We start from the raw sequence: 48,526 nt of genomic DNA on the forward strand, positions 1-48,526 counted from the left end.
TCGTTATTTGATTCTAAAACTTCTGCATATGGAACGCGCCGAGTTCGATGACGCAGATATCTTTCTAATTCTTCTTGGAGGACAATATATGTATTTAAACTAGGATTTTCCTGTAAGCGTTGGCTAAAGCGATTTTTTACGTCGTCAGGATATCTATTAATCGCTAAAACTGTCTTAATTTCTGGTGGTTCTAATTCAGAACAATCTCGTCCAGCCTCGATACAAAATTCTAATGCTGCTTGTTTCATCAAGGCAATGCGTTGGTTAAAAGCATCATCAGAATAGGCAATTTCTTCTCCGCCTGTTTCTTCTGTAGATTTATTGTTACTACCAATTTGAGCGGTGCTATTGCTTGGATTGTTACTATATAGATCGACAGTCACGACATTGCGATCGCTCGTATCGGTAACGCTACCATTACCAACATTACCCCCAACAGTAATTTTGCCGTTTTCTGGCTGATAGAAACAGGAATCTTGACTATCGACTTGATAAAATCTAACTGTGGCGTTGTTGCGTCCACCGACTAGCAAGTTACCATTGGTATGAATTCTGCCATTGATCCGAAAATCGTTACTGGGTGACAGTTCTAAATCGTCGTTGAACCATACTGCATATTGATTGAGCGGAATCAAACTGCGGTCTTGTTGATACTCTAGAGCATAAAAGCTGGTATTACCACCCAAAGTTTCAAAGCGATCGCCTAAATCGGTACTATCTGTAATGGGTACGCTGGCAGTATAGACAAAAAAGCTTTTGTTTAATTTATTCCCAGATTGATACCAACCATTGTCTAATATTTCTGTATCTGCATTTAGAATATCGGCACAACGGTTATTTGCAACTGGAATATTTACAGGCGGCGGGGTTCTGGCTTCGAGAGGATTGCGTTCGCGGTTAAAATTACCTTCTTCAACGCCAGGACTGCGGAAGTAAATCCCATAAAGCGTATACGTATCAAATTTACCGTTATTATTGGTATCGGTAGGGAAGCGCCAAGCAGTTGTTAACGTTTCGTCGTTTTTGATGTCGGCGTTGTCTGCGGTTATGGCATTATCTTGATTGATATCAAAGCCTAGTTTCAGGCGCGTCTCATCGCCAAAAGTAAATTTAGAGTTGTATTTAATTGCGTTGTAGAGCGATTGAGTAGCAGGCGTGCGGCTGGGTAGGGCAGGATCTCTGAGTAAAGCCTCAATTTTAACTTTAGCACGGGCGATCGCGGGTGCGGCTGCTTCTGCGGCTGCCTGACTTACTCTTACATTACTGGCATTACGGGCGCGATCGAAAGATCGAATCGTCATTGCTGCGGTCAGTAGTACCACTACCATCGATACCACGGCTACAGTTGGTAGAATAAAGCCAGCCTCGACCGAACGGCGGCGTTTTTTGAGATATAAAGGTCTTAATCGTCGTCGCCTTTGCCTACGAGTCAGCGATCGCGCGAGAGATTTTAGTATACGTTTTAACATTGCTACTTTTCCACTCTAGGGGTATCTACTTAGGTTGAAATAGATAGAACGCCTAACAGCGTTCTCCCCTGCTAGCCTGCAAAGTTATTCTATCGTGCCGCAAGTTCTTTGGGGCTAGTGTTACACATGGGTTAACTTTGTTTTAAGTTGTAGGGAAAGCGAGGAGTATAAATAAATGCTGACAGGAAATGGTAGTCCGGTTAACGATTTTAAATGCTAAATCTTCTGCTTTTGTTTAGCACTGTTAGCAGAATAAAACATCACCGTGGAAACACTGAAATTTTTCATATCACTTTGCAATAGAGTTTGAAGAAACTTAAAGATTTCATCATATTAAATTTCAAATCTAATGTTTTGTTTCAAGAAATAGTAAAGCAGAGCTTCAATTACTGATTTTGGAATCAAAGCATTAGCTGGCTCGATTGCTCCCTAATTGTATTAGAAAAACCTAGTTTTCAGCGAGAGTAATACATAGAAAAATTGAGCTTTGACTTAACTGAACTGAGTTCAAAAATAGAGCATCAAACTAAATAGTGTTTTCACTGAAGACAGTTTCAAAAATAGAGATTAAATTAAGTGTGTAAATTTTATACCAATCGCTTGATTTGAGCGATCGCAACCAATACATGGTTGTGGTTTTTGCTGTCGTTTGATTAGTTACTCAAGTAGTCCCTTAACGTAAGTATCGCGATCGTCCACGCTTTAGTAATACAGAAATTTATATGAGTCCGAAGTTAAAGTTTGCTCTAATTTGTCGCTACAGCGATCGAGGTTTTGCTCTGCCTATTGCTATCAGTTTGGGATTTATTATTCTGCTTGTCGTCGCTACGCTACTGATGAGATCTCAAGGCGATCAAATGACTGCTTTGGCTCAAAAATCAACCAGTCAAGGTTTGAGTGCAGCAGAGACAGGTGTTACTCGCTATCAGGCATTAATTAGTAACAATCCAGTTATTGCAACATACAAAGATTGTGAAGGGACTCGCAATGCCACAACTGGAGCTTGTCCCGATACTGGTACTACAAAAAGTTGGGCGAATGCAAGCAAGATTCCAGGAATTAGTTCTTGTAGTGGGTATGGTAGTGGCGCTACTACTGTAGTGGACAAATCATCTATTGCATGGACAGACGTAGACACTAGCAATCCGAATAAAGGACAGTACAGACTGATTAGTTATGTTTACCCCGTACCAGGAACTACAGGTACTGTAGGTACTACTCCTGGAACTGGTCAATTAACAGTTGAAGGTCGAGTTAATCAAGTTGGTACTGGAAGTACAGCCACTCAAAGCGCGGGTACAGCTATAACTCGACTGCAAGTTAATATTCCTGTCAGTCAAGGAAATTTATCTAGCACTCCAGTTCCAGGATTATGGCTGACAACAGGTAATATGCCAGGGAACCAAAAAACCAAAGGTAATATTCTTCTAAACGATTGCTCTCTCTCTCCCAAACCTCCACTTGATTCTCATCAAGCCATTGACACCTCTGTAACACCAAATAGACCTTACCTCGATCCAAACACTAATCAACCCTATCAAACAAAACAATTTGGCTTTATTTTCCCTGACTTACCCAGTCCACCTAATTTTACTAGTATTCCCAGCCAAGTTTTAGGAACAATGAGTAGTGATACATTTCCTAGAAATGGTGATAGATCTACTACTGGTGCAATTTACCCTGCTACTGGTGGGATATTTGAGTATTCTGTCACCTCAATTGGAAATGTAACTATAAACATTAGAACTAATACAAAAGTTAGGTTTTATCTTGAGGGCAGCATTGCTAAGCAAGCAAATATTCATCATGATTGTACTGGTGTAACCGGCTGCGATCCCACTGATTTTCAAATTTTTGGCTATGGCGATAATACTAAATCAATATGTTTAAATGGCAATGGTATTCTTGATGGATTTGTTTTCGCTCCTGCATATAGTGGAGGAGTTGATGGTAATGGAAAGTTTCGTGGTTCTTTGTGGGTCGATAACTTTAATGCTCCAAGTTGCTCCTCTAGCAGCAACCATACAGTAGTTGAACAATTAGCTAGTTGGACTAGTTTAGGTCTATCACCCAAAGGCTTGCCACCAATTATTGCGCCTATTAATACATGGCAAAAACAGGAGATTCCTTAAATGCATAAGCCAAAATTATTAAAATCAGAGCAAGGTTTGACAATGATTGAGGTTTTATTTGCAATCTTAATCACAACAATTTTTCTCACAGTTGCCATGCAAATGATGGCAGTTGCCGCTATTTTTAAAGCACGTGCCCAACAAAATGCTGAGGCAACAACTTGGATTCAAAAAGATTTAGAAAGTCTAAGATTTGAGGCTAGTCAAATAGGACTAAAAAATGTTGACAGCATGAAATCTTCAGCAGACGCTACAAATTCTTCTCAGATTCTCATCTCTAATCATGGTTTATCAGATGGAGATAAAGTAATGTTTATGGGCAGTGGAATTGCTGAAGGACTATCAACAAATAAAGTTTATTATGTTGTAAGCGCCAATACAAATACATTTAAAGTATCTGAGTCATCTGGTGGTTCTGCTATTACTTTAACTAGTAATAGCACGGGAGATTTAATTAGTGTCGCTACTACAAAATGTACTTCATCGGCTACCACCGGATATGCTGATGGTTTGCGAGACTTAATTAATGACTCTACTAACGCAAGCCTCAATATATACTCTACTGCTTTCAATGCTAGCGATAACACAACAACTACTACCTTTAGAAAAGAAAGCAGTCTAACAAAGCAGCAATTTGATTTAGTCAGAACAAATGAACCCGACTCTAATGATTCTAAAGTGTTGAAAGTTACTTATAAAGTTACTCCAATTTCTGGTGGAAAATCTGTAGCTGATTTCTATACTGAGGTAATACCAAATGCTGCCTTATACTGCCCAAACTGACGATCGCGGTTTCACAATGCTAGAACTAGGATTTGTATTGATGATAGTTGGTATTTTGGCTGCGATCGCTCTTCCTAGCTTTATTACTTCGATCAATAAAAGTCAAGCTAGTGATGCCTTGGATCGAGTTAGAGGTGCATTGCAAGAATCCCAAAGAGAAGCAATTCGGAAAAGTAAAAATTGTACAGTTACCGTACCGAAAGGCGATAACAAAACCATTTCTGGTACTTGTTTGGTTACAGGCGATCGAACTTTGACAGGTATCAATATAGATTACACTAATACCGCTCCTTGGACAATAACCTTTGATTTTAAAGGTAGAACAAATGATGTAAGTAGTAGTGGAACAATAAAACTTGCTTCGACTAACGGAAGCATTAAAGAAAAAAAATGTCTTGTTATTTCTCAAGGATTAGGAATTATTAGGACTGGTAATTATACAGGAACTAACTGTGAGAGTTCGCGTTAACATCAATAAATTTTATGTTTAAGTCTACTATGAAAAATGATTATTTGAGATTATTTCTGCTTCCAAAAAACTCTACTGGCTTTACGTTGGTAGAATTATTAGTAGCAATGGCTCTCACCTCAATTTTTATTGCTGCTGCTGGTTTTGGTTTAGTTAGTATTAGCAGTGCTAACCAAAAAGCTAAGGCTGAAAGTGAAAGGCGAGTAGACCTGAACCGAGCGCAAGACTTTATCGCTGATGAAGTCAGAACGGCGATTAAAGTAGACGATAGTAGTCCTGCGCCAGCATGGGCTTGGACAGATCTAGGATCTACTATGGGTGGTGTTGCTCCTGAAGCAAAATTATACTTGCAGATACCATTTCAAGCAGTAGGTAGTACAAATGCTGGTGGTAGTAGTGAAATCACTATCAACAATCACGGGCTTCCTAATGGAACTGCGGTGATGTTTGTAGGTTCTGGTACGGCTCCAGGTCTCACTAAAAAGCAACGATACTACGTTATCAATACAGCTACAAACACTTTTAATGTGTCAAACACACCAGGAGGAACTGCACAACCCATAACAGGTAATATTTCTGGTGGTTCTTTAAATTTACACAGACTTGTTACATATTACGTTCGCAAAAACACTAGTACCTGGTTAGGTGACAGAACAATTAATCGTTCTACTGGAGATTGTTCAACTGCTTCAGAGACTCTCTGTCCTGTCTTAGTTGACTCGATTGCAGCAACAAATGGATTTACAGCAACAGCAACCTCTGCACGCAAAGCAGATGTGTCCCTAATTGCTCAGCTTACCGATGATAGCTCTTCAAAGAGATTAACAGTTGGCAGCGATTCCTTTGCCAGAGCCTCTGAGCTTGCTTTAAACACACCCACACCCACGCCGACTCCAACTCCGACACCCACTCCAACTCCGACACCCACTCCAACTCCGACACCCACTCCAACTCCGACACCCACTCCAACTCCGACACCCACTCCAACTCCGACACCCACGCCGACTCCGACACCGACACCCACTCCAACTCCGACACCCACTCCGACTCCGACTCTTGGCAGCAGCCCGCCAACCGAGGTTGCTCAGTGTAGTGTAAGTGACGGCATTCTCACCTGTAGTCAACCCGCAGTTTTGACCTTTAAATCAATAGGTAGCAGTTATGCTTGTACGGGATCGACCAACTGGATTGTTAATACTAAAATTACTGTTGACACTCAAGATTACATTGTGAAACAGAATGAGACTTTAAACTTAACAATAAATCCAGGGCAACAAGTCAAAGTTACATCCGTTCCAGTAGAACCCGTAGGAAAAAATTGTGGTAACTCTGATACCCCAGTAGAGTCTACTAATACTACAAAAGTTAAGTCTTTGCGTAACGGAGATAATGTTCCTGGCATTCAGGCTTTCAGCAGTCAAACGTCAGTTGAACAGTATTTAAGGAACTATGTCTCTAATGGGAAAATTAATATTGGTGCTAAAGATATCATCTACCTGTTTGAAATTGGTCAGTCAAACCCGAGTAATTCCGGCTTTGACCTGCAAGACAACGTTTTCCTAGTCAGTGTTAGCGATCCGACTCCAACACCATTACCAACATATACATATAGTATCTGGGCTAGTTCGACAACACCTGCGCAAATCGCCAATGACTCCCGTGCAATTGAGGTAGGAGTCAAGTTTAAGTCAGATGTTGATGGGTATATCACTGGCATCCGCTTCTACAAGGGGAGCGGCAATACAGGTACGCACATTGGCAACCTCTGGACCAGTAGCGGACAAAAGCTAGCAACTGCAACCTTTACGAACGAAACTGCCACAGGCTGGCAGCAGGTCAATTTTGCTCAGCCAGTGCCAATTACCGCCAACACCGTATACATCGCCTCTTATCACACTAGCAGAGGATATTACGCCGCTAACCAAAGATACTTTGAAACTGCTGGCGTGGATAGCCCACCACTGCACTTTTTACGCAACGGCGAGAGTGGAGGTAACGGCGTTTACAAGTACGGCGCTACTAGTAGTTTCCCCACCGACACCTATCGGTCGAGTAACTACTGGGTTGATGTCGTCTTCATTAATTCCTCTCTTTGACCCTCAAAAGTCATAAGTTTCGTAGTTTTATGGGGACGGCAATGCCTTCCCCGTATAAAACTGAAACCAAACAATCATTTGGAATGTAGGTTTTCAGGTGGAGAACTAAGAATTTATGATAGCAAGATTGAAAATTTATACTTATCCAATTAATACAATAGCTATAGCTGTGCTTGCCAACGAAATTATGAGAAGCAAGGCATTTACAGTAGCTATTTTTACATTTCTTATTTTAACCTCAATTTGATAGGTATAGCATCAATTTTACAGTTTTTTGATTATGAATTATTGGGTATTTGTTGGAAGTAGTGTATATAGAAGTGCCTATATAGCATTTCCCATGCGGGTGTAATACATTCTAAGGGGCGCACGGCTGTGCGCTCCTACAGATCCGTGTACCTCATTTAACTGAGAATCGCTATATTTCAATCGCGAAAATATTAATTTATTTAATATACTATTTGGTAGAACGCTTGCATGTCAAAAACAACTGTATATCTACTCACGAAACTTAAATGAGAGAGAAAGTATAGTCCAGGTAAATATATATATGAGTACTAGCAATGTCTGAACCTCAACCTTGGCAGATTAAGCAAATGAATCAACCAACCTCAGCTAAAGTAACACTTGATGATGATTGGAAACGTTGGATTGCAGTTAATAGGCTTCTCAATGTCGATGAGTGGGCAATGATTCAAGTTTTAATCGATAATGGTTTTGATGGTCAAGTTGCCTTTAATGAAGTTAGAGATGTTGTAAATCATCCCTATTTTCAAGCTGGGAACAACTTTGTGCATCTGCTAAAAAAATTAGAATCTTTATTGTGCATTTATAGTCAACTAAACGAGCTATCTAAAAATTCTGACAAAATAGAGAGAAGATATTTCATTTCGAGAGAAGATTTTTTAGAAAAATACTATGCAAAAAATACTCCCGTGATTTTGACAGGCATTATGCAAAATTGGCAAGCGTTAAAATTATGGAATCCTGGATATTTGAAGCAAAAATACGGTGAAGTAGAGGTAGAAGTACAAGCAAACCGTAATACAAATCCTGATTATGAAATTGATTTAGAGCGACATAGAACGAAGTTATTGCTGAAAGATTATATTAGTAAAATTATTCAAAATGGAATGACTAATGAATACTACATGGTTGCAAATAACCAAACTTTAGAGCGGGAGGAAATGAGAAGTCTACTCAACGACATTGAAATCTTTCCAGAGTACCTTAACTTAACTGACACTAAAGGTAAAATATTTTTCTGGTTTGGACCAAGTGGAACAGTCACGCCCTTGCATCACGATACCTCTAATATCTTTTTAGCACAAGTACTGGGGCGAAAAAAAGTTAAGTTAATTTCACCACATCAAACTCCACTGCTTTACAACTATGTTGGTGTTTTCAGTAAAGTTGATTGTGAAAATCCAGATTATGCAAAGTATCCATTATTTAAAAAAGTTAATGTTATAGAAGTTTTACTGGAACCAGGAGAAGCACTTTTTATACCAGTCGGCTGGTGGCATCACGTTAGAGCTTTGGATGTGAGTATCTCTGTTTCGTTTACCAATTTTGTTTTTCCAAACCATTATGAATGGGCAAGTCCTCATGTTTTTTTATAAAAACGCTGGATTGCCTAATTAATTCTTCTAATTGAATATCAGATAGCCATTGAAAATGCGATCGCCTCTGTAGTTTAACCGCTTGCTATGCGATCGCTCTGAAAACACGAAGACAGTCAGATGCGGAAAGCGATCGCCCTTGGCTTTGCAAAACTCTCGTTATAAAATCTATAATTTCTATAGAAACTACAGACGTAGAAAGTAAAGAGCAAATGGCAGGAAAGACGATATCTGCTTATACCGATACACAGACAGCTAACCGCGTTGCTTATATTGCTCGAATAGAGCAGCGTAAACCCAGCCAGATTGCAGGCATGGCGCTCAAGCTTTTCGTCGAGCTACCACCAGAAGCGCGTGCAGCTTTATGGCAGATTGAAGCACTTGGCTCTCCTGCTGATATGGAAGCAGTAATGCAAGAAATTACCCGTACTTTGCTACACGCTCAGTACAAAGTGGCACATCGGCAAGTTACCGAGCAAATGAAAGTCGAAAATTTAGCACAACTCGAAACCGAAGACGACATCCTATCTGCGGCTAGACAAGCAGTAGAACGATACAGCTTAGCAGCTCAGCCTACAAGCCGCAATTTGAAGGCATGGGAAGAAGAAAAAGCCTTTATCCAGCAACGGATCGAGCAAAGCTCAACCCCTAATCCTACCTGTGAAGATCGTACTTGGAACCGCGAAGATTTATATGACCGCAAAGTTCTTCGTGGATACTAATATCCTGATTTACGCCTACGATACCAGCAACCCCGACAAACAAACAGCAGCTCTACAAACCCTCGATCGCCTAGTTACCTCCGGTACGGGTGTCATCAGCACTCAAGTTTTAGCTGAATTTTTCGTCACGGTGACGAGCGATCGCAAGTTTCCCAATGCCTTAAGCATAGTCGAAGCCGGAAACCGAATTCAAAACTACATACTCGCTTGGGAAGTTGTAGAAGTGACAGGTGCGATCGTGTTAGAAGCAATCCGAGGTGTAAAAGAATATCAGCTTAGTTTTTGGGATGCTCAAATTTGGGCGACGGCTAAATTAAATCAGATTCCGGTAGTCTACAGCGAAGATTTCAATGTGGGCGCGATAATTGAAGGCGTGCGCTTTATAAATCCGCTCGATCCTCCTAAATTCAATACTTAGGTATAGTAGGGATATAGCTCTTCTTAAATATATGGAACAAATCCGATGAGAGTTAAAGGCATAAAGCATGGTAAAAACATTGAATTATTAGAGGAAATAAATATTCCTGATGGTACAGAAATTCATATAGAAGTTGAGATCGAGCAGCCTGTGAGCGAACAGGAGAGACTGAATAGACTCAACCAAATATTTAGAGCATGGAAAAATCAACCCGATCTCGATACAACATTTGCTGAGATTAATACAGAACCTTGACAAAAATCACTCAGTGCTAAATCCGCCATTGCTGTTTCTCCCGTGCTGTCACTAGAAATTCTAGTTTGGCGCGATCGCGTTTCATTTCGCCTACACTCGAACCTTGGTAGAAAAGCGCCCCTGTGGGACAAGCATTCACACACTTACCGCAAGAAGTACAGGATTGTGACGTTCCCCAAGGTTGACTCAAATCGGTAATAACGTGCGAGTTTGTGCCTCTACCAGCCATATCCCAAGTATGCGCCCCTTCAATTTCATCGCAGACTCGAATACAACGAGTGCAGAGAACGCAACGGTTATGGTCAATGCCATAGCGATCGTGAGATACGTCAACTTTGCGATCGGGAAAATGATATTCTAACCGGACGTGTTCCATACCCATTTCAATCGCCAAGTCTTGCAATTCGCAATTGCCATTCGCCACGCAAACCGAGCAAATGTGGTTACCTTCTGCAAACAACATTTCGACAATCGTGCGGCGATAATTCTGAAGCCTCGGGGTATGGGTTTTCACTTCCATCCCCTCTGCAACTTTCGCGACGCAGGCGGGTTGTAGTTTATGACTGCCAGCAATTTCTACCAAGCACAGCCGACAAGCACCAACCTCTGAAACTCCTTCTAAATAGCAAAGTGTCGGAATATGAATTCCCGCATCCCGTGCTGCTTCTAGTATGGTTTGCTCCTCAAGGGCGCTGATAAGTTGGTCGTTAATTGTTAAAGTTTTGACTGCCATTGCTATTGTTCTACCTTGCTTTTAAATCGCAATATCTACTGGCGCTGTCATCAACCAAAGTCAAATACTCATCTCGGAAATAACGCAAGGTGCTAAGTACTGGATTAGGTGCAGATTGACCCAGACCGCACAAACTCGTATTTTTCACCATGTCACAAAGTTCTTCCAACAGTTCCAAATCGGTTAACGATGCCTCACCTTGCCGAATCTTGGTTAATAGCCGATGTAACTGTACAGTCCCAACGCGACAGGGAATACATTTACCGCAAGACTCATCCATGCAAAATTCCATAAAGAAGCGGGCAACATCTACCATGTTGGTCGTTTCATCCATGACAATCATGCCACCGGAACCCATCATCGAACCAAGTTGAGTCAGCGATTCGTAGTCTACAGGCGTATCAAAAGCTGAAGCTGGGATGCATCCCCCGGAAGGTCCACCAGTTTGCACGGCTTTAGCCACCCCGTCATCGGGTACGCCGCCGCCCATTTGCTCGACTATTTGTTGTAAAGTCGTTCCCATCGGGACTTCAATCAAGCCCGTATTGCGGATTTTACCTGCTAAAGCGAAGACTTTTGTACCTTTACTTTTTTCTGTACCAATACTGGCAAACCAGTCAGCACCTTTACGAACGATCGGCGCAATATTAGCAAAAGTTTCGACGTTGTTAATTAGAGTCGGATTTTTCCACAAACCAGATTCAGCTGGATAAGGCGGACGAGGACTGGGTAAACCCCGCTTGCCTTCAATTGATGCCATTAATGCGGTTTCTTCGCCACAGACATAAGCACCCGCACCAATGCGAATATCAATTTTGAAATCAAAAGGTGAATCAAAGATTTGACTGCCTAACAAACCGAGGCGTTGGGCTTGGCGAATGGCAATTTGAAGGCGGCTAATGGCAGTAGGATATTCAGCTCGAACGTAGATGTAGCCTTGATTTGCCCCGATCGCATAAGCGGCGATCGCCATTCCTTCCAGCACCCGATGCGGGTCGCTTTCCAAGACGCTGCGATCCATAAATGCGCCAGGATCGCCCTCATCAGCGTTGCAGATAACATACTTGCGTTCTCCCTTTGCCTTAGCTACCGTTGCCCATTTCAAACCTGTGGGATAACCAGCACCACCACGTCCCCGCAAACCACTTTGGGCGATCGCCTCTACCACCTCGTTCGGCTGCATCTCATGTAAAACGTGGTAAAGTCCCCGATACCCTTCTGCGGCAATATAAGATTCAATTCGTTCTGGATCGACTCTACCGCTATTTTCTAAAACGATTGGCATTTGTTGAGTAAAAAATGGCTGTGTCAGATCGCCACGTCGCACAGTTGTTTCGCCGCCATCGAGTGCAGTAATAATAGAAGGCGTATCTTCAGGAGTGACTTTTTCGTAAAGCGTGCTTTCTGCGACCTGTACTAATGGTCCTTGACTGCACAAACGCATACAACCAACACCACAGACTTGCACTTCATCCCCTAAACCCGTCTCTACCACTGCTCGTTCCAGCCTTTGTTTCACAGCTAAGGAATCAGCAGATAGACACCCCGCAGCTACGCAACAACGAATTTGGATCGGTTTTTGAGCGGTGCGTTCGTGCTGGGCAATTTCCTGTAATTGGTTTAAATCCATCTTTTAGCTGCCTCCTCACCACCACCGATTTCGACTCTACTCTGAAGTTAGAGAAGAAGTATGAGAAACTTGTGAGGATGCGATCGGCTGGCGCGAAATCTACCTGCCTTCTAGCCATTCCTTCAGGCGATCGCAAGTGGACTCTGCCGTTTGATGTCCGCACACAGTCCCGTCAAATACGACCGCAGGAGCGATACCACACGCACCTAGACAACGGGCTGTCAGTAAAGAAAGTTGTTTGTCTGCTGTCGTCTCACCAGCACGAATCTTAACGTTCTGCTCGACTGCTGCCAAGATTTGTGCTGCACCTTTAACATAACAAGCAGTTCCAGTACAAACCGTACAAGTGTGAACTCCTTGAGGTGCAAGGGAAAACAAGTGATAGAAAGTTGCCACACCATAAACGCGACTGGGAGGCAATTTCAAGCTGCGACTAACGTACAGCAGAACGTCATCTTCCAGATAACCGAAAAGTTCCTGTGCTTTGTGCAAGATCTCGATCAGTGCGTCTTGTCGAGCCTGATGTCGTTTAATCGTGACATCTAGAAGCTTAAAACGCTTATCACCACTGGGATGAGTCGTGACGGTAGCTCGATCTTGCACTTTTGCTGGGGGATGAGAATGCATATTTTTGTTGCTCGCAGCTCAATTTAGCTTGCCATCCAGTCAAAAATCTGCTCTAACTGCTCCAGAGAAATTAGACCGTACTGCCACAGCAGCATAGGCAAGGGACCGGGATTCTGCTCGTTCAGCCGCAATACCATCGCGATCGCCTTGGGTGAAATTGCCAATTGTTCTTGTAAGAAGTCGAGCAGTTGCTCTTTGTGGCTCGCGTTCATCTCTTGTTTCATCACTCGTCGCAGTTAAATCAAATTTTCTGTCAAGACGCGATTTGCATCTTGACAAAAACGTCAATGTGTAAATACACCCTCAACAGCAGCAACTTCCAATAAAGTTTTCAAAACTGAATCTGGGTTGAGACTGATGGAGTCAATTCCTTGTTCGACCAAGAAACGGGCAAATTCTGGGTAATCGCTGGGTGCTTGACCGCAAATCCCAATCTTGCGCTGGTTTTCTTTAGCTTTAGCGATCGCCATTTGTACCATCTCTTTCACGCCTTCATTGCGTTCGTCGAAGAGGTGCGCGACTAAACCAGAATCGCGATCGAGTCCCAAAGTGAGTTGCGTCAAGTCATTGGAACCAATTGAGAATCCATCAAACACTTCGCTGAATTGTTTCGCCAAGATAACGTTGTTAGGAATCTCGCACATGACGTAGACTTGCAACCCATTTTCGCCCCGTTGTAAACCATATTTTTCCATTTCTGCCATCACCTTGCGTCCTTCAGCAGGCGTGCGACAGAAGGGAACCATCGGAATGACGTTGGTTAAACCCATGTCATCCCGTACCCGTTTCAAGGCTTGACACTCTAGGGCGAAACCTTCACGATATTTCTCGTCGTAATACCGCGAAGCCCCACGCCAGCCAATCATCGGGTTTTCTTCGTCTGGCTCAAATTGCTTCCCACCTAGTAGGTTGGCATACTCGTTACTCTTGAAGTCAGACAAACGCACGACTACAGGTTTGGGATAAAAAGCAGCGGCGATCGTGGCAATACCCTGAGCTAATTTATCGACGAAGTATGATGGCTTATCATCGTATAAATGCGTTAACAAGGCAATTTGGTCTTTCGCATCCGCATCTTGCAACTGGTCAAAATGAATCAAAGCTAAGGGATGCACCTTGATGTGGTTGGCAATGATAAATTCTAATCGTGCCAAACCCACGCCATCATTTGGTATAGCTGCTAAACTAAATGCTTCCGAGGGATTGCCCACATTCATCATGATTTGGGTGCGTGTCCGAGGTAAGTTTTCTAACGCCACCTCTTTCACCTCATAAGGCAAAATCCCCTCATACACCCGTCCTTCTTCGCCTTCCGCACAGGAGATTGTCACTTCCTGACCTGTTTTCAACTGGGCGATCGCGTTACCAGTCCCCACAATAGCGGGAATTCCCATTTCTCGGGCGATAATTGCCGCGTGACAAGTTCTACCTCCCTGATTGGTAACAATTGCACTTGCTTTTTTCATAATCGGTTCCCAGTCGGGATCGGTCTTATATGTCACCAACACTTCCCCTGGTTGAAAAGAGTCGAGTTTGTGGACATCCAAAATCACCCGCGCTTTACCAGTACCGATCGCCTCTCCGACTGCACGACCTCTCGCCAGTACGGGCGCATTGCTATGCGCACCTACGAGTTGATAGCTTTTGATAGTATTGGTGGATTTTTGCGATTGTACGGTTTCGGGACGGGCTTGGACGATAAATAATTCTCCCGTTAAGCCATCTTTTGCCCACTCAATATCCATCGGGGTATAAATGCCGCGTACTGCCGAATAGTGGTCTTCAATGATACAAGTCCATCGAGCTAACGTCAGAACTTCGTCATCGGTAAGAGCATACTTGACTCGCTCCGATTCTGGTACGGTGACGTTTTTTGTCAGCTTGCTACCACCGACATCGTAGACCATTTTGATTTCTTTACTGCCCAAGCGTTGTTCTAAAATGGGGCGAAAACCTTGTTGCAGTGTCGGCTTAAACACAAAATATTCGTCGGGGTTAACTGCACCTTGGACGACATTTTCCCCTAAGCCATAGGCAGCTGTAATCAGGGCAGCATTTTTAAAACCCGTTTCCGTATCGATGGAAAACATCACCCCAGAAGCCGCTAAGTCAGAACGTACCATCTTTTGCACGCCCACCGACAGCGCGATGTTAAAGTGGTCGAAGCCTTTAATCGTGCGATAAGAAATCGCACGGTCGGTAAACAGAGAAGCAAAACATTTATGACAAGCTTCTAGGACTGCTTGTACGCCGTGGACGTTGAGGTATGTTTCCTGCTGTCCGGCAAAACTTGCATCGGGTAAATCTTCAGCTGTAGCGCTAGAACGAACTGCGACATCAGTCTCACCGCTAGAACGCTGGCAAGATTCGCGATATTCTGGTGCGAGGCGATCGCACAAACTTGCTGAGGTGTCACCGTATCTTTGACACAATTGCAAATAAGCATCCGCGATCGCGCTGGATAATTCTGACGGAAACGGCGTATTGAGAATTAAAGCACGGGCTTGCTTGCCTCGTTGCCGCAGATTATTTACATCTTCCACATTCAAGTCAGAAAATAGCGATCGCAACTGCGCTTGTAAGCCTGCGCGATCGATAAAGTAGCGATAAGCATGAGCTGTTGTGGCGAAACCTGTAGGTACGTTTACGCCTTTGGGTGTCAGTTGTTGAATCATTTCACCTAAAGAGGCGTTTTTACCACCTACTAAAGGGATATCTGCAATGCCAACTTCCTCAAACCAAAGTACAAAGGCTTGTTCTTTAGAGATCTGTAACTGGTTTTGTCGATTTGCTGTTGATTGCAACATGGACTCAATTCCCCTCATATTTAGGTTGAGTCAATAGAAGCTCGATAAGCCTTGGGAAAGCCATTGACTCTATCTACTTGCTCTACAGTTATGGGTTATATAGAAACAGTTTGAGGAAGTTGTGAGGGAAATCTTTTGAAGGAAACAGAAGTTAAGTGTTTTTTCTACTCATCTCGTAACAGCCAGAAACCAGTATAAGTCATGCCCGAATCATCGGGTTGGACTAACAAGAAATGCAAACCTTGACTCTGTTGCTGGCGCTGTGCGTAAGTTTGAGCAGATGCGATCGCCTCACTATCAGAAAAAGTCGCTACAACCCACCGATCTGCTAACCCTGCTTCTAAAACTAATCCCGCTAATTCGCCTGGAACGTATTTGAGGGCAATCGGCTGTGCTGCTTGCAGCCAACGGGCTAACTGCATGGATTTCCTGTCACCATAGATGATTACCCCTGGAACGGCAATCGTCGATGCTAAGCCTAAATTTAGGGGGAGTAGAGATTCTGGCATGTCTAAGATTGGCAGCGGACGGTCTTTAAATGCAGCTTCGAGATCTCCTGCTGGTAGACTAGCAAAACGCCAGCGATCGCCCCACAAATTTTCTGGTAGGGGGACGGGGGGTGGTTTGTCTAAAGCGAGAGGGTTATAGGGTTCTCCATTGGTAGAATACTGAGGTATGCGCGATCGCAACCACTGTTTCAATGCCTCAGTGCGCCGCGTTGGTTCTACAGTAATACCTAGTTTTTGCCCTGCGGTGGCGATCAAACTGAGGGATTGCGGTCGAAAGACTTGGATTATATCTGGTAGCTGAGATGCAGCTAATTGCAACTGTTCTACTAACCACGATGCATTGGCTGCTGCTTGAGGGCATATGGCTTCGTAGCGAAAATTCCCAGCGCGATCGCAGATTAACAATTCCCACAATACCTGTCCGGTATCATCTCGCCACGGGCGACGATAAAAATCAGCTTGCCAAATTAATTTGTCATTGGTCATGTGTCATTCGTCATTAGTAATTTTGTTGTGGTTGAAGAAAGAAGGGTGTAGGGTGTAGGGTGTAGGGAACTGGTTGACGGTTGATGGTTGACTGCTCCCTGCTCCCTGATAACTGATAACTGATAACTGATAACTGACAACTGTACGGGCGGGTTTTGAACGAAGATAATGGCTTGAGCCCGTGAATCTACTTGCTAAACCCGCCCCTACGACAACTGACAATTGATAACTGATAACTGATAACTGATTATGACGGCAACAGCTATATCAAACTTACCTGTTTTAGCAGCATCAAGGTCGGGGTTGCCAAATATTTGCGGTTGGGAAGCTGAAATTCAGTCGGTAACGAACCACAACGAACCTATATTTCTACCCACCACCAATTTACGTTTAGAAAATCTTACTGCTGGGTTTGCTTGCGCCCTTCACATGCACCAACCCACAATTCCCGCAGGTAGTAATGGGGAACTCATCAGCAATCTACAATATATGTTTGAACATCCCCACGATGGGGATAACCACAACGCCGAAGTCTTTGCTTGGTGTTACGGACGGATGGGGGAGTTTATTCCGCAGTTAATTGCTGAAGGTTGCAATCCTCGAATCATGTTGGACTATTCGGGGAATCTGTTGTGGGGATTGCAGCAAATGGGGCGAGAAGATAGTCTGAACCATCTCAAACGGATAACTTGCGTTAGCGAAGCGCCTCCGAAGGAGGCTCGCCAGTACCAACCTCATGTAGAATGGCTGGGAACAATGTGGAGTCATGCTGTCGTTCCTTCTACGCCAATTCCCGATCTCAAGCTGCACATTCAAGCTTGGCAGCATTATTTTGCCGCAATTTTTGGCTACGATGCCTTGCGGCGCGTCAAGGGTTTTTCTCCTCCCGAAATGCACTTACCCAACCACCCAGATACCCTATTTGAATACATCAAAGCTTTGAAAGAATGCGGTTATCGCTGGTTGCTGGTACAAGAACATTCAGTAGAACGTTTGGATGGTACGGGGCTGCACCACGACCAAAAATACATCCCTAACCGTCTGATGGCGCGTAATTTTGTGGGTGAAACGATTAGTATTACGGCGCTGATTAAAACTCAAGGCTCGGATACGAAATTAGTTGCCCAAATGCAGCCTTATTTTGAAGCTAAAGGGCGAGGAAAGCAACAAATTGGCAACGTGACTGTACCCTCTCTCGTGACCCAAATTGCTGATGGAGAAAATGGCGGCGTGATGATGAATGAATATCCCCGCGATTTATTGCGGGTGTATCATGAAATTCGCGATGCTGGCAATAATGACGCGGGCATCGTAGCACTAAATGGCACGGAATATTTGGAATTGATTGAGGCTGCTGGCGCTAATCCCGATGATTATCCAGCTTGTCAAGCGGCAAATCAACACAAAATTTGGCAGCGAGTCGATCCAGATAATGCTACTCCAGAAGCAGTAGAAAATGCGATCGCCCAATTAAAAGCAACTGACCATCAATTTCACATGGATGGTGCATCTTGGACGAACGATCTCAGTTGGGTCAAAGGCTACGAAAATGTTTTAGCACCGATGAATCAACTCAGTGCAGCATTTCATGCCAAGTACGACCCACTAGTACAGCAAGATCCGACTGTAACTCAGCGTCCTGACTACCTTGAAGCCTTGTTGTATAACTTATTGTTGCAAACTAGTTGTTTCCGCTATTGGGGACAGGGAATGTGGACTGACTTTGCCCGCGAACTGTATCGACGCGGAGAAATCACAGTTCGTTAGTCTACCAGTTAAACAAGCTCGTTCAAGAGTCACACCAGTTGAACTGCTAACTTTAGCAGATGTTCCTGGTTGTTGCTTTCGGCTAGGGAAAATTTCCAGAGTCCGATGGGGTATGGTCACGGCAATACCCAAAGCTGCGATCGCTAAAACAGAAACCCCTGTTAGCAACCGCACTTGATGGCGTAACTGGCGATTTTCGCGATCGAGAGTTGCTACCCGATTTAAGTCGGAATTTAAATCCCGATCTAAATAATGGGGTTCGTTCTGAGATCTAGGGCGGGATTTGTTTTCTACCAATGCTTCGGGTCGATTTTCAGCTATCGCTACTGCAACTCGCTTAGGTTGAAAAGTAATTTTTGTCAGCAACCAATTCACAATCAACTGCGGGCAATTTCGTCTAAACCAATACCATGCTATATTCCTAAATACTGGTTTGGATATTCGCGCTACCGATTTTGTCATCCGATTCAGCGGATGAAATTGGATCTTTTGATTTATGAGATTGACCGCACCCGCATCGTAGAGACAATCTATGATTAATTTAATAGTTGCTTCTTGATCGTTGGATAAATTTTGCAGTAGTAGCAAAACGTCGTGCATCCGTTCTGCTTCCATCTGCTTTTCCAGCATCCGCTCCGCGTCTTTTTTTGTAACCCCTGTCATAGGTGCGAGAATAAATATAGCTGTAGTAACATATCCACTATGATAATCTGGACGCTACTGTCCTCAGAGCGATCGCGGACACATCTTGAGGAAGAAATACGTTGACTCGGACGCTTTACCCTCGTAAAATTTAAATATTATTAAATTTCACAAATTAACTACGATTAATCTATAACCAATACTAAAAGATATTTGCTGAAATATAAGAGCAGGGTTTAATTAGATCGCAATTCCTGCCCTCTTTTTGTTATTTTTTGTTGGTAAAAGATGTCAACAAAATTAACCTTTGGCGTTTCTATAATTGGGGTCTACCCAACAACGGGGTAAGCTTTCGCCAGAAGGAAAAACTAATCTCTCTTTTGCATAGGTCTCGAGATCTTGTTCTTCTTCTCCTTGGATCTGCCCAGGTACAGAATCTTTTGTGGGTACGCTCGGTTATTCTATGTCAAGAACTTCTACTAAACTACCTGACTGCTTATCTTGAAGAAGCATAGCACCGCCTAAAATTGTAGCTCGAATATTTGACAAGCTTTGTAACTGATTCAAGTCTTTATATGATTTCGCCCCCGAACTCGAATCATTTACCTAAAGAAGGAGATTTTTGGGCTCAGCACCTCGTTACTGTGTCTTTTTTCCTCTATCGCCTTCTTTTAGCGCAATTTTTACGCAATCTTAATAGTTTTCAGTATGACAACGGATGGTGAGTTGGATGCTGGTAAATGATGGTGGAGAAAAGAACTATTGCCAAAAGTGAATTTTCACAATTGAAGTACGCGATCGCGTGCTGAATAGATAGCTTGCGATTCTAGCTTATGAAATTATACTTGAAATTATACGTAATCCTTAGAGAGCGGTGGCGATCGCTAAAGTATCTTGCCTTACTCTTAGGCGCATTATTAGCCGTAACAATACCGAATAGTATTTCTCCTTTGGCGATCGCCCAGCAGCCTTTTGAGGAAATTCGCGGCGTATGGATGACGAATAACGATACGAGTATCCTCATCGACCGTGCCAAAATGCAAGCTGCTGTCAGCCAACTAGCGCGGCTGCAATTCAACACGATCTATCCCGTCGTCTGGAATTCTGGATACGCTCAGTATGATAGCAACGTAGCACGACAAACAGGCATTCAAACCTTCGTGCGCAAAGGCTTGCAAGGACAAGATCCTTTAGCCGATCTCGCTGCCACAGCCCATCGCCAAGGCTTACTCATCATTCCCTGGTTTGAGTTTGGTTTCATGACTCCTCCCACCTCAGAACTGGCATTGCAACACCCAAATTGGCTAACCCAAAAACGGGATGGTAGCAAAACTTCGATTGATGTTGCAGGTGAGGTCGTATGGCTCAATCCCTTCCATCCAGAAGTTCAACAATTCATCACCGAACTAGTACGGGAGGTTATGACTAAGTACGATGTCGATGGGATTCAGTTTGACGACCACATGAGCTTACCGCGTGAATTTGGCTATGACAAATATACGGTTGCCCTATACAAAAAGGAAACCAAACGCAGTCCAGCCCATCCTGGTGATGCAGCGTGGATGCGGTGGCGGGCTGACAAAATTACGGCATTCATGACTCAACTCAATCAAACAGTTAAGCAAAGCAAGCCCAAAGCAATTTTTGCCGTCGCCCCCAACTACTACGACTTTGCTTATAAATTTCACTTACAAGACTGGTTAACATGGGTGCGCAAAGGGATTGTTGACGAACTGATCGTGCAAGTCTACCGTCCCGAACTGCAAAGTTTTCTCCAACAACTTGCCCGCCCCGAAATTCAAGAGGTACAACAAAAGATTCCCACTGGTATCGGCATTCTCACGGGTTTGAGAAACGATCCAGTCCCAATGCAACGGATTCAGGCACAAGTGAGGGCTACACGCGATCGCGGTTTGGGAGTAGCTTTCTTCTTTTACCAAAGTCTATGGGACTACGCCCCAGAACCAAGCGAACAACGACAGTCTTACTTTCAGGCATTGTTCCGTTCTCCCGCTTCCCGTTTTGCATCTGCACGGGCTGCTATCGTCGAAGAACCGATATTTCAACCGTGAAACTAAGATAAAATGTATCACGATCTGTAGGGGCGCACAGATGTGCGCCCCTACGAATTTTTATGTGCTACGGAAGTTATCTACGTTTGCGATCGCCATTTGTACAACGCTTTATCCTGCGACTGGATTTCGTCTACCGAGGTGTAGTAATAATTTTCCCAGCCAGTTTCCGGTAAGCCAGCAAAAAGCATGAGATTTAAGGGATACCGTTCGTTATCGCTACAGCGCCGGAAGTCGTCTCGAAATAAGAAAATTGCTTTATTCAGGGCGATCGCCATTCCCAACTCTACCATGACTCCTTCATCTGGTGGCGTGCCGTTGACAACTGCAAAAATGCCATCGCAGTTTTTCACATCCTGCAAATCTGCCTGCGCCACGCGATACGCCCAATCAGCCTGAGAAAAATCGATTTGATTGTTACGGGCAAACGGTTCCCAAACTTCTAGTTTCAATGTCTCTAAAGCATGAACGATGGGAGGTAAAAGCAGCGTCTTTTGCTGCTGCGAAAATCCATAGGGACTAGCTAAATAAACGATCTTGTGCTTCACTGCCTCTACTCGCGATCTGTGTTAGACATGCCGACTATAAGCGCGATCGCGGCATATTGGAATACATTCACTCACATTTAGAGCTGTCGCCAGTTCGAGATCGCGACTGAATCCTCTAGAAATTAACTCTTTTCCCGAACTACATTGGCTCAAGGCTGACGCGATATCGGTGCGAAACGTTTGAAATGTTACCATAGCTGCTTTTGCTTCTGGAGAGGGTTTGCCCTGTAAATAGCTGAGAATCGCGCCAGCACCGATCGCGTCTTCTAAGCTGGGGCGCAGACTCCCATCTTCCCACCTTTCCCCAGCTGGAATCACGGCAATTTTCGTACCGCAACTTTGAGCAAACTCAGCGATCGCCTGACAGTTACGCAAACAACCAGATACAGTTAGTGTGTTTCCTGTCTGCAAGCTCAGAGTTGCACCATTAGGTGAAGGTAAGACCAATCTCGTCCCCGCAGGAATCCGATCTAGGGATGAGGGAGAAAGAGAGTATCCCCTGCTAGCGGTACGCTGACGACTTGCTAAAGTTGCATTGACAGACTGAGCATAGGCGATCGCTGTATCATCTTGCCAGCGATAAGGAAATATTATCGCTCCTCGATTCGTAGCAATTTCTACGCAAGTGGAGAAAGATAAAACATCCACAATCACAACTACATCACTAATTGGAGCCAGTTGCATCGCGCCACCGATTCCCCATTCACAGCGCAGATCGAACTCTGATTGGTTGAAAATCATCTGATAGTTATCAGGGAGCAGGGAGCAGGGAGCAGCGATCGGTGACCAGTGACCAGTGACCAGTAACCAATGACAAATGACAAATGACAAACGACCAGCTACCTTGTGAAATAGGACAGTCGTGTAGCAAGATGAAATTACCAGAATCTAGTCGGTGGCAATTTACTCCAGACTTAAATATCTGCCGCGTCCTCAATGGCATGTGGCAAGTCTCGGGGGCGCATGGAGCGATCCAGCCAAAACAAGCGATCGCCACTATGTTCGATTATATGGATGCTGGTTTCACCACTTGGGACTTAGCAGACCACTACGGACCTGCTGAAGACTTCATCGGTGAGTTTCGCCGTCAAGCGATCGCCACGCGGGGTAAAGAGGCACTTTCTAACCTACAAGCATTTACCAAATGGGTTCCCAGACCAGCAAAGATGACGCGGCGAGTCGTCGAGCAAAATATCGATCGCTCCCTAGCTCGAATGGGAGTAGAGACGCTAGACTTGCTACAATTCCACTGGTGGGAATACAGAGATAAAAACTACATAGATGCATTAACTTATCTAGCAGAACTCCAGCAAGAAGGGAAAATCAAGCACTTAGCACTCACAAATTTCGACACGGAACGGTTGAAAATCATCTCAGAAGCAGGAATCGAGATTGTTTCTAACCAGGTGCAGTTCTCGCTGGTCGATCGCCGCCCTTTAATGAAGATGATTCCGTTTTGTCAAGAGCATAATATTCAACTTTTAGCTTACGGTACGCTTTGCGGCGGATTGCTGTCAGAAAAATACTTAGAACAACCAGAACCGCGAGGTACGGCGTTAAACACGGCTTCCCTGCGAAAATATAAAAACATGGTAGATGCATGGGGTGGTTGGAATCTGTTCCAAGAGCTTTTAGCTGTTTTAAAACAAATAGCGGCTAAGCAGGATGTCAGCATTGCTAATGTTGCAGTCCGTTACATTCTCGATCGCCCGACAGTAGCAGGGGCGATCGTTGGCACGCGGTTAGGGATATCGGAACACGTCGCAGATAATGCTAAGGTGTTTGCACTTACTTTAGATGCAGGCGATACGGGTCAAATTGAAGCTGTATTGGCGCGATCGCGAGATCTGTTGCGGTTAATCGGTGATTGCGGCGACGAGTACCGGCGTTAATTAGGGAGTGGGGAGCTGTAGGGGCGGGTTCACCGATATACCTCGTGACTGACAGACATTTTAGATAAACCTGCTCTGTACAGGAGTAGAGGAGTAAAGGAATGACAGACGTACAAGCTGAGGTTTTGGCAGTCAATGAAAATTTTTACCGTGCTTTTGAGAAGAAAAATCTAGAAGCTATGAGTCAAGTTTGGTCGCAAGGAACTGCCAGCCACTGCATTCATCCTGGGCGTAACGCCTTGCGCGGTTGGAAGCAAATTCGCGACTCTTGGGAAGTCATTTTCAAAAACACTAAATATTTAGAAATTGAAATCGAAATTATGAATACAGAAGTTCGCGATACGACTGCTTATATCTTGTTAGTCGAGCGCGTACTACAAGCTAGCAGTAACAAAACCATCAAGGCTGAATCAATCGCCACAAATATCTTTGAGAAGATGGCTGGCAAGTGGTATTTAATCCACCATCATGGTAGTCCTTTAGTTAGATAGAGTTTAAGGTATTTATCCCAGCGCTGAGCAAACGAACGAAACACGTTCTTCAGTGTAAAATGCAATAATTCATACCAAGTTTAAGAGGTAAATATCAGCAAAATTGCCGATTTACGAGCTTGAGGTCAAATATTGCGCTCGCGGCGATCGCTCAATAATTTCAATGTTGCAATTTCTAGCCGTAAATAATAGTTTTCTGATATAGTAAATTTTTTATAAAGATTTAGGTTAACTGGAATTCAAGTCTGGACGCAGAGTTATTGTTGGATTAAATTGTCTATATACCTCAAATGGAAAGTAGTTTGAGAAACGAAATACCTGGGGAAGATTAGATCGAGTGAAAAAATTCGATCGTCAAATAGGTGTTTCGTTTCTTTTAGTTATCGATCCAAATTAATAGTGACCGATCGCTAGCCATTGGCAATAAGTGGCGCGCGGGGAGAACTCGGAATTCGGAATTCATTGCGACTGCGAGCATAGCGACTTGCGACTTGGTAATTGCTCCTCAACCCGAAATAGAACTCTATACTGAGAGAAAGAAGGAATGGCAATCGAGGGTAGTGTATGATTCCAAATCCCGCGATCGTGCAAGCTGTGGAACAATTGGGATATCGCGTCACGGTAGGAGACGTAGCAGCTCAGATCGGGTTAAATGTCGGTCAAGCTCAACAGGGATTACTTGCTCTAGCTAGTGATGTCGGCGGACACATGCAGGTAGCTAACTCTGGTGAGATCGCCTACCAGTTTCCGCAGAATTTGCGGGGAGTTTTACGCAACAAATACTGGCGGTTGCGCTTGCAAGAATGGTGGCAAAAAATTTGGAAAGTACTGTTTTACCTGATTCGGATTTCTTTTGGCATTGTTTTGCTCGTTTCAATCGTGCTAGTCTTCCTCACGATCGCGATTATTGTTACAGCTACAAATCGGGATGGAGACGATCGCGGCGATCGTGGCGGTGGTGGGTTCTACATGCCTTACTTTTGGATTGGTCCCGATTGGTTTTGGGTATTCTATCCAGATTACGACACCCGCTATCGACAACGGAGACGGGAAACCAGCAATTTGAATTTTTTAGAGGCGATATTCTCGTTTCTATTTGGTGATGGTAATCCCAATATCGATCTAGAAGATAAACGCTTCTCGCTCATTGCCGCTACAATTCGTAACAATCGAGGTGTAGTAACGGCAGAACAAATTGCTCCCTATCTTGACGACTTAGGCGAGGGATATGCCCAAGAGTACGAAGATTATATGCTGCCCGTGCTGACCAGATTCAACGGTCAACCACTTGTTAGTCCAGAAGGACATCTCGTTTACCATTTTCCCGAGTTGCAAGTTAGTGCCACTGAGCGACAATCTCGACGTGTACCAGCATTTTTGCAAGAGTTACCCTATCGTTTCAGTGCAGCTAGCTCTGGGCAAATTATGCTCGGTATTGGCTTGGGCGCGTTGAATTTTGTTGGGTTGCTAGTATTGGGTAATTTACTCGCAGATGGGTTAGCAGCAGCTCAGCTCGGTGGACTGGTTGCCTTCGTGCAGGGAGTTTATGGGTTGCTGCTTGCATACGGCGTAGGTTTTTTGCTTCTACCTCTGGTAAGATATTTTTGGGTGCAGAGGCGCAATCGCAAAATTAGCGATCGCAATCAGAGACGGCAAGCAAGAGCAAATCTGCTAGCTAGCTCCGATTTAGTCTTACAGCAAAAAACTGCTTATGCAAATCAGTTTGCCGCTCAATCTACGATTACTAAAGACGATGTAGTTTACTCGACTGATAGCGATTTATTAGAACAAGAAAGCCAAAATCCGGCGCAAATCGATGCTGATTGGCAACGTCGTTTATCTGGCTCTCCCTAGCTCCGATTTCATGCCATCTATAGCTATCAATTTATGAATAAACATTGTTTCGCAATAAAATTTTTTCGTAAAATAATAATCGATGTAGAAGAATTGAGGAGAAGGTGTTTACAACAACATTATTCAAGGTAGTATTGAATACGATATCTATTTGTTAAATTTTGTCATAAAGTAAAGTTATAGCGCGCTCATGTCACTTCCTGAGTCTACAGAATCTAGTGTCAAATTACAGCAATACTGGCTGTTACTCAAACGGCATTACTTACCAGTGTCAATCGTGTTTGGAGTCGTTGTCGCACTGACAGGTATAAGCTTAGCATTGCAAAAGCCAATATATGAAGCAGAAGGAAAGTTACTATTTAGAAAAAATAGCCCTAGTTCTTCCTATTTACCTGAAGTAGGTAAGGGCATAGGTGAATTGCAGCCATTACAAGAGCAAAATAATCCTGTAGATACAGAAGCGGAAATTATACGTTCTCTGCCTATTATTAAAAAAACGATTACGCGGTTAGAGTTGAAGGATGAATCGGGTAAAACTCTTAAACCCGAACAATTTCTCAAAAAACTAGACGTGACAGACGTGAAAAAAACGGATGTGTTGCAGATTGCTTATAGGGATGCAGATCCAAACAAAGCTGCAACAGTAGTCAATACTTTAATGGGTATTTATTTAGAAAATAACTTACTTGCTAATCGCTCTGAAGCCGTTTCTGCGAGAGAGTTTGTACAAAAACAGTTGCCCAGAGCAGAAACGAGTTTGCGTCAAAGCGAGTCAGAGTTACGTCAATTTCAAGAGCAGAATAAAGTTGTCGATCTAAATGAAGAAAAAAGAGCGGCAGTAGCAATTATTGCCGATATGCAACGCCAAGCTGCGAATGCTAATGCTGGTTTGGCAGATGCAAAAGCTCAATCTGAACTGCTGAAACAGCAATTAGGAGAAACTTTAAATAGCGCCGGAGCGGTAACTAGTATCAGTCAATTTCCAGCCGTTCAAGGTATTTTGAAAGAGATCCAACAAATAGAATCGCAGCTAGCGGTGGAACAAAGTCGCTTTCAGGCAGATTTTCCTAATGTCGTCTCCCTCAAGCAAAAGAAAGCAAGTTTAGAGCAGTTACTCAAACAACGCTTAAAACAAGTGGTAGGAGAACAAAAACTTCTTAGAGGAAATAGCTTACAAAATAGCGAATTCGATCAAAAACTGACAGAAGAGTTTGTGAGGGCAGAAGCAAGACGTTTGGGTTTATCTAGCCAAATAGCAGCAATCTCAAACGTGCAGTCTTCTTATAAAGAAAGACTCGATCGGTTACCTCAGTTAGAACAATTGCAGCGGGCGTTAGAACGAAAAATTCAAACAGCTCAATCTACCTATTTATTACTACAGCAAAAATTACAAGAAATTCGGATTGCGGAAAATCAGAATATAGGTAATGCTCGCGTCATTTCAGCAGCCATACCACCAGAAGAAGCGGTCGCTCCCCGCAAAATGTTGTACCTGGTGACGGGAATTATGCTGGGTGGAATATTAGCAGCTGCTACTGCTTTGATATTAGAAAAACTAGACAAATCGCTCAGAAGCGTCGAGGAAGCTAGAAAAATATTTGGCTATACCTTACTGGGTATAATTCCAGCCTTGAAAAAATCTGAGAACATTTTCTTGCGCGATCGCTCCCTAGAAAGAGCTACACCAGAAATTTTAGTGCAAGAGTCACCGCGATCGCCTTTCAGCCAAGCATATCGAATGCTGCAAGCTAATTTGAAATTTCTGAATTCTGATAAACAGCTCAAAGCAATTGTCGTTACAAGTTCCGTCCCTAAAGAAGGGAAATCAACAGTTGCAGCAAATTTAGCTGTTACCATCGCTCAGATGGGGCGTAAGGTATTGTTAGTCGATGCAGATATGTATCGTCCTTTGCAGCATGAAATCTGGGAATTACCAAATCACTTGGGTTTAAGTAATATCATTGTGGGTCAGACCGAACCAAAAACAGCGATCAAAAAGATTACGGCTAATCTTCACATTCTTACTTCTGGAGTGATCCCACCAAATCCAATGGCACTACTGGATTCTCAAAGGATGGCATCTTTAATTACTGTTTTTTCAGCCAATTACGACTACACAATTATTGACGCTCCTGCTTTAAATGCAGCTGCTGATGCGGCAATTTTGGGTAAAATGACCGATGGAGTTTTATTGGTCGTTCGACCTGGTATAGTAGATACTGCTGCTGCTATCCGTGCTAAAGAATTTCTAGAAAAGTCAGGGCAGCACGTCCTCGGTCAGGTAGTGAATGGATATAATTCCGATAGCGAACAATACTACTATTATCGTTCTAGCCAGTCGGAAGAAGACGATAATGTATCATTAGCGGAAAGTCACTCTCCCCTGAGCATTAGCAAAAACAGATGAGGTTTTTCTAGTTCGATTGGACTTGTAACCACTCAGTTTATTTCGATCCCAACAGAGCAAATTTTAGCGATCGCCCCTACGACTCGCTCTAAATCCTCGTTGGTTAAATTAGAGCCAGAGGGAAGGCACAGACCGCCAGCAAACAGCTTTTCCGCCACTTCACCTCCAACTATCTCGTATTGGGTAAAAGCAGGTTGGAGGTGGAGTGGTTTCCAAACTGGGCGAGTCTCAATGTGCTGCTGAGCTAGGATTTTACGAACTTGTTCTCTATCTGCACCGAAAATCTGAGGATTGATTGTCATACAGCTCAACCAGCGCGTGGCGCGACCATAACTCGCTTCTGGCATAAATGAGATTCCTGGCAGTTCGCCCAAGGCTTGGCGATAAACTTCAAAGTTACATCTTCTAGCTTGTACCCGTTGCTCCAGGACTCGCAGTTGACCTCGACCAATTCCCGCTAATACATTGCTCAGTCGATAGTTGTAACCGATTTCTGAGTGTTGGTAGTGGGGTGCTGGATCGCGTGCTTGAGTGGAGAGAAATCTGGCTTTGACGACAATTTCTGGATCGTCGGAAACCAACATTCCACCTCCAGATGTCGTAATGATTTTATTACCGTTAAAAGAAAAGATGCCAATCTTACCGAAACTACCGGGCGATCGCCCCTTGTAGGTTGCTCCTAGAGATTCAGCTGCATCTTCAATCAACGGCACTTCGTAGCGGTTACAAGCTTCTAAAATCGGGTCAATGTCAGCACTTTGACCGTATAGGTGGACGACCACTACGGCTTTGGGTAATTTACCCAACCGCGCCCGTTTATCCAACGCTTCTCGTAACAATTCGGGGTTCATATTCCACGAAGTGCGATCGCTGTCAATGAAAACGGGTTTTCCACCTAAATAAACGATGGGGTTGGCTGAAGCCGCAAAAGTGAGTGTCGAGCAAAATACCTCATCGCCAGACTCCACTCCAACTAACTGCAAGGCTAAGTGTAAAGCTGCCGTGCCAGACACTACAGCAGCAGCATGATTGATACCAATTACATGACAAAATTCTTGTTCAAAAGCTTCTAAATGGGGACCAACGGGAGCAATCCAATTCGTCTCAAATGCTTCTTTGACATACTCAATCTCTTCCCCGCTCATATGAGGAATAGAAAGAAGGATCGGTTTAATCATTTTAATAGTAATATTACTATTTGTTGCAAAAAAATATTATTCCATTTTAACAATCAAAGCTATTTTATCGCTATACTTAACTTCTCGTATTATTTGTTGTGTTAGTATCGACATGTATAATATAAAACTGATTTAAATGTATGCTTTTTTACACGGTGAAGAGCTTGCTGTCATTTACACTGCTATTACGTTTAGTTCAATTTAGAACCTAAACTTTTTTCTCAGATAGTTTTGTTTATTTGTTGTCAACAGAAAATTTTAGTCACGCTAAATCTTGAACTTGCATTTGATAAAGCAGTTACGTTTGACTAATTTACGTTTTAGCTTCAACGATTAAGTTCAAACAAATACAAACTTTATTTTGTGCAAACAAAATATAAACCACCTGCTAAAGGTTGTCTTGCTAATTCTTCTACGCTTGTACGCATACTATCTCCTTCAATTTGGGCAGAAGAACCAACAGCAGTGATTTCAAAACCAACAGTTCTCAATAGTCGTTCTACTTCTTGTGGTCTATACCAATACACGTAAGGTTCGCGATCTAGTAAAGCAGAAAGATTCCACTTTCCTCCTAATCTAAGCCAAGGCAGATACTGAAGAGAAAGACTTTTAGCCTGCAAGCTACGCAAAATACGTAAATAGACTAAATAGGGCTTGTAGATTAAAGTCTGCGCTCTCACTTCAAAGCAAAGAAATGAAAATAGTGCTGTACCACCTGGTTTTAGAATACGATATGCCTCTTCAAAAGCTTTTAGCTTTGCTTGGTCTCCATCTATAGAGCTGATAATTTGTTGGAGATATAAGATCTGGGCAAAGCTATCATCGACATAACTTAGTTTGGTGGCATCTTCTACTTCAAAAGTAATTTCGCCTGAAGGGTCTTTTTGCTTTGCTTGCTCGATAAATTCAGGTACATAATCGTAACCTATGAGAGAAGTAAAGCCCATCTTTCTCATCTCTAGTAAAATTCTACCTCCTGCTGTCCCTGCTTCTACTGTCTTTAAATGTTTATCTAAGTAGTTATCAATTAAATACTTTTCTTCAAATTTTAGACCTTGTCCATATGCCCAAGTATTAAATTCTTCAGTAGATTGATAAATTTTCTTATTATCGAGCATAAATAAATCTCTCCTTTCGATTTTTTTAAATTTGAGAGGAACGATACGCTGGAAAGAAATTTGTCTTGAGTAGTTGTTCGGATTCAATATTCAGTTTCTTCGCTTGCAGCTCTACTAAATATTGATACTTATCTGCATCTGCGATCGAACGCAATGTCAAAAAATTATGCTTCAGTTTAGAAAAACCAGCTTTAAAGTGGTGTAGGCTATCTTTGTTACCTCCAACACCACCCCCTAGGTGAAAAATTTCATTACCCCGTTCCTTAGCCCAGAACCGCACGCGATCGAATAAGAGTTTGCTGGGAGATTGTTTGAGGAACTCGGTTTTAGTCCCTCCTAAATGGTATTGCACTATCCCACAAATTTCTGTGAAGATGCCAGCACAAACAATTTGGTTGTCGAATTCTACAATACCAAGGTGAATGTTTTCATGTATATTAGCTAGCTCGGTAAAATAATCATAGCCAAAATAATACATTTGCTTCGCAGTTACGCGATTCATTGTTTCTTCATAAATAGCAATAAATTCTTTTATATAATCTTCGTATCTTACTATTTTAGTGGTAAATCCAGCACGCCTACAGCGATTGATATGAGTGCGATGTTCGGAACGAGTTTGCTGCCAAATTTCTGCTTCAGAAAGCATGAGATTTATAGATACAGTCTCTCCAGTTATTTGACAAATTTGAGGAGATAAAATTTGTTCAAAGCCGTGATTGAGTATGGGGTGCAGGCGAAAGAACGCCGAACAGATGTTTTTCGATCGCAACACCTTCGCCAAAGAAGATACAGCTAAATTTAAGAACTCTGCTTGTCCAACCGCTGCATCGCTTAGCAAAATCCCAGGATAACCGTAGGGAGAGATTGCATCAAATATTTCTTCATGGTACAGAGCATTTTGATATAAGTCCTGACAGCTACGTATTAAGTAAGGAATCAGAAATATCTTGTCCTCTTGAGTAATTAAAATTGCTTCTGGAGTAGTTTGAGTTCTAATTGCCTCAAGCTTGAGATATTCTGGTAGATGATAAATATCATGTCTGAGTTTTTGTAATGTCTGAGACCATAATGGGTCATATGGTTTGATAACCTGAAGATCGAGCATGAGTTTTTGAACTGTGCTTTAACTGTAAGAACGATAGGCAGGAAAAAAGTCTGAGCTAAGTAGTACTTCAGTTTGAGTATTTAAGACTTTCGCCCGTAAATTAACTAGATGATAGTACTTTTCTTCGTTTGTAATTAGTTTTAAAGTCAGAAAATCGTGTCTCTGCCTGGAAAACCCTGACTTGAAAGTATAGAGGCTGTCTGTAGTCGAACCTCCCACTCCACCTCCTATATGTAGAAATTCATTCCCGCGCTCTTTAGCCCAAAGGCGCACGTAATGTAAGAGAAAATTAAAAGGGGATTGATGTAAATATTTGGTTTTCGTTCCTCCCAAATGAGCTTGAACAATACCATAACATTCAAAAAATAAGCTAGCACAGGCGATTTCGTTATTTACTTCTACGATACCTAAATGAATGTTCTTTCCTAGTGACAATAAATCCTCAAAGTAATCGCGGCTAAAGTAATAAAATTGCCTAGCATTGACTCGATTCATTGTCTCTTCGTAAATAGCAATAAATTCGTCAATATATTGCCTAAGCTCGACCATTCTGCCAGTGAAACCCAGTCGCTTGCACTTATTAATAGTGCTTTGATGTCCTTTTCTTGTGTGCGCCCAAATCTCCGATTCAGAGAGAGTAAGATTTACGGATACAGTTTTTCCACTATCAGTTACATATTCTGAGGGAAAAATCTCCTTGAAGCGATCGCTCAAAAGGGGATGCAATCGCAAAAAAGCCGAACATACGTTGTTTTTCTGCAAAAAGTACTTCAACTCATGCAGAGCAAAATCTACAAATTTTGGCGTATTTGCCGCTGCTTCACTCAACAAAATGCCCGGATAGCCATAGGGAGAGACAACATCAAAGCATTCTTCTTCGAGCAATTCTTGTGATATTACATCATTACACTGACGCAGTAAATAAGGTACGAAGAAAATTTTATCACTATCAGTAACCAAAAAAGCATTAGCCATTGTTTCAGTTCTGTTTGACTCAATGCCGATGTACTCAGGTAGATGATAAACATCATGGCGGAGCTGTTGCAGAACTTTATGCCACAAGGGGTCTTGTGGATCGATGATTTGAATGTTCATGTTTGTGCAAAAGTTATCAGAGCTACGACCGTGCCATACCAGAACTGATATCCTATCTGCGCGATTAACTCTCTATCTCCGACCAAAGTATGGGAAACACTGCTGGATCGCTAAAATCAGGATGATCGTTATGCAATTTGCGACATAAGGCTTCGTAGCCGATATGAATTTGTTCCCCTTTCTGATTCCAAAAAGGTCGATAATGGTTACCATCGTCTTGCATATGAACTGCCATTGCTAGCCGCAAAGAGTCACTGTAATTGGGAGAGCTACCATGTATTGTCAGACAGTGATGAAAGCTAACTTGACCTTTTTGTAAGGTCATTGGCACTTTTGTAATTTGTTTTCCTTGCTGGCGAAACTTTTCTTCCAATTCATTCAAGTTCGGGTCGAAAAAATTCTTCATCAAATGAGTATCTTTCCACTTGTGGCTACCATCAATGACAATCAATGGACCGAGGGATTCGTCACAGTTTTGAAAAGGAATCCAGGCAGTGAGCAATTTGTCAGAACTGCAAGTAGACCAGTATGCTTTATCGGTATGCCAGCCTACCACTCCATTATTACTATCCTTAATTGTTGGTAGCTTACACAGCAGCGAATCAGCGAACAGTCGAATTCTTTTCGTTCTGGATAAACGCGCTGCGATCGCCGCAATAATTGGATAAAAGCCTAGTTCGTGGAGTTGCTTGTTTTGTAAGGAAACAAATTCGTTATTCCGAATGAAGCTTTTATCTTCTGGTTTCCAGTCACTATAAGCATTTTTTACGAGCAGTGGAGTGTCTCGCTCTCCACGATAGTATCTTTCACTACCTAAAATTGCTGTGTCGAGTAGTTCGTCTGGGAGTATCTGTTTTGAAATATACCAGCCATGTTCTTCGTAGAAAGCAATATCTGCTTCTGTTGGTAGAAGCGCTAGCTGTTCTTCCGAAAGCCGGAAGGCACAAGTTTCCATTCGCGATCGCTCCTTATAATTGTCTAATCATTAGGATGACAACTTATTTCCTTGACCTTTGAATTCTTCTGATGTGGTGTAACCTTCTTGATTAATCCCCTCTTGTTGCAGAACTTTAAACACGGTCAGAAATAAAATTTTTAAATCCAGCCACAAACTCCAGTTATCGACATACCAAACGTCGAGGACAAATTTCTCTTCCCAAGTGATGGCGTTGCGACCGTTGATTTGAGCCAAACCCGTAATACCTGGTTTCACTTCATGACGGCGAGCTTGTTCTGTAGTATAGCGGTCGAGATACTTCACCAATAAGGGGCGGGGACCAATGAAACTCATGTCGCCTTTGAGAACATTCCATAGTTGGGGCAGTTCGTCAAGGCTAGTTTGCCGTAGAAATTGACCGAAAGTCGTCAGGCGCTGTTCGTCAGGAAGCAAATTTCCTTTTGCGTCTTGCTCGTCGGTCATGGTACGAAACTTGTAAAAGTTGAAAATCTTTCCTTCTTTACCTGGACGGGGTTGAGTGAAAATAACTGGAGAACCCATGCGAAAGTGAATGGCGATCGCAACACAAATAATTATGGGAGACAATATTATCAGCGCGATCGCGGCAACAAAGCGATCGAGTAGAATTTTAACTAATCGGCTTAACTGCTTTAGCCTGAGCATAAATAACAGCAGATTTACTTGAGTAGACGAAATAAATAATTAGGTATGATTTCTTCTGTCCGAGCTGTAACAGAGTTTTTCTTATATTACAGTTTTTTAAGTCAAAAAATAGTACTCTGTTACCTGAAGGATTGTGCTATTGCCGTAAATGACGGTACTCAGTATGAACGGGATTTTAGTAACTGGAGCCACTGGCTTTGTTGCTAGCCATTTGCTACCCAGATTGCTGCAAGAGAAATTGCAGATTACAGCAGCTGTACGGAACGATTCTGCACAACTGCCAGCCAACGTTACAGCCGTAAAAGTTGGTAATATTGACGGCAATACTGATTGGCGCTCGGCGTTAAAGGGTATAGATATAGTCGTTCACCTAGCAGCACGCGCCCACATTCTTCAAGATAAAGCGTCCGATCCAGAAGCAGAGTTCTTGCGTGTCAATACAGAGGGAACGGTCAATCTCGTCAAGCAATCGATCGCCGCAGGGGTGAAGCGGTTCGTATTCGTAAGTTCGATTGGGGCAATGACCTCAAGTAGCGATCGCCCCCTCACGGAAAGTTCGCCCTGTCAACCAGATACTCCCTACGGTCGCAGCAAACTGCAAGCAGAACAAGCCCTAGTACAGCTTGCTGGTCAAAGTGCCATGACTTGGACAATTTTACGTCCGCCTCTAGTTTATGGTGCGGGAAATCCTGGTAATATGGAACGGTTAATTAAACTCGTTCAAACAGGTTTACCACTACCATTTGGTGCAGTTAAAAATCGTCGCAGTTTAATTTATGTGGGAAATTTAGTAGATGCGATCGCCTCTACCCTGAACCATCCCCAAGCAGCAAATCAAACATTTTTAGTCAGCGATGGAGAGGATCTTTCCACACCAGAATTAATTCAAAAAATTGCCGTCAACTTAAAGCACTCATGTAACCTGCTGTCAGTTCCTCCAAGTTGGTTGCAACTGGGAGGAAAATTAGGCGATACCGTACAGAATGTTAGTAAAAAACAATTGCCTCTCAACACATCGACTATCGATCGCCTGCTGGGAAGTTTAGCAATTGATAGCGAATACATTCAGAAGACCCTGAACTGGCAACCCCCTTTTACAGTTGATGCAGGTTTAGCACAAATGCTGCGAGCGCCAACTTGACATACAGCAAATATGCTTTAATGGTTCTTTTTGACAGAGTATGACTACCATGCCTTCGATCGTGTTGTCGGTCTTCAGCTTTGGAATTAGTTTCCTGACCGTGAATTTGATTAGACAGCGCTTTCGGCAAAGCTTACTAGATATTCCGAACGAGCGCAGCTCTCACACCCAGCCTACTCCCCGTGGTGGCGGCTTAGGATTTATTATTGCCTTCGCCATTACGAGTGCGACTGCTATGGGAAACAACTATTTCCATCTGTTTGCAGACATACCATTAAATCTTAATTTAGCGATCGTCTGGTTAATACTAATTCCACTGGCTATTGTCGGAATTATTGACGATCGCAGTAACGTTCCCGCAGCCATTCGTTATTTGGTTCAGTTGGCTGCTGCTGGAGTTGCAGTAATTTATTTTGGTGCTTTTCCTCAGCCTTGGCTGACGCAGTTTGGTATTGTCGGTAGTCTGGTAGCCATTGCTTTAACGGCAATTGGCATGACAGCGCTCGTCAACTTCTACAACTTTATGGATGGGTTAGATGGAATTGTGGCTGGAACGACAGCCATTCAATTAGGTTTTTTTGCCTTTTACCTACATCAACCCCTGTTGTGGTTTCTGGTAGCGGCGCTCATAGGCTTTCTGTGGTGGAACTGGTCGCCAGCTAAGATTTTTATGGGCGATGCAGGTAGTACTGTTTTAGGTGCTACAGTGGCGATCGCTTTACTCAATGCTGGCGATAGCACACTACAGGCTTGGTCAGCTCTGGTTGTCACTTTCCCACTGATAGGAGATGCAATTTACACCATCGTGCGTCGGCTGTTACAGAGAGAGAACATTTTCCAAGCACATCGCAGTCATTTATATCAAAGACTACAGCAATCTGGTTGGTCGCATGGGCAGGTTGCCGCTACGTATATGGGAATAACGCTCGCGATCGCCTTAGCTGTAAGATTTTATGGCTCAAAGGGTGCGATCGTGGGTGCGATCGGTACGGTAGCGACGGGATTAGGCGGCGAAATTTATTTGCGATCGCGCCTCCATGCTCCACAATCGACAACTACTGCCTCTGTTTTAGGTAAAGGAGAGTAAATTGTTTCCTATAGGATCGATTCATCTACTGGCAGAAACGGCATAACTGCTTTTGCCTAAAGCGCGATCGTACAGCGATTCATATAATTTGAGAATGTGGCGTAGATCGTAAGTAGCAACCCGCTCTTTTGCCCGTTCTCCCATTATTCGAGCAGCTTCAGGATTATCTACAATCCATGCCATCGCTTGCGTTAGCGCCTCTATATCTCCTACGTCAATCAGCAACCCGCAGCGATCGGCAAGCAAATCGCGAGTTCCACGAATTTTAGTTCCAATTACCGGGACTCCCAAACAGAAAGATTCCATAATACATCTAGGCAACCCCTCCTGTTCGGACACGAGTATCAGAGCGGCAGAAATGCTAATCAAAGTTGGAATATCGCGGCGAAAACCTAAAAAGCGTACGTTCTGTTCAATGCCTAGTTCGTTAGCTAACTGCTGCATCTGTGCCATCAGCCGACCGTCTCCAGCTAGAGCCAAATGCACTTCAGGACGATCTAGGCGAGCAAATGCCCTTAAAATATCGCTGTGGCGTTTGCGGGGGATGAACTCTGCCGCACAAACGAGTAGGGGATTTGCTGGTGTCAGTCCTAATTCCTGTCGCACGCGCTCTGCTGCTTCTGCTGTCACTGTGTCCCGATTGTAGAAGTCGAAATCTACTCCTATTCCAGGCATGTAGCACAATTGCGTGTCAGCGACAATTTGATGCTGCTTAACGGCTTTCTCATCCTCGCGATTGATGACTACTAGGTAGTCCGTCCACTGCCCTGCTAATTTTTCTAATGCCAGAAAAACCAGGTTTTTTAGGGGTTTTCCACCCTGATAGAAGTGAAATCCATGGGCAGTATAAATTAGCTTAACTTTTCCCTGCTGGCGCAATCCATTCAAGGCATAGCGCGTGACAAATGCGGCGACGGGCGTGTGGACGTGAACGATATCGTATCCTTCTTGCTCCACTACTGTTCTAATTTGACGCGGCGCGACTGTCAAATTTTGTAGTTGGAGCGGGTTGCGCGACCATTCAATTTCCCACACGCGATCGAAAGTCTGCAAGCAGTCAGCGTTAGTTGAAACTCCTTGAGCCATTGCATCGACTTGCCAACCCAGAGAACGGAAATGATGGGCAAACGGCAATACGAATGCGCACAGCGTATCTGGAACTGTAGTAACGCATAAAATTTTTTTCATATGTAGCGCCTAAATTCTCAGTAGAAACTCATATTGTTTATCCAGAATTTTATTGTCTCAGATCCATTACTAAAGTACAACATACATAGTTCTACGGGGAGTATTTTCTCATCAGCGATCGCGCATTTATTTACTTAAGCAGAATGACTTACCTTGGCTTACTTAAAATAAAATAAGAATGTGTTTGGTCGCTCTGGAACTGCGAATAAATTCGGATATTTCAGTAAGAATTCTTGTTTATGCTGTTCAGTAAAATCTCTATTGAGTTGAGAAAAAAATGAAATTAAATTTATCTATAGCTCATTTAATTAAAGTCGAGCTAAATTTCAATTCAATAAGTCAGTAGCATGACTTATTAATACTAGTTGAGATACTTTACTTCGAGCCAAATTGTTTTCATCTACTTTTTTAATGCAAGAGTAAATGCTATGAATTTTTCACGTCGTTTGATCGCCATAATTCAAAACCAAAATTGCGATCCTCAAGATTTCGATAAAGCCACAAAATCGGTTTGCACTTGGCAAAAAAGAATAGCGCTAGCCACACTTATATCATTACTTTGCACTTCATCGGCAGGATGTAATGAGTCCACCTCTTCAAACAAGCAAAATAAAACGATTGATACAACAAAAAGTCTGAGCAATAATGACTCATTTTTCCCAATTGGATTCTATCATGTTTCATGGAAATCTACACCCGAGCAACGACTCCAAGCCCTACAAAGGATAGCTGCTGCTGGTTTTAATACAATTCACGCCTCAATAGTTAGCCCCAGCGATTTAGAAGCATATGAAAAATTTCTTGATGAAGCTCAAAAACTAGGTGTTAAAGTGATAAGTGAGTTTGGTGTCGATCGGGTTTATACAATAAATAAATTTAAAAATAAACCAGCTGTCTTGGGATGGAATATTGCCGATGATGTTGATAACGGCAAGCGTACTCCCAAAGAGGTTTGTGAATCTCACCAACAGGTAAAAGAAATCGACCCCAACCGTCCTACATATATTAGTGGTTATTCAAGCAACATCGAACAATTTACGAATTGTGCAGATACGGTTGGAATGCAAGCATATCCGATTCAATTTGGCAAGATATACGAATTACCTTCAATCTATCCTCATATTTCTCTTGCTTATAATGCCAGCAAAAAACATAATCGAAAACTCTATGCAAATTTACAGACCTTTAGCTGGTTAGAGGAAAAACCAGGAGAAGAAAAGTATTTAGGTATGCGCGCACCCACTTCTATGGAGGTGAGAAATATGGCATACCAATCATTACTAGCTGGCGCTAAGGGAATTATATTTTATGCCTTTCAAGGCGATGTTTGGAGCTTAGAAAGCCATAGAAGTTTATGGAAAGGAGTAAAATCTTTAGCTCCCGAAATTAAGCAACTCAGTCCTACTTTGTTAAGTGGCAGTTTTAAGCAAATTTCTACTGGAGTAGAAGGTACGCTAGCTGGAGTTTGGATTTACCAAAACCAAGCTACAGTTGTGGCGATCAATACTGCTAATAATAGTAGTAAGAGTGTTTCTCTTACACTTCCTTTGACGAATGTGCAGAGCGTTTCGCCAATGTTTGCTAACCGTCCTTCTGGGATGGTTCTTGAAGGTAGTAAACTTTCTGGCTTAATTAAACCTAAAGATGTACACGTATATAAACTCAATTTAAAGTAACTGTTATGACCTAGCTACTCGAACGATTTTCTGTCCTTCTTTTATATTTAACCAAGCTTCCGTTGTCTTTCTCACTTGACGATAAAACTCGCTCCGACGTTCGCGGAGCAATTTTTCTCTATACTCCTTTGCTTTTTCCAGATTGCGGACTGACATTTGCGCCATACGATCTGGATCGATCGCTATCTCGTGGATTTTGTCTGCTAAAGCCATAACATTACCAGGGGATACCATATCTTCAGCAGGTAATAATTCAGGGATGCCTCCTACTGTAGAGCCAATGCAAGGCAATCCTCGTGCCATTGCTTCAATCATTGCCCTAGGCATACCTTCTTGATAAGAAGGAAGCACGAATAAGTCCGCTCGATCTAACTGGGTGCGTACGGCATCACCAACGGTTAATTGACCGAGAAAGCGAACGTATTCTGCTATTTTCAGCTCGGCAGCCAAAGCTTCTAGTTCCGATCTATGCTTGCCATCTCCAACCAGAGTCAAGGTTAAATTTAATCCTTTATCGTGTATGCAGCTAGCAACAGCTTTGATGAGTACATCTGGTGCTTTGTAGAGCTGAGCTAGCGTACCTACTAAAATCAAGGCGATCGCTCGTTTTTCCTGCAAGGAAAAACGAGGAGCAGATGCAAAAGCCGAATCCGGTAACTCAACGTCAGAGTAGTAAGTTGAAAAAGCATTTTTGGCTGGTGGATATCGCTGCTGTAATGCATTTTGAGTCACATATGCTGCGATAGCAGCACCAGCGCAATGATGTCGGAGTTCGTTGAAAAAATACCAGCGAAACAATGGACGTAAGGGATGTTTAATGGAACCAGGTGCGAATAGGTCGTATGGATCGGCTACAACTTCTACGCCATAAGGATGCCCAGTTTTGCGTAACATTGGTTCGATACAGGCTCCTATGGTAGAACTAACACGCAGAATCACGGCATCGCTATTCCCCACTGCATTTCTAGCAGCGTGCTTAACTTGTCGCGATCGCAGGAGATATTGCCAAAGTCCGATGTAATACGGCACGGCAGCAAAGGAAACTCCTTCGCCATCGGCACGCTGCCAGCCTGGTTGAGCGTTTGGCACCTCGCGTACTCTTGCAACTACGCATACGCGTTCAAATACCTCTAAGTAACGCAGCCAGAATTGGTATGGAAACTGTGTCTGAGTCCAGACTTTGCCGTCTGGCGTGCTTTCAAAACGATGCTCAAGTGCGATCGCGACATCCATCAAAAATCTCCTGATTTTAGGTAATCACAGAATTAAAACAATTTGCTTAAACTTATAAAATATTGCCGTTCTATTTAAGCTTTTAATTTATAAGCATAGACTGCTAAAGGCTGAAGTACATCGTGTATTTTATTGCTACCAATATTTTTTATAGAAGTATTCTTTTGGAACAATAATTGTGCTGTATTCGCGCTTATAGGAAGTTCAAGTTTTATTTCAATGGCTCGATCGTATGACGTATTAACAACAACTACTAAAGCTTCATTTCGATCGACCCAAATTCCAGATATTATACTTTTTGAATTTGCTTCAACTTTTTGGAATTTTCCTTCTAACAAGATCGAACTAATTTCTCTAATTTCTGGAGCTAAAGACTTTAGCTCATTCCATAGTTGCGACTGTGATGGTAAATGCCAACTAGAATCGTGATAGGTGTAATAAATAATGCCTTTAGCACCAGCTAACAATGCTTGATAAGTCATATTTCTCACTTCTTTAAATGTTGGCGTGCGGGTACCTTTATATTCTAGAGGCTTTACATTCGACCAATTAAAAGTTTGTAAGTTTGCATAAAAGCTTCTATTAAAAGCTGAGATTGCGTCACGAGCTATAGAGATTTGGGAGTAAGTCGAAGATAGCTCTCTTTCTTTTCCATATCTAATTGGATATGATTGCATACCAATTACGTCAGAACAATTCGCAAATTGCTTAATTCGCTCGGAGAAGCCGCTAACATATGTAATATGGCTATGGTCTGCCTTTCTTACTAATTGGTGGAGTTTCCAGATCTTGCTGGGAAGGAATCTACCGTTATCTACATCATCTGCGATGTTCCATCCAAGAACAGCAGGTTTATGTTTAAAAGCACTTATTAAATTTAGCAAACCTACATTTTGTTCGCTAATGACATATACGCCAAGTTTTTCAGCTTCATTTAAGAATTCTGCATAATCTTCAAGTCTGGTTACTGAAACATGAATTGTATTAAAACCAGCATTAGCAATTTCATTTAGAGCATTTTTTCGTTCCTGTGTAGTTGTTTCCCAAGAGACATGATAGAAGCCAAATGGAAAAAATGGCTTACCTTTAACTAAGGTAACTCCGTCAGTACGTATTTCTGTTCCATAATTCAGAAGATCTTCTAGCGGAACAGTAGAGCAATATGAGGAGAATTCAAAAACGTTATTGTAAATTAAATACAACGAACTTAATAGGATTAAAATGATGATAGAAAGTAAAGCTATCTTACGATTAGAAAAAGATTGGGATAGTTGTTGTTTCACTTGCTTTATCTGCGATCGTTCAAGACATACAGCCTAATTCTTATTGACTTTGAGTGCTAAAGCTCCAAACAAAAAAATCCACCATAGAGTATTGAGTTGAGCGTTTTTGAACAAAAAGCAGTCAAAAAACATTGCAATTCCTGATGCAAAGATACCCGAAGCAAAAATCGGAAATGTTAAGTTCTTCAGTAAGACTCTCAGTAAAGTGCTCCATAAAAACAGAAAAAATGCTAAACCTACTGTTCCTAACTCGACAATTAGTAACAGGAAAGTTGAGTGAGGATTATATAACATATCGCCGAACGGAGTAGAAATAAAAAACTCACCTGACTTAAGCGCTCCTTCTGCTTCAACATCTGGAAGATACCAGTGCCAGTATGAGCCATATCCCGAACCTAAAAAATTTAGCTCCGTAGAACGATGGCTAATAATGTCAAATGATGTCAAGTATGTTTCTGTACGACTATCATCGTCCAAAGACTGCAAACGCTCAGTATTTGCTTGTGAAAAAAATAACCATGCTGATACTGTCACAGCAATAATCATTACTAAGGCAGCAACTATTGCCTGCTTTTTCTTCTTCGTCGAAAAAATGAGTGAAAGCAAAAAAGCACCAATCACTATCAGTGCACCTCGCGATCCCATGCCAATGTTAGTCAGCATCAGGGCAAATATAACAACGGCTTTAAATAAACGTCTAGCTGGATTACGAATTAACTCCTGAATCGCAAATGATAGAGCGGGTATCAAGATGAAATACCCAGTACTCGCTATGAATAATGGTCCTCCTACCCTTGGAATACCAAACTCACTTGCCATGTTCTCAGTGTCAGCTCTTACATCTGCGACACTTAGAGTTAAGAGGGAAGCTGCTGAATATAACAGACCTAACAATGCTAAATAAACTGTAAGTCGCCACAGAAAAGGGCGGACAGAATCACTGGATCTTTTAACTACTAAGTTATAGCCAAGGGAAAACCCTGATGCTGTTAAAACCAGCGTGTAAAGCATTGCTATAGTATCTCGTTCTCTCATCTCACTCCACGTCACTGATAAAGCAGCGTAAAGCACTATAGCAACAGTCAATATTGGTAAGTGACCATGCCAATGTTTATGTATGGTATTTATAATTGGGCGTTTGTCTATAGCTGGTAATAATGCGTAAAAACAAGCAACTATAATAATAACAATGTCTTGACTACTAATGGGTATTGATTCGATTGTAAACCAGGGAGTACGGGTAGCTGGAAGTAAAGACCATAGTAGAAGACCGAGCCAAAACGGTAGTTCCAAGATCGACATTGAGGCTACTGGTATTTTTTTATTTAGTATCTGTTATTGGAATGTAAAACTTTTGCCGAGATGAGCATATATATTGACTAAACTGTCTACTGATTTACTAATTGGAAAATTATTAGACCATTGCTTTGCATCATCAGAGAGTTTCATTTTTAATTCTTTATCATTCAAAATTTTTAAAATGTTTGCACAAGCTGCTGCATCGTCGTTGGGAGAAAACATAAAAGCATGATGACTTGGCGGACAGGCTTCGCGAATAGTGAGCAGGTTTGTAGCAACAATAGGCAAACTAGCAGCAGCAGCTTCTATGGCAACAACTCCAAATCCTTCTTCCAAAGAAGGGAAAAAGAATAAATCGGATGCCATTAAAAGGTGAGAAACATCATTAAGTCCCGTAATAATTGAAATATCTTGTCTCCGCTCGACTCGCTCTCTCAACATCGTCAGGTGTTCACCTGTGGAGCCTGCCATTACGAAGTGCGCTTGAATCTTACCTTGGTTTATCTGCTCTGCAACTCTTATCATTTGCAAATGATTTTTATGAGGAGCAAAACGAGCTACATATATAATAATTGGTGTTTCAATTGGTAGTGAAAGCTTTTGGCGTACGGAAACTTTATCGATATTTTTCTCAAAACGATCTATTTCAACCCCATTGTATAGAATGTATGTCTGTTGGTGCGAACAGTCACATATAGCCTGAAAAGCCTCTAAGCTAGTCTTCGAGGGGGCTATTATGTGCGTTGCATACTTTGATGTCCACCTAGTCATGATCTGCCGATAAATAGATCTAAGAAAAGATCTTCCTTTGATGTCAGTAAGGGGATGTACGTGTGATATTCTAATAGGAACTTTCTCTTGAGCTGCTAGGCGTAGTATAAAGCCACTAAAAAGATAAAGCTGACTGTGAACTACATCGTAAGGTCCATAATCTTGCAAGATCTGTCTGAAGTTTCGAGCGAATAACCATGGCTTTGAAGGATGCAAGCACGGGATGATTTTGCTTCCTAGAGCGCGAACTTCGTCGTCGTAATCGCACGGTCGGTCTGTATGAACCAAAAAATCTATCTGAAAGCGATCGCGGTCAATGTGCCGTAAAACATTCATTAACCAGGTTTCAATGCCACCTCGAACCATTCCTCCAACAACCTGGAGGATGCGAATTGGACGCCGATCGGTGAATGTCATAGTCTACTGTCCCTCAAAATTGCGTGTCTGGAGTCGATGCAGTGCGTGAAGGATAACGATCGTCGTCGTACTGACTTCAACAATCGACCCGATTAGCAAAGCGATCGCTGCTCCCTGGAGTCCGCGAGTGGGAATCAGCCAGAAGCAAGCTAGGGCAGAAATAGCTGTCACTGATGCAAATAATGGCATCTGAATCCGAAAGTATCTAGCTGCTGTCATGCCGTAGCCGAGGAAAGAGGCTATATAGGTAATTCCTGCAACTATCATTAACCAAACGAACAAGTCCGCACGTTCGGCATATTCTGCTTGGTAAAGCAAAGTAAGAATTTGTCGCCCAGCTATCAGGGCTACCAAAACTCCGGCTGAACCTAACAGTACAGCAATTCCCACTAACTTAATTAATAGAGTACGAAAAGCTTTGCCATCACCTGCGGCGTAATATTTTGCTAGTCGTGGGCTAGCTGATTCTCCCAAAGAAAACACTAACATCCTTCCTGCTACCATTAGATATGAAATAGCAGCAAATATGCCCAGTTCTCTATCTCCTAAAGAACGCTCGATAAAATAGCGAGGCATGTTACCGTTGAGAGAAATCAACATCATGACAACTCCCAAAGGTAGAGAGAGCCAGATTAGTTGTTTCAGTGTTTGAAAATGCCAGCGAGGTCGGAGATTTTCTTCTACCACATCTGGGTTTACATCTTTAAAATGCTGTGGTGCTACAGGTCGCATTTTGAGCATTAAAGCACCACTACGGATGTCATAACCAAGCAAGACAATTGCCCAAGCAATAGCTAATCCCACGGCTCCCCAGAAGACGCTACGAGTTAAATAAACTCCAAGTCCTAAAAATAACAATGATAGCGGTCCCTTAATCATCATCGAAATGGCTATTCGATCCATCCGTTCGCGTTGCTGAATTAACCCGTAAAACACATCGCTAATCGACTCTAGTGCTTTGGAAACTCCCACGACTAAAATAACTAGCGATGTCTCTAAGCGGTATCCCGTACCTAGACCAATCCCAGCGAGCGCGAGAATCGCTAAAGCCGTAGCAATTAGTCTCAGTGCTAAATAATCGCCAAAAACATATTGTTGCTTGGTATCTGTTGCTTGGATAGTTCGTAATTGAAGATTGGCAAACAAGAATATTGGTGCTGTAACTGCCAACCCTAATGTGAACTGTCCGACAATTTCTGGACTGCCTACTTTAGCAAGTACGACTAGCATTCCCCACTGGCAGGCTGCGTAGACAACATTACCAACAAAATTCCAAGAAAAATTGCGCCGCAGCGTTAGTGGCTTTTGCTGTAAAGTTGCCATATATCGGCTTATGTAAATTTATGTATATGATTTGCTCTTAGCAATATACCACTATTCGTGACATTCATTGCATTGCTTCTTTAAAGCAGATTCAGTCAAAAATGTGTTTATGTCAAGATAGAAAAGTATGTGCCGAGCCGCTACTCAAACTCTCTCAGCTCTGCTAGGATTCTATTGTCAGTATTGTGTTGCAAAACTAATCAAAGTTAGTATTCTATTTCTGTATCTGTTCAGCATAGCCAATACAACTATTGCTAATAGATCTATTTATAGAGGAAAGCAATATGATGAGTGTTAGTTGTGTTTCTACTTGTATTGCTCATACTGCGTTAGCTAGTCGTGAAACCGCAAAGAAGGTAACGCATGTCAAAAAATGCAGTTGGCAGCAAAATAGCGAGAATTTGAAAGAACAGTGCGATCGCACTCACAAACTCTAAGATCGAGCTAGGTTTCTTATTGTCCAAACTCCAACCTGGCTTGTTCGACAATCTCTGCCGTAACAATATCTTGACCCCGCGATCGCGTCAACTGTTCTATGCGCGAGATTGCCTGAGAACGAACGAAAAAGGGAATCTTTTTTAACTTAATTTGGGCTTCAGTCGTCCATTGTAGGCGATCGGTTAAGTTTGAGTCTGGCATGGTCGTCACCATCAACTGAGATTGGAGTGAGCAAGAAGCAATAACTGCGATCGCACCTCGCTAACGTAGCTTTTTTGCACCACATAAAAGATTCTGTCATAAAACCCGTGCCATGCGAAAGGCTCCCGCTCTAACGCAGGAGCCTTATCAATTTAGGGTGGAGCTTAACTCCAACCCCAAAATTGTTTTAGTCTAATTCGCCCATAGCCATTACTGGCTCGGATTCACGGTTAATACCTCTCTCAAAACCAGCAGCCGCAGCGCGAGCGCGACCGGCGTGCCATAAGTGACCGACTAGGAAGAAAAAGCCTAGTACAAAGTGAGAAGTAGCTAGCCAAGCGCGAGGAGATACATAGTTAAAGGAGTTAATCTCCGTAGCCACACCACCCACAGAGTTTAGAGAACCCAGAGGTGCGTGAGTCATGTACTCAGAAGCACGTCGTGCTTGCCAAGGCTGAATGTCGTTCTTGATCTTTTCTAAGTCAAGACCATTGGGACCGCGTAGTGGCTCCAACCAAGGACCTTTGAAATCCCAGAAACGCATTGTCTCACCACCAAAGATGATTTCCCCTGTTGGAGAGCGCATCAAGTATTTACCCAGACCTGTAGGACCTTGAGCGGAACCGACGTTAGCACCCAAGCGTTGGTCGCGGATCAAGAAAGTCAAAGCTTGAGCTTGAGAAGCTTCTGGACCAGTAGGACCGTAAAATTCGCTGGGATAAACGGTGTTGTTGTACCAAACCATACAGGAGGCGATAAAGCCCATTAAGGACAGAGCGCCCAAGCTGTAGGATAGATATGCTTCACCAGACCAGATGAAAGCACGACGCGCCCAAGCAAAAGGCTTGGTTACAATGTGCCAGATCCCGCCTGCGATACAAGTCAAACCAACCCAAATGTGACCGCCAACGACATCTTCTAAGTTATTGACGCTGACAATCCAGCCTTCGCCGCCAAACGGAGACTTCAGTAAATAACCAAAGATAACTGCGGGGTTGAGGGTAGGGTTAGAGATGACGCGAACGTCGCCACCACCGGGAGCCCAGGTGTCGTACAAACCGCCAAAAAACATGGCTTTCAGCACCAGCAACAATGCCCCACATCCCAAAATAATCAGGTGGAAACCAATGATGCTGGTCATTTTGTTCTTATCTTTCCAGTCGTAACCAAAGAAAGAGGAGTACTCTTCTAAAGTTTCTGGACCGCGAATCGCGTGGTAAATTCCACCAAATCCCAACACGGCGGAAGAGATAAGGTGCAGTACGCCAACGACGAAGTAAGGGAAAGTATCGATGACTTCTCCACCAGGACCTACACCCCAACCGAGAGATGCCAGGTGAGGTAGCAAGATTAAACCTTGCTCGTACATTGGTTTTTCTGGGATGAAGTGAGCGACTTCAAATAAAGTCATTGCTCCTGCCCAGAAAACAATCAAACCTGAGTGGGCAACATGAGCGCCCAACAGTTTACCAGATAAGTTGATCAATCGGGCGTTACCAGCCCACCAGGCAAATCCTGAAGATTCTTGGTCGCGACCGCCACCTAAGGTTAAGCCGCGATTAAATGATGAATTATAGGGCGTTTCCACGGGGTAGAACCTCCTCAGGGAACTCGAAGTTTTCGTGGGGTTGGTCTTGAGGCGCCATCCAAGCACGGATGCCCTCGTTGAGCAGAATGTTCTTGGTGTAGAAAGTCTCGAACTCGGGGTCTTCTGCTGCCCGCAGCTCTTGAGAGACGAAGTCATATGCCCGTAGGTTCACCGCCAAGCCGACGACTCCCACCGCACTCATCCACAGTCCGGTCACTGGCACGAACAACATGAAGAAGTGCAACCAGCGCTTGTTGGAAAAAGCAATCCCGAAAATCTGCGACCAGAAGCGGTTTGCCGTCACCATCGAATAGGTCTCTTCCGATTGGGTTG

43 protein-coding genes and 1 pseudogene are annotated in these 48,526 nt (G+C 43.0%); 18 read left to right on the forward strand and 26 right to left on the reverse strand.

The genetic code is table 11. The features are described 5' to 3' along the window. Nucleotides 1–1,469 (reverse strand): hormogonium polysaccharide biosynthesis protein HpsA (gene hpsA / locus ACRC32_RS14590; protein ID WP_438554651.1); only part of this gene is annotated, 1,469 nt, incomplete at its 3' end. 722 nt (nt 1,470–2,191) lie between these two features. Between hpsA and ACRC32_RS14595 the strand changes: the two genes are divergently transcribed. The 8 genes from ACRC32_RS14595 to ACRC32_RS14630 all read left to right on the forward strand — a co-directional run bounded on the left by ACRC32_RS14595 (nt 2,192) and on the right by ACRC32_RS14630 (nt 9,966). Then, nucleotides 2,192–3,601: a DUF7305 domain-containing protein gene (locus ACRC32_RS14595; protein WP_438554652.1), complete on the forward strand. Its 1,410-nt coding sequence runs from the start codon at nt 2,192–2,194 to the stop codon at nt 3,599–3,601. After that, nucleotides 3,602–4,384, forward strand: a complete 783-nt coding sequence (locus ACRC32_RS14600; protein WP_438554653.1) for a type IV pilus modification PilV family protein — start codon at nt 3,602–3,604, stop codon at nt 4,382–4,384. Next, entirely contained in the window at nt 4,359–4,853 is a 495-nt protein-coding gene (locus ACRC32_RS14605; protein ID WP_438554654.1) for a pilus assembly FimT family protein, read from the forward strand. The genes ACRC32_RS14600 and ACRC32_RS14605 overlap by 26 nt, the downstream gene beginning before the upstream one ends. 14 nt (nt 4,854–4,867) lie before the next feature. After that, nucleotides 4,868–6,949 (forward strand): DUF4082 domain-containing protein, encoded by a 2,082-nt coding sequence (locus ACRC32_RS14610; protein ID WP_438554655.1) that lies wholly within the window; start codon nt 4,868–4,870, stop codon nt 6,947–6,949. A gap of 563 nt (nt 6,950–7,512) precedes the next feature. Then, the gene (locus tag ACRC32_RS14615) at nt 7,513–8,571 is read left to right on the forward strand and encodes a cupin-like domain-containing protein (RefSeq protein WP_438554656.1); all 1,059 of its coding nucleotides are present in this window, start codon (nt 7,513–7,515) and stop codon (nt 8,569–8,571) included. Nucleotides 8,572–8,783: 212 nt separating this feature from the next. Next, nucleotides 8,784–9,293: a hypothetical protein gene (locus ACRC32_RS14620; RefSeq protein WP_438554657.1), complete on the forward strand. Its 510-nt coding sequence runs from the start codon at nt 8,784–8,786 to the stop codon at nt 9,291–9,293. Further along, nucleotides 9,265–9,711 (forward strand): PIN domain-containing protein, encoded by a 447-nt coding sequence (locus tag ACRC32_RS14625; protein WP_438554658.1) that lies wholly within the window; start codon nt 9,265–9,267, stop codon nt 9,709–9,711. The genes ACRC32_RS14620 and ACRC32_RS14625 overlap by 29 nt, the downstream gene beginning before the upstream one ends. Before the next feature lie 45 nt (nt 9,712–9,756). Continuing rightward, nucleotides 9,757–9,966, forward strand: coding sequence for a hypothetical protein (locus ACRC32_RS14630; protein ID WP_438554659.1), 210 nt, complete (start codon nt 9,757–9,759; stop codon nt 9,964–9,966). 16 nt (nt 9,967–9,982) lie between these two features. Here the strand turns inward: ACRC32_RS14630 and hoxU are convergent, their stop codons facing one another. The 7 genes from hoxU to ACRC32_RS14665 form a co-directional block, all read right to left on the reverse strand. Continuing rightward, a complete protein-coding gene (hoxU, locus tag ACRC32_RS14635; protein ID WP_438554660.1) occupies nt 9,983–10,699 on the reverse strand; it encodes a bidirectional hydrogenase complex protein HoxU in 717 nt (238 codons plus the stop codon). 10 nt (nt 10,700–10,709) lie between these two features. Further along, nucleotides 10,710–12,329: an NADH-ubiquinone oxidoreductase-F iron-sulfur binding region domain-containing protein gene (locus tag ACRC32_RS14640; RefSeq protein WP_438554661.1), complete on the reverse strand. Its 1,620-nt coding sequence runs from the start codon at nt 12,327–12,329 to the stop codon at nt 10,710–10,712. 99 nt (nt 12,330–12,428) lie between these two features. After that, nucleotides 12,429–12,956 (reverse strand): bidirectional hydrogenase complex protein HoxE, encoded by a 528-nt coding sequence (gene hoxE, locus ACRC32_RS14645; protein WP_015153235.1) that lies wholly within the window; start codon nt 12,954–12,956, stop codon nt 12,429–12,431. Nucleotides 12,957–12,979: 23 nt separating this feature from the next. Continuing rightward, nucleotides 12,980–13,168: a DUF2949 domain-containing protein gene (locus ACRC32_RS14650; RefSeq protein ID WP_438554662.1), complete on the reverse strand. Its 189-nt coding sequence runs from the start codon at nt 13,166–13,168 to the stop codon at nt 12,980–12,982. 72 nt (nt 13,169–13,240) lie between these two features. Further along, nucleotides 13,241–15,763 carry a phosphoenolpyruvate synthase gene (gene ppsA, locus ACRC32_RS14655; protein ID WP_438554663.1) on the reverse strand — a complete coding sequence of 841 codons (2,523 nt, stop codon included), beginning with the start codon at nt 15,761–15,763 and terminating at the stop codon, nt 13,241–13,243. A gap of 164 nt (nt 15,764–15,927) precedes the next feature. Further along, nucleotides 15,928–16,758, reverse strand: a complete 831-nt coding sequence (locus tag ACRC32_RS14660; RefSeq protein WP_438554664.1) for a Tab2/Atab2 family RNA-binding protein — start codon at nt 16,756–16,758, stop codon at nt 15,928–15,930. Nucleotides 16,759–16,761: 3 nt separating this feature from the next. Then, on the reverse strand, nt 16,762–16,980 hold the full coding sequence (locus tag ACRC32_RS14665) for a hypothetical protein (protein ID WP_438554665.1): 219 nt from the start codon (nt 16,978–16,980) through the stop codon (nt 16,762–16,764). Nucleotides 16,981–17,007: 27 nt separating this feature from the next. Between ACRC32_RS14665 and ACRC32_RS14670 the strand changes: the two genes are divergently transcribed. Beyond that, nucleotides 17,008–18,525 carry a glycosyl hydrolase family 57 gene (locus tag ACRC32_RS14670; RefSeq protein ID WP_438554666.1) on the forward strand — a complete coding sequence of 506 codons (1,518 nt, stop codon included), beginning with the start codon at nt 17,008–17,010 and terminating at the stop codon, nt 18,523–18,525. On the opposite strand, the gene ACRC32_RS14675 is transcribed toward ACRC32_RS14670, so the two are convergent. Next, on the reverse strand, nt 18,427–19,188 hold the full coding sequence (locus ACRC32_RS14675) for a hypothetical protein (protein ID WP_438554667.1): 762 nt from the start codon (nt 19,186–19,188) through the stop codon (nt 18,427–18,429). The two genes, ACRC32_RS14670 and ACRC32_RS14675, sit on opposite strands and share 99 nt — an antisense overlap. Nucleotides 19,189–20,000: 812 nt before the next feature. Here ACRC32_RS14675 and ACRC32_RS14680 point away from each other — a divergent pair. Beyond that, nucleotides 20,001–21,239, forward strand: coding sequence for a glycoside hydrolase family 10 protein (locus ACRC32_RS14680; RefSeq protein ID WP_438554668.1), 1,239 nt, complete (start codon nt 20,001–20,003; stop codon nt 21,237–21,239). Nucleotides 21,240–21,319: 80 nt separating this feature from the next. Here the strand turns inward: ACRC32_RS14680 and ACRC32_RS14685 are convergent, their stop codons facing one another. Both ACRC32_RS14685 and ACRC32_RS14690 read right to left on the reverse strand, forming a co-directional pair. Further along, nucleotides 21,320–21,787: a nucleoside 2-deoxyribosyltransferase gene (locus ACRC32_RS14685; RefSeq protein WP_438554669.1), complete on the reverse strand. Its 468-nt coding sequence runs from the start codon at nt 21,785–21,787 to the stop codon at nt 21,320–21,322. A 21-nt stretch (nt 21,788–21,808) separates the two neighbouring features. Continuing rightward, complete coding sequence (locus tag ACRC32_RS14690; RefSeq protein ID WP_438554670.1) at nt 21,809–22,528, reverse strand: 2-phosphosulfolactate phosphatase; 720 nt, start codon at nt 22,526–22,528, stop codon at nt 21,809–21,811. Nucleotides 22,529–22,659: 131 nt separating this feature from the next. On the opposite strand from ACRC32_RS14690, the gene ACRC32_RS14695 reads away from it, so the two are divergent. From ACRC32_RS14695 to ACRC32_RS14710, 4 genes are all read left to right on the forward strand, one after another. Continuing rightward, the gene (locus ACRC32_RS14695) at nt 22,660–23,679 is read left to right on the forward strand and encodes an aldo/keto reductase (protein WP_438554691.1); all 1,020 of its coding nucleotides are present in this window, start codon (nt 22,660–22,662) and stop codon (nt 23,677–23,679) included. Nucleotides 23,680–23,780: 101 nt separating this feature from the next. Beyond that, nucleotides 23,781–24,170, forward strand: coding sequence for a nuclear transport factor 2 family protein (locus tag ACRC32_RS14700; protein ID WP_438554671.1), 390 nt, complete (start codon nt 23,781–23,783; stop codon nt 24,168–24,170). Nucleotides 24,171–24,734: 564 nt separating this feature from the next. Continuing rightward, the gene (locus ACRC32_RS14705) at nt 24,735–26,024 is read left to right on the forward strand and encodes a hypothetical protein (protein WP_438554672.1); all 1,290 of its coding nucleotides are present in this window, start codon (nt 24,735–24,737) and stop codon (nt 26,022–26,024) included. Between the two features lie 190 nt (nt 26,025–26,214). Continuing rightward, nucleotides 26,215–28,431, forward strand: a complete 2,217-nt coding sequence (locus ACRC32_RS14710) for a GumC family protein (RefSeq protein ID WP_438554673.1) — start codon at nt 26,215–26,217, stop codon at nt 28,429–28,431. A gap of 32 nt (nt 28,432–28,463) precedes the next feature. Here ACRC32_RS14710 and ACRC32_RS14715 read toward each other — a convergent pair whose 3' ends face one another. The 6 genes from ACRC32_RS14715 to ACRC32_RS14740 form a co-directional block, all read right to left on the reverse strand. Next, nucleotides 28,464–29,609 carry a DegT/DnrJ/EryC1/StrS family aminotransferase gene (locus tag ACRC32_RS14715; RefSeq protein ID WP_438554674.1) on the reverse strand — a complete coding sequence of 382 codons (1,146 nt, stop codon included), beginning with the start codon at nt 29,607–29,609 and terminating at the stop codon, nt 28,464–28,466. A gap of 356 nt (nt 29,610–29,965) precedes the next feature. Further along, nucleotides 29,966–30,727: a class I SAM-dependent methyltransferase gene (locus ACRC32_RS14720; RefSeq protein ID WP_438554675.1), complete on the reverse strand. Its 762-nt coding sequence runs from the start codon at nt 30,725–30,727 to the stop codon at nt 29,966–29,968. Between the two features lie 25 nt (nt 30,728–30,752). Further along, nucleotides 30,753–31,832 (reverse strand): GNAT family N-acetyltransferase, encoded by a 1,080-nt coding sequence (locus ACRC32_RS14725; protein WP_438554676.1) that lies wholly within the window; start codon nt 31,830–31,832, stop codon nt 30,753–30,755. A gap of 18 nt (nt 31,833–31,850) precedes the next feature. Continuing rightward, the gene (locus ACRC32_RS14730) at nt 31,851–32,927 is read right to left on the reverse strand and encodes a GNAT family N-acetyltransferase (protein ID WP_438554677.1); all 1,077 of its coding nucleotides are present in this window, start codon (nt 32,925–32,927) and stop codon (nt 31,851–31,853) included. Nucleotides 32,928–32,991: 64 nt separating this feature from the next. Next, entirely contained in the window at nt 32,992–33,882 is an 891-nt protein-coding gene (locus tag ACRC32_RS14735; RefSeq protein ID WP_438554678.1) for a phytanoyl-CoA dioxygenase family protein, read from the reverse strand. Nucleotides 33,883–33,912: 30 nt separating this feature from the next. Next, nucleotides 33,913–34,548 carry a sugar transferase gene (locus ACRC32_RS14740; RefSeq protein WP_438554679.1) on the reverse strand — a complete coding sequence of 212 codons (636 nt, stop codon included), beginning with the start codon at nt 34,546–34,548 and terminating at the stop codon, nt 33,913–33,915. Between the two features lie 163 nt (nt 34,549–34,711). Here ACRC32_RS14740 and ACRC32_RS14745 point away from each other — a divergent pair, with 163 nt between their 5' ends. Both ACRC32_RS14745 and ACRC32_RS14750 read left to right on the forward strand, forming a co-directional pair. After that, on the forward strand, nt 34,712–35,689 hold the full coding sequence (locus ACRC32_RS14745; RefSeq protein ID WP_438554680.1) for an NAD-dependent epimerase/dehydratase family protein: 978 nt from the start codon (nt 34,712–34,714) through the stop codon (nt 35,687–35,689). A 40-nt stretch (nt 35,690–35,729) separates the two neighbouring features. After that, nucleotides 35,730–36,776, forward strand: coding sequence for an MraY family glycosyltransferase (locus tag ACRC32_RS14750; RefSeq protein WP_438554681.1), 1,047 nt, complete (start codon nt 35,730–35,732; stop codon nt 36,774–36,776). 21 nt (nt 36,777–36,797) lie between these two features. Here the strand turns inward: ACRC32_RS14750 and ACRC32_RS14755 are convergent, their stop codons facing one another. Beyond that, nucleotides 36,798–37,964: a glycosyltransferase family 4 protein gene (locus tag ACRC32_RS14755; protein WP_438554682.1), complete on the reverse strand. Its 1,167-nt coding sequence runs from the start codon at nt 37,962–37,964 to the stop codon at nt 36,798–36,800. Between the two features lie 428 nt (nt 37,965–38,392). Between ACRC32_RS14755 and ACRC32_RS14760 the strand changes: the two genes are divergently transcribed. Then, nucleotides 38,393–39,640 (forward strand): hypothetical protein, encoded by a 1,248-nt coding sequence (locus ACRC32_RS14760; protein ID WP_438554683.1) that lies wholly within the window; start codon nt 38,393–38,395, stop codon nt 39,638–39,640. A gap of 3 nt (nt 39,641–39,643) precedes the next feature. Here ACRC32_RS14760 and ACRC32_RS14765 read toward each other — a convergent pair whose 3' ends face one another. The 5 genes from ACRC32_RS14765 to ACRC32_RS14785 form a co-directional block, all read right to left on the reverse strand. Beyond that, nucleotides 39,644–40,873, reverse strand: a complete 1,230-nt coding sequence (locus ACRC32_RS14765; RefSeq protein ID WP_438554684.1) for a glycosyltransferase family 4 protein — start codon at nt 40,871–40,873, stop codon at nt 39,644–39,646. 74 nt (nt 40,874–40,947) lie between these two features. Continuing rightward, nucleotides 40,948–42,156, reverse strand: a complete 1,209-nt coding sequence (locus tag ACRC32_RS14770; RefSeq protein WP_438554685.1) for a hypothetical protein — start codon at nt 42,154–42,156, stop codon at nt 40,948–40,950. A 33-nt stretch (nt 42,157–42,189) separates the two neighbouring features. Next, nucleotides 42,190–43,458 carry an O-antigen ligase family protein gene (locus ACRC32_RS14775; RefSeq protein ID WP_438554686.1) on the reverse strand — a complete coding sequence of 423 codons (1,269 nt, stop codon included), beginning with the start codon at nt 43,456–43,458 and terminating at the stop codon, nt 42,190–42,192. A gap of 33 nt (nt 43,459–43,491) precedes the next feature. Continuing rightward, nucleotides 43,492–44,643: a glycosyltransferase gene (locus tag ACRC32_RS14780; RefSeq protein WP_438554687.1), complete on the reverse strand. Its 1,152-nt coding sequence runs from the start codon at nt 44,641–44,643 to the stop codon at nt 43,492–43,494. A gap of 3 nt (nt 44,644–44,646) precedes the next feature. Further along, complete coding sequence (locus tag ACRC32_RS14785; RefSeq protein ID WP_438554688.1) at nt 44,647–45,966, reverse strand: lipopolysaccharide biosynthesis protein; 1,320 nt, start codon at nt 45,964–45,966, stop codon at nt 44,647–44,649. 284 nt (nt 45,967–46,250) lie between these two features. On the opposite strand from ACRC32_RS14785, the gene ACRC32_RS14790 reads away from it, so the two are divergent. Further along, nucleotides 46,251–46,403, forward strand: coding sequence for a hypothetical protein (locus ACRC32_RS14790; protein ID WP_438554689.1), 153 nt, complete (start codon nt 46,251–46,253; stop codon nt 46,401–46,403). Nucleotides 46,404–46,419: 16 nt separating this feature from the next. Here ACRC32_RS14790 and ACRC32_RS14795 read toward each other — a convergent pair whose 3' ends face one another. The 3 genes and pseudogenes from ACRC32_RS14795 to ACRC32_RS14805 all read right to left on the reverse strand — a co-directional run. After that, nucleotides 46,420–46,605, reverse strand: coding sequence for a PCP reductase family protein (locus ACRC32_RS14795; protein ID WP_039717452.1), 186 nt, complete (start codon nt 46,603–46,605; stop codon nt 46,420–46,422). Between the two features lie 187 nt (nt 46,606–46,792). Next, nucleotides 46,793–48,193 (reverse strand): photosystem II reaction center protein CP43, encoded by a 1,401-nt coding sequence (gene psbC, locus ACRC32_RS14800; RefSeq protein ID WP_438554690.1) that lies wholly within the window; start codon nt 48,191–48,193, stop codon nt 46,793–46,795. Beyond that, nucleotides 48,177–48,526, reverse strand: a pseudogene (locus tag ACRC32_RS14805) (photosystem II D2 protein (photosystem q(a) protein)); the annotation flags it as partial. The gene psbC and the pseudogene ACRC32_RS14805, both read right to left, overlap by 17 nt.

The sequence above is a fragment of the Chroococcidiopsis sp. genome (genome assembly GCF_051657925.1).
In the GTDB taxonomy this organism is placed as follows: Bacteria; Cyanobacteriota; Cyanobacteriia; order Cyanobacteriales; family Chroococcidiopsidaceae; genus Chroococcidiopsis.

Bases quoted from the DNA above. Each gene is read 5' to 3' on its own strand.
- ACRC32_RS14595 (WP_438554652.1), top strand. From the start codon at position 2,192: ATGAGTCCGAAGTTAAAGTTTGCTCTAATTTGTCGCTACAGCGATCGA.
- ACRC32_RS14600 (WP_438554653.1), top strand. From the start codon at position 3,602: ATGCATAAGCCAAAATTATTAAAATCAGAGCAAGGTTTGACAATGATT.
- ACRC32_RS14605 (WP_438554654.1), top strand. From the start codon at position 4,359: ATGCTGCCTTATACTGCCCAAACTGACGATCGCGGTTTCACAATGCTA.
- ACRC32_RS14610 (WP_438554655.1), top strand. From the start codon at position 4,868: ATGTTTAAGTCTACTATGAAAAATGATTATTTGAGATTATTTCTGCTT.
- ACRC32_RS14615 (WP_438554656.1), top strand. From the start codon at position 7,513: ATGTCTGAACCTCAACCTTGGCAGATTAAGCAAATGAATCAACCAACC.
- ACRC32_RS14620 (WP_438554657.1), top strand. From the start codon at position 8,784: ATGGCAGGAAAGACGATATCTGCTTATACCGATACACAGACAGCTAAC.
- ACRC32_RS14625 (WP_438554658.1), top strand. From the start codon at position 9,265: ATGACCGCAAAGTTCTTCGTGGATACTAATATCCTGATTTACGCCTAC.
- ACRC32_RS14630 (WP_438554659.1), top strand. From the start codon at position 9,757: ATGAGAGTTAAAGGCATAAAGCATGGTAAAAACATTGAATTATTAGAG.
- hoxU (WP_438554660.1), bottom strand. From the start codon at position 10,699: ATGGCAGTCAAAACTTTAACAATTAACGACCAACTTATCAGCGCCCTT.
- ACRC32_RS14640 (WP_438554661.1), bottom strand. From the start codon at position 12,329: ATGGATTTAAACCAATTACAGGAAATTGCCCAGCACGAACGCACCGCT.
- hoxE (WP_015153235.1), bottom strand. From the start codon at position 12,956: ATGCATTCTCATCCCCCAGCAAAAGTGCAAGATCGAGCTACCGTCACG.
- ACRC32_RS14650 (WP_438554662.1), bottom strand. From the start codon at position 13,168: ATGAACGCGAGCCACAAAGAGCAACTGCTCGACTTCTTACAAGAACAA.
- ppsA (WP_438554663.1), bottom strand. From the start codon at position 15,763: ATGTTGCAATCAACAGCAAATCGACAAAACCAGTTACAGATCTCTAAA.
- ACRC32_RS14660 (WP_438554664.1), bottom strand. From the start codon at position 16,758: ATGACCAATGACAAATTAATTTGGCAAGCTGATTTTTATCGTCGCCCG.
- ACRC32_RS14670 (WP_438554666.1), top strand. From the start codon at position 17,008: ATGACGGCAACAGCTATATCAAACTTACCTGTTTTAGCAGCATCAAGG.
- ACRC32_RS14675 (WP_438554667.1), bottom strand. From the start codon at position 19,188: ATGACAGGGGTTACAAAAAAAGACGCGGAGCGGATGCTGGAAAAGCAG.
- ACRC32_RS14680 (WP_438554668.1), top strand. From the start codon at position 20,001: ATGAAATTATACTTGAAATTATACGTAATCCTTAGAGAGCGGTGGCGA.
- ACRC32_RS14690 (WP_438554670.1), bottom strand. From the start codon at position 22,528: ATGATTTTCAACCAATCAGAGTTCGATCTGCGCTGTGAATGGGGAATC.
- ACRC32_RS14695 (WP_438554691.1), top strand. From the start codon at position 22,660: ATGAAATTACCAGAATCTAGTCGGTGGCAATTTACTCCAGACTTAAAT.
- ACRC32_RS14700 (WP_438554671.1), top strand. From the start codon at position 23,781: ATGACAGACGTACAAGCTGAGGTTTTGGCAGTCAATGAAAATTTTTAC.
- ACRC32_RS14705 (WP_438554672.1), top strand. From the start codon at position 24,735: ATGATTCCAAATCCCGCGATCGTGCAAGCTGTGGAACAATTGGGATAT.
- ACRC32_RS14710 (WP_438554673.1), top strand. From the start codon at position 26,215: ATGTCACTTCCTGAGTCTACAGAATCTAGTGTCAAATTACAGCAATAC.
- ACRC32_RS14715 (WP_438554674.1), bottom strand. From the start codon at position 29,609: ATGATTAAACCGATCCTTCTTTCTATTCCTCATATGAGCGGGGAAGAG.
- ACRC32_RS14720 (WP_438554675.1), bottom strand. From the start codon at position 30,727: ATGCTCGATAATAAGAAAATTTATCAATCTACTGAAGAATTTAATACT.
- ACRC32_RS14725 (WP_438554676.1), bottom strand. From the start codon at position 31,832: ATGCTCGATCTTCAGGTTATCAAACCATATGACCCATTATGGTCTCAG.
- ACRC32_RS14730 (WP_438554677.1), bottom strand. From the start codon at position 32,927: ATGAACATTCAAATCATCGATCCACAAGACCCCTTGTGGCATAAAGTT.
- ACRC32_RS14735 (WP_438554678.1), bottom strand. From the start codon at position 33,882: ATGGAAACTTGTGCCTTCCGGCTTTCGGAAGAACAGCTAGCGCTTCTA.
- ACRC32_RS14740 (WP_438554679.1), bottom strand. From the start codon at position 34,548: ATGCTCAGGCTAAAGCAGTTAAGCCGATTAGTTAAAATTCTACTCGAT.
- ACRC32_RS14745 (WP_438554680.1), top strand. From the start codon at position 34,712: ATGAACGGGATTTTAGTAACTGGAGCCACTGGCTTTGTTGCTAGCCAT.
- ACRC32_RS14750 (WP_438554681.1), top strand. From the start codon at position 35,730: ATGACTACCATGCCTTCGATCGTGTTGTCGGTCTTCAGCTTTGGAATT.
- ACRC32_RS14755 (WP_438554682.1), bottom strand. From the start codon at position 37,964: ATGAAAAAAATTTTATGCGTTACTACAGTTCCAGATACGCTGTGCGCA.
- ACRC32_RS14760 (WP_438554683.1), top strand. From the start codon at position 38,393: ATGAATTTTTCACGTCGTTTGATCGCCATAATTCAAAACCAAAATTGC.
- ACRC32_RS14765 (WP_438554684.1), bottom strand. From the start codon at position 40,873: ATGGATGTCGCGATCGCACTTGAGCATCGTTTTGAAAGCACGCCAGAC.
- ACRC32_RS14775 (WP_438554686.1), bottom strand. From the start codon at position 43,458: ATGTCGATCTTGGAACTACCGTTTTGGCTCGGTCTTCTACTATGGTCT.
- ACRC32_RS14780 (WP_438554687.1), bottom strand. From the start codon at position 44,643: ATGACATTCACCGATCGGCGTCCAATTCGCATCCTCCAGGTTGTTGGA.
- ACRC32_RS14785 (WP_438554688.1), bottom strand. From the start codon at position 45,966: ATGGCAACTTTACAGCAAAAGCCACTAACGCTGCGGCGCAATTTTTCT.
- ACRC32_RS14790 (WP_438554689.1), top strand. From the start codon at position 46,251: ATGATGAGTGTTAGTTGTGTTTCTACTTGTATTGCTCATACTGCGTTA.
- ACRC32_RS14795 (WP_039717452.1), bottom strand. From the start codon at position 46,605: ATGCCAGACTCAAACTTAACCGATCGCCTACAATGGACGACTGAAGCC.